The sequence below is a fragment of the Halomonas faecis genome (assembly GCF_010993975.1).
GTDB lineage: Bacteria > Pseudomonadota > Gammaproteobacteria > Pseudomonadales > Halomonadaceae > Halomonas > Halomonas faecis.
On the sequence record NZ_JAACZO010000002.1, the window covers coordinates 109,885 to 166,686 of the forward strand.

Here is a 56,802-nt window from a genome sequence, read left to right on the forward strand (position 1 = left end):
GCCACGAAAGGTGGCCGTCGCCGATTTCGGTCAATTCGCCGGCCGCGTAGAAGTGGTGCGGGGGCGCGGGTTCATCGCCGGCGAAGAAAGTGCTGATCGACACCGGCAGGGCATCGAGAATCTTCTTGAGCGAACTCACCGAAGGGCTCACGCTGTTCTGCTCGATCAACGATATGGTGCTGTTGGTGACGCCGGCGCGTTTGGCCAGCTCACGCTGAGAGAGTCGGCGTGCCTGGCGCAGCTCGCGCAGGCGGCTGCCCACGTTGAATCCTTCCATTGCTCGGTCTGCCGTCAAACGTTCGATTGGGTCGACGGATGATACCCCTTAGCGGTGCCTCGTCTCCACGTTCGATGACCGAGGTCATGCGGTATCTTGGCAGGCGTGGCACGCCGAGGCTCCCTCAGGCATCATGATCGCAACGCCAGACGGTCGAGCGAGAGCGCTGATGGATCCGCGACATGAGGTGACCGGCCTGATCCTTGCCGGTGGACAGGGCCGCCGAATGGGGGGGTGTGACAAGGGGCTCGAGCCCTTTGCCGGACGACCGCTGGTGGGCCATGTCCATGAGCGGCTGGAAGGGAAGGTGGCGGCGGTATGGATCAATGCCAATCGGCACCTCGCGGAGTACGAAGCGTTGGCCGAGCGCGTCGTGAGCGACCGCGAGTCGGGTTTCCAGGGACCCTTGATGGGCATCCACAGTGGCCTGTGCGCCGTCGCCACACCTTGGGTGCTCGTGGTGCCCTGCGATACCCCGGCCTTGCCGCATGACCTGGTGTCGCGTCTGGTGACGGGCCTCGGTGAGGGGGACATCGCCGTTGCCCACGACGGCGAGCGGCTGCATCCCGTGGTCGCATTGATTCGCACGTCACTGGCCGCTGATCTCGCCGCCGCCCTGAGCGATGGCGAGCGCAAGATCGACCGCTGGTATGCTCGCCATGCCTGGCGTGCAGTGGATTTCAGCGACTGTCCGGAGGCCTTTGCCAATCTCAATACCCGGGATGAGAAACAGCGCCTCGAGGCGCGCCTGAGCGAGGAGTGACGCCTGCCATGAGTGCCGTGATCGATGCTTCCCTGTCGTTCGATGACTCCCTGCCGTTGCTGGGCATCGCCGCCTGGAGCGGCACCGGCAAGACGACCCTGCTGGAGCAGCTGTTGCCACGGCTGACCGAACGTGGCCTGCGGGCGGCGGTGATCAAGCATGCCCATCACGCCTTCGACATCGATCAGCCAGGCAAGGACAGTCATCGTCTGCGCCAGGCCGGTGCCTCGCCGATGCTCATTGCCTCGCGGGCCCGTGTGGCGCTGATGATGGAGACGCCGAACCAGCCCGAGGCGGATCTGGCACAGCTGATCGAGATGATCCGCCCCCAGCGTCCCGATCTGGTACTGATCGAGGGGTTCAAGGCGTGGCCGCTACCCAAGCTGGCGCTGCATCGGGAGGCGCTGGGCAAGCCACTGCTCGTGGACGATGACCCCTGGGTCAGGGCCGTCGCCAGTGCCGCGCCTGTGTCGTTGCCGGCGGGAGTGGAGGCGCTGGACCTCGACGACCTCGAGGCGATTGCCGACTGGGTGGCTGCCTGGCCGGCCCGTTGGCCGCGCGAGCAGGCGCCTCGCGAGGACGTGGAGGCGGGAGCATGAGCCTGTCCTGTTTCGACCTCGGCGAACGCATGCTCGGTGTTGCGGAGGCTCGGGCGGCAACGGCCCGCTTGGTCGCGGCTCCCTTGCCGTCGGAATGGCTGCCGCTGGCGGCCCTTCACGGTCGCGTGCTGGCCGAGTCGCAGGTGTCGCCCATCGACGTGCCACAGAACACCAATGCGGCCATGGATGGCATCGCCCTGTCCTGGCCGGAAGAGGGCGTGCCCACGGCACCCTGGCCGCTGGTCGGCGAGGTTCTGGCAGGCCATCGCTACGCGACGGTACTGGCAGGCGGCGAATGCGTACGCATCACTACTGGAGCGCCGCTGCCTGCCGGGGCGAATACCGTGATCATGCGCGAACAGCTCGACGAGCGGGATGGCTGCGTGCAGGTTCATCGACCGGAGGACGTGCGGCGTGGCCAGAACGTCCGCCTGACCGGGGAGGACATTGCCCGGGGCGCCACGGCACTGCCTGCCGGAACCCGTCTCGGGGCTGCTGAGCTTGGCTTGCTCGCCTCCCTGGGCATGGCCGGGGCCAGTGTCCATCGGCGTCCGCGTGTGGCGCTCTTCTCCACCGGCGACGAAGTGACGGCGCCCGGCGACGAGCTACCCCCTGCCGGTATCTTCGACGCCAACCGCTTTGCGTTGCGGGGGCTGGTCACCGAGCATGGCGGCGAGATTCTCGACCTGGGCATCCTCCCCGACGACCAACCGAGGATCGTTGCGGCCCTGGAGGAGGCGGCTCGCCAGGCGGACCTCGTGATCACCAGCGGCGGCGTGTCGGTCGGTGAAGCGGATCGGGTGCGCGGCGCCCTGCAGGAAGTCGGCGAGCTGGGCTTCTGGAAGATCGCCATGCGTCCCGGCCGGCCGTTGGCTTGTGGCCAGTTGGGAGCCGTGGCCACCCCCTTCTTCGGGCTACCCGGCAATCCGGTAGCCGCCATGGTCACTTTCCTGCAGTTCGTCGCGCCGTTGCTGCGGCGTTTGCAGGGGTATCGCGATCCGCAGCCGCGGCGTCTCATTGCCCTGGCCGACGCACCACTGGCCAGTCGCGCGGGGCGCGTGGATTTCCTACGCGGCCGCTTGCGTAGCGATACCGAAGGGCGACTCTGGGTGTGCAGCACGGGGCGGCAAGGTTCCGGCATACTCTCTTCCATGGTGGCCGCGGATTGTCTGATCGAGATCGACCCCGAACGAGCCGAAGTCGCTGCTGGCGATCCCGTCACCGTACAACCGTTATCCGATGACCTTTGTTGAGGCGTTGCTGACATGACCCTGACCCATCTCAATCGACGCGGCGAAGCCCACATGGTGGACGTTGCTGACAAGCCGGAGAGCCGCCGCGAAGCGACCGCCTCGGGGCATATCACCATGCAACCGGCCACCCTGTCGCTGCTTGCCGAGGGAGGCCTGCCCAAGGGTGACGTGCTCGCGACCGCACGCATTGCCGGCATTCAGGCCGCCAAGCGCACCCATGAACTGATTCCGCTCTGTCATGCCTTGCCGCTCTCCAAGGTGAGCGTCGATTTTCGGCTCGACGAGGCGGGCTCGCGGGTCGAGGTGAGCGCCACCTGCCGTCTCAATGGACGTACCGGCGTGGAAATGGAGGCGCTGACCGCCGTTTCCGTGGCCTGCCTGACGCTCTACGACATGTGCAAGGCGGTGGACAAGGGCATGGAGATCGGTGCCATTCATCTGGATGCCAAGAGCGGTGGCCGCTCCGGTGACTATCACCGCGAATCGGCCGGAACCGTTGCGCCGCCCGAAGCACCGATCGTTACTGGAGAGGGTGTGGCGGGCGAAGTCTCCGTGGGCCTGCGCTGCGGTCTGGAAACGCCTTGCGTGCGCGTCAAGTGCCTGGCCGAGCTGCGCGAGAGCCTCGGCATCAGCGAGCTCAGCGTCGCGCTCGATGACTTGCCCACGGCTGACGTCGGTGGCCTCAAGGCCGCGCTGATCGAGCTCGACGAGCGGTTTTCGCGGCTTTCGGAAGGCCGCGTACTGTGTGCCGTCAACCAGGTGATGGCGGTGGATGCGACGCCGATCACCGATGACGATGAGGTGGCCTTCTTCCCACCGGTCACGGGAGGCTGAGCATGATCCGGGTACAGCAGGCGCCCTTCGATGCCGGTCAGGAGCAGCGTGTCTTGCTCGGGGACCGTACGGACATCGGCGCCGTGGTGAGCTTCATCGGGTTGGTACGTGATTTCAATGAGCGCCCGGAAGTGAACGCTCTCACTCTGGAGCACTATCCGGGGATGACCGAGGCCGCCCTCGGCGAGATCGTGACCGAAGCCGAACGGCGTTGGTCGCTACGAGGCGTCAGCGTGATCCACCGGGTTGGACGGCTGGCCCCCGGTGATCCTATCGTACTGGTAGTCGTGGCCAGCGAGCACCGACGCCAGGCCTTCGAGGCCTGCGATTTCATCATGGACTATCTCAAGACTCGGGCGCCATTCTGGAAGAAGGAACACAGCGCCAGCGGTGATTATTGGGTCGCCGAGCGCGAGTCCGATCGACGGGATGCCAGTCGCTGGGAGAAATGAGGATGGAGTCAGAGCTGATCGATGACTTCGGACGACGCGTCCGCTATGTACGACTGTCGGTCACGGACCGCTGCGATTTTCGCTGTGTCTACTGCATGAGCGAAGAGATGACCTTTCTGCCGCGGGCCCAGGTACTCACGCTCGAGGAGCTCGCCACGGTGGCGCGGGCCTTCGTCGAGCTGGGCGTGGAAAAGGTGCGTCTCACGGGAGGCGAGCCTCTGGTTCGACGCAATATCGGCAAGCTCGTCACGGAGATCGGCGCTCTTCCCGGGCTCAAGGACTTCGCCATGACCACCAATGGCGCCGGGCTCGAGAAACAGGCCGAGGCACTGCGCGAGGCCGGACTTCAACGGCTCAACATCAGCCTCGACTCGCTCGATCCGGAACGTTTTCGACGCTTGACCCGTACCGGGGAACTCTCCCGGGTACTGGCCGGCATCCGGGCGGCACGCAATGCCGGTTTCGAACGAATCAAGCTCAATGCCGTCATCCTCAGGGGACGCAATGATGACGAGGTCTTGAACTTGGTAGACTTCGCGCGCGACGAGGATCTGGACATCAGTTTCATCGAGGAGATGCCGCTGGGTGACGTCTCCGACCATTCGCGTGCGGAAACCTTCTGTTCCAGCGATGACGTTCAGGCAATGATAGAACGTCGCTATTCGCTATTGCCCACGACGGAAAGTTCGCTGGGCCCGTCGCGCTATTTCCGCATGCCCGACAGCGCATCGCGTATCGGTTTCATCTCGCCGCACAGTCACAATTTCTGTGCCAGCTGCAATCGCGTTCGCGTTACCGTGGAGGGGCGGTTGCTGTTGTGTCTCGGCAATGAGCATTCCGTGGATCTGCGGGCGGTACTGCGCCGTCATCCAGGCGATCTCGATGCCCTCAAGGAAGCCATCATCGGCGCCATGCCGCTCAAGCCGGAGCGGCACCATTTTACGACGGATGGCGACGTCCAGGTCGTGCGCTTCATGAACATGACTGGGGGGTGAAGCTCCCGGGTCTTTTCGCTCCTTTGGCAGACATCGCAGAAACCTGCGGTGTCTTTTTTGCCGCTCTTTTCTTGCCAAGATGGTATCAACGCATATACTTTTGACGAGAAAGTCGTCAGATTCTCACGTCGTTTCCTGCATGGAGGAGACCAATGTCCAGCGAAACTCTGGAGCGAATCGCCCGCAACAAGAACGTGGCTCGAGCGGCCGCTCGCCAATTGAGCATGGAGCAGTTGTACAAACTCTCCGATGTCATTGGCGAAGTCATCGAACAAAAGAAGGAAGAAGAGAAGCGCCGTGAGCAGGAAGAGGCGGACAAGGAAAAGAAACTGGCCGAGATACGTGAGGCTATGCAGGATGCCGGTCTCTCCGTGGAGGATCTCGTGGGAGAGCCACCGCGCCGTCGGCGTGGTCGGCCTCCCAAGAATGCCAACGGGAGCTGACCCCGAGGCTGCTGGCGTGGCTCGGTCTTACGGTCGATTCACGCCGCCTGCGTGGGCCGTCGGATGGGCTGCGCACTGTCGACGGGGGCCAATCCATGGGTTGGCCCCCGTCGTGTTGGGTCAGGATGAAGTGCCGAAAACGGGGGATTCCATCGCCATCAGTTGCAGGTGAACGTCGGGAAGCTGACGCAAGCGCTCGCTCAGCCAGGCGGTGATGAGGGGCTGCAACTGCTGGCGGAGTTCGGCGAGGGTTTCGGCGGGCAGTGCGTCGAGCCGTTCGTCCAGCCAGTCGCTGAAGTCGTCTTCGTCGAGAGGGCGCATATGGTGGGCATCGAGGATCAGGCGGCCTAGCCGGGTCCAGCCCGTGCCGGTGGCGGCGACCGGAATCGCCAGGTACAGAATGCCGTGGCGCGAAGAGCCTCGCTCGGCGGCCAGGCCAGGGAGAGGAGCGATGTTGTTCTGGCTGACGATGCAGGGGCGTTGAGGGTGGCGTGAAACCCGACTCAAGCCATCGCCATCGAGGCGGATCAAGTCGCCATTCACCGGACTGAGCGGTGCTCGAATGCCCAGGCTTTCGGCGAGCTGGCAGTGGGCTCGCTGGTGGCGTGCTTCGCCATGGACGGGGAGCAGGTGGCGTGGCTTGATCCACTCGTACAGCGTGCGCAGCTCATCCTGAGCCGGATGGCCAGAGGCATGCAGCTCGGGGTGATTGAACTCGTCCCAGATGGTCACGCCGAGCTGGCGCAAACGGTGCTTGAGGCGGTCGATGAGCGGCTCGTTGCCGGGAATCGCCTTGGCGGAGAAGATCACGGTATCGTCGGGCAGCAGTTCGAAGCTGGCGTGGCGGCCATTGGCCAGTCGATTCAGGGCAGCGCGCGGTTCGCCCTGGCTGCCGGTGGCGATTACCAGTACCTCATGCGGCGGCAGATAGCCGAGATCCCGAACCGGCACCAGCGGAGGCAGGTCGTCGAGATAGCCCAGTCCCCGGGCCACGCTCACCATGCGCTCCATGGCCCGGCCCATCAGGCTGACACGGCGGCCACAGCGTTCGGCCGCCCGGGCTACGGCAAGCAGCCGTGCCAGGTTGCTGGCAAAACAGCTCACTACGACGCGGCCGGTACAACCGGTGAGGGTACGTTCCAGGGCACGAGCGACATCGCCTTCACTGCGCGAATGGCCAGACAGGGGGGCGTTGGTGGAATCGCCCACCACCAAGTCGACGGGTGCCAAAGCGCGCAGCCGGCTGCCGTTCACGGGCGAGCCGATGAGCGGCTCGGGGTCGAGTTTCCAGTCTCCGGTATGCAGTACGCGATAATCGCCTGCAGCGATCAGCAACGCACAGCTCTCGGGAATCGAGTGGGTGAGCGGTACGAAGCGGATCGTGAAGGCCCCGCAAGTCAGGGCCTCGCCGGGTTCGATCACCCGGATGGCGTCGGTGGACAGCCCCCGCTCGATGAATTTGGCGCGCAACAGCCCTGCGGCCAGGGGTGTGGCATGAATGGGACAGCCCCATTGCGGCCACAGCCATGCGGCGGCGCCGATGTGGTCCTCGTGGCCGTGGGTGATGAGCAGGGCATCGGGGGAGATCTCGAGCTCTTCCAGCGTTTCGACGCTGGGCACCTGGAGAGGGGTATCGGGCAGGTCCTGGCGCAGCATCATGCCGCAGTCGACGGCTATCCAGGCGTTTTCGTAGCCATATAGCCCAAGGTTCATGCCGATCTCTCCGCAGCCGCCCAAGGGGAGGTAATGAAGCGGTGGGCGGCGGCGGGGACGAATCGTCACGCGGGGTGGTCGCATCGGCATGTCAGCGGTCGAATCATGAGCCTTTCACTATACGGGATGGCCCCGAGCCTCCACAATCGGGGCGGCTGCCATTGGCCGCATTCAACGGCGAATTCCTTTGTTAGGTCGCTGCCATGACCATGGCAATTTCGCTACAATGCCTGACCGATTTCTCGAGCTGCTCAACGTTGACCGACATGTCCCACTACTATCGCCTGGTCGTTTCCTGTCCCGATCGTCGCGGCATCGTCGCACGTGTGTCCGGCTTCATTGCCGGCCATGGCGGCTCCATCACCGAGGCGAGTCAGCATTCGGATCTGGAAGCCGGGCGCTTTTTCATGCGCTACGAGATTCTTGCCGATTCCATCGGCATGACGGCCGGGGAGCTGCGTGACGCCTTCGCCTCGGTGGCGCGGGAGTTCGATATGCAGTGGGCGTTACGCGATACCCGCCAGCGTCCTCGCGTGGTGGTGATGGTGTCGCGGGAACGCCACTGTCTAGTGGATCTGCTCTATCGTTGGACGGCGGATGAGCTCGAAGGCGACATCGTGGGGGTGATTTCCAACCACGACGACATGCGCAGTCTCGTGGAGTGGCATGGCCTGCCCTATCATCACATCCCCGTCCCCAGCGACGACAAGGAGGCCGCCTTCGCCGAGGTGGAACGTCGTATCCAGGCATTGGGTGCCGACTCGGTCGTGCTCGCCCGCTACATGCAGATCCTGCCGCCAGCGGTGTGCCAACGTTACGCGGGTCGTGTAATCAACATCCACCATAGTTTTCTGCCGTCTTTTGCCGGCGCTCGCCCGTACCATCAGGCGCATGCCCGCGGCGTGAAGCTGATCGGCGCGACCTGCCACTACGTGACTGAAGAGTTGGATGCCGGCCCCATCATCGAGCAGGACATCCACCGGGTCAGCCATTGCCATACGGCAGGTGACCTGGTTCGCTTCGGACGGGACGTGGAGCGAGCGGTGCTCGCCCGTGGGCTGCGCTGGCACCTGGAAGATCGCGTTCTGATCCATGGCAACAAGACGGTGGTGTTTGCCTGACATCGCCGCTGGAGGAGGGCCGTGACATTCTCCGAAAGCCTGCTCGAACCCTGGTTGCTCATCGTGGCCGGCCTGGTGTCGGCCGGCATGGTAGGGTTGGCCCTGGCACAGCGCCCCTGGCAAGCCCTGTTGGATGACCTTGGTCTGCAGCACCGCTGGTTGGCGGCAACGGTCGCCGTGCTGTTGCTCTGGCAGCTGCGTGCCCAGGCCGTAGACTGGCTGACCTTGCACCTGATGTTCACGGCCCTGTTGACGCTGGTCTTCAAGGCGCCGCTGGCGTTGATCACCAATCTCATCGTCAACCTCGGCCTGGTGGCGCTCGGCAACGCGGCCTGGCCGTTGCTGGGCGTCAACGTCCTGATCACCGGTGTCGTGCCGGCACTGATCACGATCATGATATGGCGTCTGGTGGATCGCTTTCTGCCGGATAACCTGATGGTCTTTCTCTTCGTGTGCGGCTTCTTCGGGGCCGCCCTGGCAACCCTGGGTACCGGTCTCACCGGATTAGGGCTGGTAATGCTCGGTGCCACGGACCCCGAGGCGATCCATCTGGCGCGGGAGTACGCGCTATTCCTGCCGCTGCTGATGCCCTCGGAAGCGTTCATCACCGGCATGCTGCTGAGCATTCTGATGGTCTACCATCCGGGCTGGGTGGCGACGTTCAATGACCATCGCTATATCGACACCCAATGAGCGCCCGATTGACGACCGCCCCGTCCATCTTCGCTCGCGACGTCACTCGTTGCTTTGCTGCGATTCGATCTACAGGGGCAGGGTAAGCTGGCGGCGGGCATCGTCGGACACCAGGCGTACGCCGACGCCAAGCAGGCGCACGGGGCGCTGGCGGCGTGCCCAGGCCTGGTCGAGCAGGTTGAGGAAGCCGGGCAGGGTGGGGGCACCGCTGCGTTCCTCGAGAGTGGTGAGGCGGAAATCGTCGCAGCGCAGCTTGACGAAGCGGCCGGCCACCGGCGGGTGTCCGTGGCGAGCCAGGCGTGCTTCGAGACGTTCGCATAGCGGTGCCAGGGCTTCACGGCAGTGGGGCAGATCGGGCAGGTCACGGGCGAAAGTGCTCTCGACGCTCACCGACTTGCGCTCGCGTTCGACTCGCACCGGCCGGTCGTCGATGCCGCGGGCGAGTTCGAAGAGCCGGCGACCGAACTTGCCGAACTCCTTTATCAGGCGCTCCAGTGGCTGTCGCTCGAGATCGGCACAGGTCTCGATGGCCAGCGCCTCGAGTCGCGCGGCCGTGGCGGGGCCAACGCCATGCAGCTTGGTCACCGGCAGTTCGCGTACGAAGGCACTCACCCGTTCGGGGGGAATCACCGTGAGCCCGTCGGGCTTCTCCCAGTCACTGGCGATCTTGGCCAAAAACTTGCTCGGTGCCACGCCCACGGAGACGGTGATGCCGGTGCGCGACAGGCACTCCTGCTTGAGCCACTGGGCCATCCAGGTGGCGCTGCCGGCAAAACGCGTGACGTCGCTGACATCCAGAAAGGCTTCATCGAGCGACAGCGGCTCCACCAGGGGAGTGAGTTCGTGGAATACGGACTGGATTCGCCGGGAAACCTGCCGGTACTTGTCGAAGTCGCCGGGTAGTAGTGTCAGGTGGGGGCAGAGCCGCAGTGCCCGAGCGGTGGGCATGGCAGAGTGGATGCCGTATTCGCGCGCGGGATAGTTGCAGGTGGCGATCACCCCGCGCTGCTCGCTATGTCCGCCGATCGCCAGCGGCACCTCGCGCAGCCGCGGGTCGTCACGCATCTCCACCGCGGCGTAGAAGCAGTCGCAGTCGGCGTGAAGTATCTTCCTCAATGCGCTTGCCCCTGTTGCCAGAGCGCTTTCCGGGCGCAGTCCTGACAAGCTCCGAATGGCTAGCCCAGGGCCGTTCCACTGCCGCCGCGAATGACCCCCACACCGATGCCTTCGATCTCCACAGCCTGGTGGCGCAGGTCCACTTCGATGGGTGAAAAATCCGGGTTTTCGGCAGCCAGGGTCACCCGGTGCCCATGGCGGTGGAAGCGCTTGACGGTCACTTCGTCATCGAGTCGAGCGACGACGATCTGCCCGTCGCGCACTTGCTCGGTACGGTGTACGGCCAGCAGGTCGCCCTCCAGGATGCCGACCTCCTTCATGGAAAGGCCGCGCACCTTGAGCAGATAGTCGGCACGCGGTGTGAAAAAATCGGGGGGAAGTGGGCAATAGCGGTCGATGTGCTCGGCGGCGAGTACCGGACTCCCGGCGGCCACCTCGCCGATGATCGGCAATCCTTCGGTGGGCGTTTCATGGGCGGGCTCGGGCTCGGCCAAGGGCAGTCGGATGCCCCGTGAGGTGCCGCGCATCACGCGTATGACCCCCTTGCGCTCCAGGGCGCGAAGGTGCTCTTCGGCAGCATTGGGCGAGCGGAAACCCAGTGCGCGGGCAATTTCGGCCCGCGTGGGCGGATAGCCCAATTCGTTCATCGTCTTGACGATGAAATCGAAGACGTGTTGCTGACGTGGGGTGAGAGAGCGAGTCATGCGACCTCCGGCTGACGCTGCTTCATTGGTCAAGTATACAGCATGGAAGTTCATCCAGTAAGTCCGGAAACGCTCCCCGAAGGGAAAAGCGTTTCAAACGCGTCACTACGAGCTTGCGTTGGTCCAGCTCCTGTGTTTTCGTGGGATTTCCTGACGTTTCAAACAATCGTTTCCATCGAGGCACGGATCATGGCTCAGACCGACACCGTCACGCGCATTCTCGATACGGCCGAGGTGCTGTTCGCCGAAAGAGGCTTCGCCGAGACCTCGTTGCGTACCATTACCAGCAAAGCACGGGTCAACCTGGCAGCGGTGAACTACCATTTCGGCTCCAAGAAAGCACTGATCCAGGCAGTTTTCTCCCGCTACCTCGATCCTTTCACCGAGCGTTTCCATGGTGTGCTGGACGAGCTCGAGGCGCGCCATGCCGGCGGTGTCATTCCCCTCGAGGAGTTGCTCGAGTCCATGGCCCGCACCGTGCTCGAGGTTCCCGCCGAGCGTCATAGCCTCAAGGTGTTCATGAAGCTGCTGGGGTTGGCCTACAGCCAGGCCCAGGGGCATCTGCGCCGCTACATTCAGGAGGAGTACGGTGGCGTCTTCATGCGCTTTACCGACCTGGTACGCCGCGCCACGCCGGAACTGCCCGACTCAGAGCGGTTCTGGCGTCTGCATTTCGTGCTCGGCACGGTGATCTTCACGCTCTCGGGCCTCGATGCGCTGCGCGACATCGCCGAGAAGGACTATGGCGAACACGTCACGGTGCGCGACCTCATTCGGCGACTGCGTCCGGTAGTGGTGGCAGCGTTGAATGCGCCGCTGCCCGAGGCGCCGGTGGCCAGCCACGCCGAGGCGAGCTGATGCATACCCCGACGCTCGAGGCTCTGCCGCCGGCTGGTGGGGTTTGGCTGGAGATCGATATTCCGTCCCAGCGTCTGGTGGTGTGGCATGGCGACGTGGCGGGTGCCGTGTACGCGGTGTCCACCGGCGAGGCGGGTGTCGGCCAGCGCGAAGGCAGCGGCCAGACCCCGCTCGGCTGGCACTACGTGCGTGCCGCCATCGGCGACGGGGAGCCATCCGGCGCCGTCTTTCGCGGTCGCCATCCCACCGGTGAGGTGTACAGCGAGGCTCTGGCCGGTGCTCAGCCGGGGCGCGACTGGATCCTTACGCGGATTCTCTGGCTGTGCGGGTTGGAGCGAGGCGTCAACCGTGGGGGCGACGTCGACAGCCAGCGGCGCTACATCTATTTGCATGGTGCGCCACCCAGCGAGCCCATGGGCGAGCCCCGCTCGCACGGCTGCGTGCGCCTGCGCGACGAAGATCTGCTGGCACTGTTTGCCATCGCCGTGCCGGGAACTCCGGTGTGGCTTCACGACTGAGGCTTGTCGCTGACAGCGGCGTCTCGCTGGGCTAGAATCGTCCTCCTTCCGGCGAAGGTACCCCCACCATGACTCATTCCCTAGGCCCGGTGATTCTCGATCTGGAGGGCACGCGGCTGACGACGGATGAGCGTCAGCTGCTGATGCGTCCCGAAGTGGGCGGTGTGATCCTGTTCGGGCGCAACGTCGAGACGGCTCGGCAAGTGCGGGAGCTGTGCGATGCCATTCGCCGCCTGCGCCCTGAGTTGCTGCTGGCCATCGACCAGGAGGGCGGGCGCGTGCAGCGCCTGCGCCAGGGCGTCACCCGTTTGCCGGCTATGGGGCGTATCGGCCGCGAGTTCGCCGTGGCGCCGGAGGTTACCTTACGCCTGTGCCGTGATGCAGGATGGCTGCTCGGGATGGAGATGGCCGCCTGCGGCCTGGACGTCACCTTCGCGCCGGTGCTCGACGTGGACGTGGGGCTGTCCAGCGTGATCAGCGATCGCAGTTTCGGAACCGATCCCGATGCCGTGGCCGCCATGGGGCATGCCTTCGTCACCGGCCTTCATGAGGCGGGCATGGCTGCCGTCGGCAAGCACTTTCCCGGTCATGGCGGCGTGGCTGCCGATTCTCATCACGAAATACCCGTGGACGACCGTCCGTTCAGCGAACTCAAGCGCTGGGACCTGGTGCCGTTCGCCACCTTGGCCAGCCAACTCGACGCCATCATGCCGGCGCACGTGGTCTATTCGGACTTCGACGTCCGCCCCGCCGGTTTCTCTGCCGTCTGGCTGGGCATGCTGCGCGAGTCCCTGGGCTTCAAGGGCACGCTGTTTTCGGACGATCTGGGCATGGCCGGCGCCGGGGTGGCTGGCGGACCGCGCGAACGCGCCCGGGCGGCGCTAGAGGCGGGCTGCGATGCCGTGCTGGTGTGCAACGACCGCCAAGCGGCGCTCGAGGTGCTGGATGCCTGTGCAGGACGCCGTTTCAAGCCGGCTTCCCGCCTTCGCTATGGCCGTGCCCGCCCTGAACTCGACACCCTCGAAGCCCTCAGCCGCTGGCGCCGAGTGCATGCCCGTCTCGAGGCCATGGCGGGCCACTGAGCCTGCGATGGCACCATCGTATCGCCATTCGACAGATCAACACGAGTCCACTGCATGTTTCAGCTCGACACCGAACTTCCCGATTCCCTGGCTACCATGCGCGAGGTCATGGAGACCGCCGACTGCCTGATTACCCATGATGAGGTCGAGCGCGCCCTCGACCGCATGGCCGATGAGATCAGCCAGGATCTGGGCGACCGGCTTCCGGTCTTCTATTGCGTGATGAACGGGGGGCTGATCACCACCGGCCACTTGCTCACCCGGCTGGGTTTTCCGCTGGAGGTCGACTACCTGCATGCCACACGCTATCGCGGTGGCATCCGCGGTGGCGAGCTGTTCTGGCGCGTCTCTCCGGAAATTCCCATGGCCGGCCGACACGTGGTGATCGTCGACGACATCCTCGATGAGGGGGCGACACTGGCCGCCATTCTCGATTACTGTCGCGAGGCCGGCGCGGCGAGCATCTCCACTGCGGTGCTGGTCGACAAGCGGCACGATCGCAAGGCAGTGCCCGGGCTCGAAGCCGACTACTGCAGCCTGGAAGTCGCTGACCGCTACGTGTTCGGCTTCGGCATGGATTACAAGGGCTATTGGCGTAACGCGCCGGGGATCTTTGCGCCCAAAGGACTCTGACCGGCTTCGCCGGGCCAGGAGCTTGAAGCTGGAAGAGCGTCGCTTCGCTCCTGGAAGCGGGAAGAAAAGGCTCGTTGACACTTTGGGCGGCGAATATACGCTGCTTTCCAGCTTCCAGCTTCCAGCTTCCAGCTTCCAGCTTCCAGCTCAGGCCAGTCCCAGCTCGTGGGTGGCTTCTTCGCGCATCTTGAACTTCTGGATCTTGCCGGTGACGGTCATCGGGAATTCGTCGACGAACTTCACGTAGCGTGGGATCTTGTAGTGGGCGATCTGGCCCTTGCAGAATTCCTCGAGCTCGTCGGCGGTGAGTTGCTGGCCGTCGCTGAGCTTGACCCAGGCCATCACTTCCTCGCCGTACTTCTCGTCGGGCACGCCGATCACCTGGACGTCGGAGATGGCGGGGTGGGTATAGAGGAAGTCTTCGATCTCGCGCGGGTAGATGTTCTCGCCGCCGCGAATGATCATGTCCTTGATGCGTCCGACGATCGCCACGTATCCCTCGTCATCCATGGTGGCCAGATCGCCGGTGTGCATCCAGCGGGCTTCGTCGATGGCCTTGTTGGTGGCCTCTTGGTTGTTCCAGTAGCCCAGCATCACGCTGTAGCCCCGCGTGCACAGTTCTCCGGTCTCGCCACGCGGCACCACGGCGCCGGTCTCGGGGCTGACCAGTTTCACCTCCAGGTGCGGATGGATGGTGCCCACGGTGGTGACGCGCTTCTCCAGCGGGGCATCGGTCTGGGTCTGGAAGCTCACCGGGCTGGTCTCGGTCATGCCGTAGCAGATGGTGACGTCTTCCATGTGCATCTTGTCGATCACCTGGCGCATCACCTCGATGGGGCAGATCGACCCGGCCATGATGCCGGTGCGCAGATGGGAGAGATCGAAGCGGGAGAAGTCCGGATGCTCCAGCTCGGCGATGAACATGGTGGGCACGCCATACAGAGCGGTGGCCTTCTCTTCCGACACGGCGCGCAGCGTGGCCTCGGGCTCGAAACCGTCACCGGGGTAGATCATGGTGGCACCGTGGGTCACGCAGCCCAGGTTGCCCATCACCATGCCGAAGCAGTGGTAGAGCGGAACCGGGATCACCAGGCGGTCCTTCTCCGTGAAGCCCATGGTGCGCGCCACGAAGAAGCCGTTGTTGAGGATGTTGTGATGCGACAGGGTGGCGCCCTTGGGCGCCCCGGTGGTGCCGGAGGTGTACTGGATGTTGATCGGTTCGTCGAACTGCAGCGTGGCTTGCACCTCGGCCAGGTGCTCGGCGGAGACTTCGTCGGCATGTGCCAGCATGCTCTCCCAACTGAACATGCCGGTGAGCGCGCGGTCGCCGTCCAGGCAGATCACGCGCTCGAGTTCGGGTAGCTTGGCACTGGAGAAAGTGCTCGGGGCACCATCGCGCAGCTCTGGAGCCAGCTCGGCAAGCGTCGCCACGTAGTCGGAGCTCTTGAACGCGCCCTGCAGGATCAGCGTCGAGGTGCCGGACTGTCGCAGTGCGTACTCCAGCTCATGGGTGCGATAGCTGGGGTTGATGTTGACCAGGATGGCGCCGATCTTGGCGGTGGCGAACTGGGTGATGGTCCACTCGGCGCAGTTGGGCGACCAGATGCCCACGCGGTCTCCCTTCTTCACGCCCAGCGCGATCAGGGAGCGAGCGGCGGTATCCACGGCATCGCGAAGTTCACGCCAGGTGTAGCGCAGGCCCTGATGGAGGCTCAGCAGGGCGTCGCCGTCGGGAAAGCGGGCCACCGTCTCATCGAAGCAGTCACCGATGGTCTGCCCTTTGAGGGGGGTGTCGCTGATACCGCTGACGTAGCTGTTGTGGTCCTTGTGAGCGTCTTGGCGTGTCATTGCTGTTACCCGTCTCGTTGTGGCGAATGTTATGACGTAATGAGGGTGACGCCATGGGCCGATCCGGCGATGATGCGGCGTCAGGCGTCCTGGCGAGCCAGTCGGTCGAGCACATCGCGGGCCCGGCTCTCCACGTCGTCGAGTTCACGCTGCATCAGGCGAATGTCCTCCAGCTGGCGCTCCATGTTGGCGCGCTTCTCGCCCAGGATTTCCAGCAGCCGCTTGAGCTGCCGGGCGTTGCCGTCCGGCATGGCGTCGTACATCTCGATGACCTCGCGAATCTCGGCTAGCGAGAAGCCCAGGCGCTTGCCGCGCAGGGTGAGCTTGAGCCGAACCCGATCCTTCTCGTGATAGATCCGGGTCTGGCCACGACGCTCGGGGGCCAGCAGCCCCTCCTGTTCATAGAATCGGATGGTGCGTGGGGTCACCTCGAACATCCGCGCCAGTTCGCCGATGGAATAGGTGCGGCGCTGACGGGGGAGGCTGGCATTGACCGAAGTCGTGACGTCGGGGCTGGAGGTGCTCATCGCTGCTGTCCTGTAGCCGGGTGGTGCGCCGTATGGCTGTCCACCATCGTATTCGCAACACTAGACGACGTTGACGTTAACGTAAAGTAGTTGTCGACTAAGGGTGGTATGCGCTAAAACCTAGCAAGTGCTAGGTTGGCCTGCATTGAGCCAACGCTGCGGTGGTGACCCCTGTCGCCGACCATGACGTTTCCGTCTCCACGTCGTAACCAAGAGGATGCCCCGATGGATTTTTCCCTGACCGATGACCAGAAGGCGCTCGTCCAGGCCGCTGCCGATTTTTCCCGCGCCGAGTTGGCGGAGCACGCCGCCGAGTGGGATGCGACGTCGCACTTTCCGGTCGATGTCATCCGCCGTGCCGGCGAGACGGGCTTGCTGGGCATTTACATTCCCGAGGACCGCGGTGGTCTGGGGCTGTCGCGCCTGGACGCCTCACTGATCTTCGAGCAGCTTTCTCAAGGGTGCATCGCCACGACCGCCTATCTTACCATCCACAACATGGTGGCATGGATGGTGGCGAGCTGGGGCAGCGAGGCGCTTCGCGAGACCTGGGTGGAGCGTCTGGTGAGCGGTGAGTGCCTGGGCTGTTACTGCCTCACCGAGCCCGGCTCTGGCTCGGATGCCGCCAGCCTGCGTACCAAGGCGGAGCGCGACGGCGACGACTACGTCATCAGCGGCTCCAAGATGTTCATTTCCGGTGCCGGGGCCAACGACGCGCTGGTGGTGATGGCACGCACCGGCGAACCCGACAGCGGTGCTGCCGGCGTGTCGGCGATTCTCGTTCCCGCCGATGCCGCCGGCATCGAATACGGCAAGAACGAAGACAAGATGGGCTGGAAGAGCCAACCCACGCGCTTGATCAGCTTCGACGGCGTGCGCGTGCCGGTAGGCAATCGCCTCGGTGCGGAGGGCGAGGGTTTCAAGCTCGCCATGAAAGGGCTCGACGGCGGCCGTCTGAACATCGCCAGTTGTTCGCTGGGTGCCGCCCAGCATGCCCTGACGCTGGCGCGCGACTACATGATCGAGCGCAAGCAGTTCGGTCGCGAACTGGCCGGTTTCCAGGCCCTGCAGTTCAAGCTGGCCGACATGGCCACCGAGCTGACCGCGGCACGCCTGATGGTGCGCCACGCCGCCTGGCGGCTCGACCAGGGAGACCCAGATGCGACGGCCCATTGCGCCATGGCCAAGCGATTTGCCACCGACATGGGCTTCGACGTGTGCAACGAGGCGTTGCAGATCCATGGCGGTTACGGTTACCTCAGGGAGTTTCCGCTGGAGCGCATGGTGCGCGACACTCGGGTGCATCAGATCCTCGAGGGCACCAACGAGATCATGCGTGTGATCGTGGCCCGCCGCCTGCTGGCGGATGGCGTGATCGAAGCGCTGCAATGACAATCAGGAGAGAACGAGCATGACGGATCTTGCGGTCATCTTCGATGAACTGCCCACTCGCGACGGCGGCCGAATCGGCGTGGCCACGCTCAACGCGCCCAAGTCGCTCAATGCCCTGTCGCTGGAGATGGCACGGCAGCTCGATGCCAAGCTGGATGCCTGGGCGGTGGATCGCAGTGTCGTGGCGGTGTGGCTGGAAGGAGCGGGCGACAAGGCCTTCTGCGCCGGCGGCGACATCGTGGCGCTCTACCGCTCCATGACCGAGGAGGGCGAGAACCGCGGCGCCGGTCGCGACAGCGTCTTTGCCGAGACGTATTTCACCACGGAGTACCGGCTCGATTACCGCATTCACTCCTACCCCAAGCCGCTGCTGGTGTGGGGTGACGGCATCGTGATGGGCGGCGGTCTCGGGTTGATGTCCGGCGCGTCCCAGCGCCTGGTCACCGAGACCACACGCATTGCCATGCCGGAAATCTCCATTGGCCTGTATCCCGACATCGGTGCCAGTTGGTTCCTCAATCGCATGCCGCCGGGAGTGGGGGCCTATCTCGGCCTCACCGGGGCGCAGCTCAATGCACGCGACGCCCTGGACCTGGGCATGGCGGACCGCTTCGTGCCCCGCGAGCGACGCGAGGCGCTGCTCGCGGCGCTGGTCGCAGCTGATTACGGTTCGCGGTCTCCCGGGGCGCTACGTGCCGCGGTTCAGGAAGCCCTCGACGAGCACGAGTCTCGCGATGCGGCGCCGGACGGACGGGTGTGGCCGCATCTCGATCACATCCAGCGGCTGGTCGGGCAGGTCGGTGCTTCCAGCGCCGTACGGCGGATTCTCGACGACGACAGCGATGCCGAGTGGCTTGCCGCCAACCGGGAGCGTCTTGCCGTGGGCAGTCCGCTTTCGGCGCATCTCGTGTGGCGCATGCTCGAGCGCCATCGACATACCAGCCTGGCCGAGGCTTTCCGCGACGAGCTCTCGCTCTCCGTGCAGTGCTGCCGTCAGGGCGACATCGCCGAGGGGGTGAGGGCGCTGCTGATCGACAAGGACAAGAGCCCCCGGTGGCGACATGCGGATGCCGCCAGCGTACCGGAGGAGGACGTCCAGGCGATGATGACGCCATTATGGTCGGACGAGGAGAACCCGCTGCGCGACCTGGGCAGCGGTCATCGCGTCGGCTGATGGCGGCGACGCGACGCCACACGAATTTGCCACGACAAGACAGGAGCTACATCAATGAAAATCGCCTTCATCGGACTGGGCAACATGGGGGCCCCCATGGCCACCAACCTGGTCAAGGCCGGGCATGACGTCCATGTCTTCGACCTGGTCGAGGGAGCCGTCAAGGCACTGGAAGCCGAGGGTGCGACGCGCGGCGAAAGCGCCCAGGCCGTGGCGCGTGGAGCCGAGGTGGTCATTTCCATGCTGCCGGCGGGCGCCCATGTGCGCGGTCTCTACCTGGGCCGCGACGGCCAGTCGGGCCTGTTCGATGCGCTCGATGGCAAGCCGCTGATCGTCGACGCCTCGACCATCTCGCCGGAGGATGCCCGCTTCGTTGGCGCAGCGGCGGCCGAACGCGGCCTCACCTATCTCGATGCGCCGGTTTCCGGTGGCGTGGGGGGCGCCAAGGCGGGCACCCTGACATTCATCGTCGGTGGCCCCGAGGCAGGCTTCGAAAAGGCCAGGCCGGTACTCGAGGGCATGGGCAAGAACATCTTCCATGCCGGTGAGGTGGGTGCCGGCCAGGTCGCCAAGATCTGCAACAACATGCTGCTGGGCATCCTCATGAGCGGTACCGCCGAGGCCCTGGCTCTGGGCGTGAAGAACGGCATGGATCCGGCGGTGCTCTCCGAGATCATGAAGCAGAGCAGCGGCGGCAACTGGGCGCTCAACGTCTACAATCCCTGGCCTGGCGTCATGGAAGGCTCGGCGGCCTCACGCGACTATCAGGGCGGCTTCCTCACCGATCTCATGGCCAAGGATCTGGGGCTGGCTTGGGAGCTTGCGCTGGGCAGCAAGAGCTCGGTGCCGATGGGCTCCCAGGCGCGCAACCTGTTCGCCCTGCACAGCGCCCAGGGCCATGGCCAACTGGATTTCTCCAGCATCCAGGAGCTGTATCGAGCTGGGGAAGAGGGCTGACCCTGTCTTTGGCAGCTCATCGCGAAACGGGCACAATCGGGTGCCCGTTTTGTCGTCGAGAGTCCGAATGAGCGCCCGCACGCCTGCTTCCCCTGCCGCTTCCCGCCGTCCTGCCCGCCGCGAGCTGCTCGACGGCCCCATCGCCGCCACCCTGCTGCGCAAGAGCCTGCCGGTCGTCGGCGGCATGATCGCCATGATGAGCTTCAACCTCGTGGATGCCTGGTTCATCGCCCGGCTGGGTACCCAGCCGCTGGCGGCGGTGTCTTTCACCTTTCCGGTGGTGTTCTCGGTGATCAGCCTGGCGATCGGTCTGGGCATCGGCACCTCGGCGGTGGTGGCCCGTCGCCTGGGGCAGGATGACGTGGCGACGGTGCGCCGTCGGGCCACCGATGCCGCCTTGCTCGCACTGGTCGTGGGCGTGGCGCTGAGCCTGGTCGGGCTGGCAACGCTAGAGCCGCTGTTCCGCCTGTTGGGCGCCGATGCGGCATTGCTGCCCCACATCCGTGACTACATGGGCATCTGGTACCTGGGGGCGGCGGTGGTGATCGTGCCACGGGTGCTCAACAGCGTGCTGCGCGCCCAGGGCAACACCCTGGTTCCAGGGCTGATGATGGCGTTGGCCGCCGTGCTCAACGGGCTGCTCGACTGGCTGTTGATCTTCGGTGTGGGTCCCTTGCCCGCACTGGGCGTCTCCGGTGCGGCACTGGCTAGCGTATCGAGCTGGGGGCTGATGAGTGTCGCCCTATGCTTCCAGCGCTCACTGCGTGAGCTCAGCGATCTCGCCGGCCTGACCCTGCAGGGGCTGGTCGAATCCTGGCGGGAGCTGTCGCGAATCGCCGTGCCGGCTGCCATCACCAGTGTCTTCACGCCGCTCGCCATGGCGTTGATCACTCGCATCATGGCCGATCACGGTCACGCAGCCGTGGCGGCTTTCGGGGTCGGCACGCGTCTCGACGCCATCGCCCAGATCGCCGTGCTGGCACTCTCCATGACGTTACCGCCGCTGGTTAGTCAGAACAGCGGCGCCGGGCAGATCGCTCGAGTGCGGCGTGCCGTGCTCGGCTGTTTCGCTTTCGTACTGGCTTGGCAGCTGGCCGTGTGGCTGCTGCTGCAGCTGCTCGCCCCCTGGCTGGTGGCGAGCTACGCCGATGGGATCGCGATGGGCGAGGTGCTGCGTACCTTCTTGCTGTGGGTGCCTTTGGGACTGGGGGCCCAGGGCGTGGTGATTCTGTCGGTTTCCGCCCTCAATGCCTTGCACGAGCCGGCGCGCGCCATGCGGCTGTCGGTGATCCGGCTGTTCGTGCTCAGCGTGCCATTGGCGTGGCTGGGCGGTTGGCTTGCCGGACCCACTGGCGTTTTCCTCGGCATGCTGGTCGCCAATGGGCTGGTCGCGCTGGTGGCCTGGTGGCAGATCCGAGCGCGGCTGGCGGCGGCCGACCGGGCGGCAGTGTCGCCTTGAAACGTGATGCTGAGTAGCAGTTGGGTACGTCGTCGACAGGTCTGACCTCCTATTCGACCTGTCTTCGGCATCCGTGCATGCCCGGCTCCGATAGCTCGCATCGTCGCCGGATCGGGTTGGCAGCGAGGCGGTTTTGCTCTACATTTACAAAAAATGTAGAAATTATTGTCTCTGCCACCGAGGAGCCCGCCATGAGTTCGATCACCCCAGTCACCTGGGACGACCCCTTCCGCCTCGTCGACCAGCTCAGTGAAGAAGAGCGCATGGTCCACCAGACCGCTCAGGACTACTGCCAGGAGAAGCTCCTGCCCCGCGTGCTGGAGGCCAACCGCCACGAGATATTCCATCGCGAGATCATGAACGAGATGGGCGAGCTCGGTTTGCTCGGTGCCACCATCGACGGCTACGGCTGCGCCGGCCTCAACTACGTCAGCTATGGCCTGATCGCCCGTGAGGTAGAGCGCGTCGATTCCGGCTATCGCAGCGCCATGAGTGTGCAGTCGAGCCTGGTGATGTATCCCATCCACGCCTTCGGCAGCGAGGCGCAGCGCGAGAAGTACCTGCCCAAGCTGGCCAGCGGCGAGTGGGTGGGGGCGTTCGGTCTTACCGAGCCCGACCACGGTTCGGACCCGGGCGGCATGTCCACTCGCGCCATGCGCACCGACAGCGGCTGGCGTCTCAATGGCACCAAGACCTGGATCACCAATTCGCCCATCGCCGATGTCTTCGTGGTGTGGGCGCGGGATGACGAGGGCGTGATTCGCGGTTTCATTCTCGAGAAAGGCATGAAGGGCCTCTCAGCGCCCAAGATCGAGGGCAAGTTCAGTCTGCGGGCTTCCGTTACCGGCCAGATCGCCATGCAGGACGTGGAGGTCTCCGACGAGGCGCGTTTGCCGGGCGTGACCGGGCTCAAGGGGCCGTTCTCGTGTCTCAACCGCGCCCGTTACGGCATCGCCTGGGGCAGCATGGGTGCCGCCGAGGCGTGTTGGCACGCTGCCCGCGAATACACCTTGGAACGCAAGCAGTTCGGCCGGCCGCTGGCCGCCAATCAGCTCATCCAGAAGAAGCTCGCCGACATGCAGACGGAGATCGCCCTGGGTTTGCAGGCGGCGCTGCGGGTGGGACGCATGATCGACGATGGTCAACTGGTGCCCGAGGCGATTTCGCTGATCAAGCGCAACAACTGCGGCAAGTCGCTGGACATCGCCCGGGTGGCGCGCGACATGCACGGCGGCAACGGCATCGCCGACGAGTACCACGTGATCCGTCACGTGATGAACCTGGAGGCGGTGAACACCTACGAGGGTACCCACGACGTCCACGCCCTGATCCTGGGACGGGCTCAGACCGGCATCCAGGCCTTTACCGGGTAATGGAGAGCTCAAGATGAGCGGACCGCTGTCAGGCATCACGGTGCTCGATATGTCGCGGGTGCTGGCGGGCCCTTGGGCCGGCCAGTTGCTCGCCGACCTGGGCGCCCGGGTGATCAAGGTCGAACATCCCCAGCGCGGCGACGACACGCGTGGCTGGGGGCCGCCATGGCTGGCCGAAGACGACGACCTCGACAGGGTCGCCGCCTATTACTTGTGCGCCAACCGTGGCAAGCGGTCGCTGGCCGTGGATATCGCCACCCACGAAGGGCAGGCGCTGGTGCGCCGGCTGGCCGCAGGGGCCGATGTGATGCTCGAGAACTTCAAGGTCGGCGGCTTGGCCAAGTACGGCCTCGACTACGCCAGCCTGAGAGCGGAGAACCCGCGGCTGATCGGCTGTTCGATCACCGGTTTCGGCCAGCAGGGCCCCTACGCTCACCGTGCCGGTTACGACTTCATGATCCAGGCCATGGGTGGGCTGATGAGCATCAGCGGCGAGCCGGACGGCATGCCGATGAAGACCGGCGTGGCGATCACCGACGTGATGACCGGGCTCTATGCCACCGTCGGCGTGCTATCGGCACTGCATGAGCGCAGCCGCACCGGTCAAGGCCGCTATATCGACGTGGCCCTGCTCGACGTCCAGGTGGCAGCGCTCGCCAACCAGGCACTCAATGCCCTGGTCAGCGGTGCGTCGCCCGAGCGTCACGGCAATGCGCATCCCAATATCGTGCCCTATCAGGCCTTCGCCTGTGCCGACGGTCACCTGGTGCTGACGGTGGGCAATGACAGCCAGTTCGCGCGCCTGTCCGAACTGCTCGGCCACCCGGAATGGGCGACGGACCCGGCCTATGCCACCAATGCCGCCCGGGTGGGTAACCGCGAGAGGCTGGTGTCGCAACTGCAGGCGATCCTGTCGACTCGCGGCCGCGATGCCTGGCTGGCGGATCTCGAGGCATGCGGCATTCCCGCCGGGCCGATCAATACCGTGACCGAAGTCTTCGACGATCCCCAGGTGAAGCACCGCGGTATGCAGCGTACGCTCTCGCGCGGCGATCTGGAGGTACCCCAGGTGGCCAACCCGCTGCGCTTCGACGGCGAGTCCGCCACCAGCGAGGTGGCTCCGCCGCGGCTCGGGCAGGACAGCGATGCGATACTGGCCGAGATGGGGCTGAGCGTCGAGGACATCGCCCGACTTCGCCGTGAGGGCGTGGTACGGTAATGGCGCCGGCGCCCGAGGGCTGGCGGGCGTGTCGGGGCTCGGTGCTCATCTCGGCGAGAAGCGACGGTGCAGGCCCGTCTCGGCGATCATGCGGGTGGAGATCTCCTCCACCGAGAAGCGCGTGGTGTCGATGAACGGAATGTGCATCTGGCGGTACATCGCCTCAGCCTGCTGAACCTCCTGCATGCATTGGTCCATCGAGCTGTAGCGACTGTTGGGGCGTCGCTCGTGACGAATGGCGGCCAGTCGGCGCGGGTCGATGGTCAGGCCGAACAGCTTGTGGCGCTGGCTGGCCAGTACCCGCGGCAGTTTCAGTGTGCCGTCCTCGTCCTGGTCGTCCTCGGTGAGCGGGTAGTTGGCGGCGCGGATACCGAACTGCAATGCCAGGTAGAGCGAGGTGGGCGTCTTGCCGCAGCGTGAGACGCCGATGAGGATGACGTCGGCCTTGTCGTACTGATGGGTGCGAGCGCCGTCGTCGTTGTCCAGGGCGAAATGCACCGAGTGGATGCGGTCCATGTAGACGTCATCGCGGCCGATGGAGTGGGTGCGTCCCACGCTGTAGCTGGAATGCGTGCCCAGTTCCTCCTCCAGCGGCTTGAGGAAGGTGGAAAAGATGTCGACCTTGAAACCGATCGCTTCGCGAATCACCTTGCGCACGGATTCATCGACGATGGTGTCGATGATGATCGGCTGCTCGCCATCGCGCACCGCCGTGGCCTCGATGACCGCCACCAGCGAGTGCGCCTTGTCGAGCGTGTCGATGTAGGGTTTGGTGAGCATGCGGATCTCGACGTCCTCGAACTGGGCGAGCAGGCTGCGACCCAGGCTCTCGGCGGTGATACCGGTGCCGTCGGAAATGAAGAAGGCGGTACGGGGCATGGCGAGGTAGGCTTTCGTAACGGGGCGACTCGCCCATTGTCCGGCCTGGCGCTTGCGTCGGCAAGCCGGCTTCGCACCGCCACTACACGAACCCGGCCAGACCGCCAGCTGTTGTAAAAATCCTCCACTGCCTTCGATGTTAGACCAATGGCGAATATGGCGCCGAGCGGGTAAGGTGGCGACCATCGCATTGGAGCCTGCCGCCAGGGCGGGCGTCGCAGATCAAGGGGGTCTCGTGGAAGCTAACATCCTGTGGTTCGATCAGCTCGGCATGGACGATGTGGAGCGCGTGGGGGGCAAGAACGCCTCGCTCGGCGAGATGATCTCCAATCTCTCGGGAGCGGGCGTGACCGTTCCCGGTGGGTTTGCCACCACGGCTCACGCCTACCGCGAGTTCCTCTCCCACGAAGGGCTCAACGAGCGCATCAACCAGGCGCTGGCGCGGCTGGACGTGGATGACGTCGGCGAACTCGCCCGTGTGGGCGCCGAGATCCGCCAGTGGGTGATCGACACGCCGCTGCCCCCGCGTTTCGAAGCGGAGCTGCGCGAAGCCTACGAGGCACTGGCCGCCAGACATCCCAACCTCAAGGTGGCGGTCAGAAGCTCCGCCACCGCCGAGGATCTGCCGGATGCCTCCTTCGCCGGCCAGCAGGAAACCTTTCTCAACATCCAGGGCTTCGACAACGTCAAGCGCGCCGTTCACGAAGTGTTCGCCTCGCTGTTCAACGACCGCGCCATCTCCTATCGCGTGCATCGCGGCTATGCTCACGAGAACGTAGCGCTCTCCGCCGGCATCCAGAAGATGGTGCGCTCGGAGACCGGCGCCTCCGGGGTGATGTTCACGCTGGATACCGAATCCGGTTTCCGTGATGCAGTGTTCGTCACCGCCTCCTGGGGGCTCGGCGAGACGGTGGTGCAGGGCGCAGTGAACCCCGACGAGTTCTACGTCCACAAGCCCACGCTGGCCGCAGGCCGTCCCGCCGTGCTGCGCCGCAACCTGGGTTCCAAGCTGATCAAGATGGTCTATGCCGACGACGCCAGCGCTGGCAAGTCGGTCGACACCGTGGACGTGCCGCTGAAGGATCGCGGCCGTTTCTGCATCAGCGACGACCAGGTCATGGCCCTGGCCCACCAGGCGGTGACCATCGAACAGCACTATGGCCGCCCCATGGACATCGAGTGGGCGCTGGACGGCGACGACGGCGCCCTCTACATCGTCCAGGCGCGTCCCGAGACGGTGGTTTCCCAGCAGGAGGGCGGCAAGCTCGAACGTTTCCACCTCAAGGAGAAGGGCCGCACCCTGGTGACCGGTCGCGCCATCGGTCAGCGCATCGGTCGCGGCGCCGTCAAGGTGGTTTTTACCCCCAACGACATGGACAAGGTGAACGCCGGCGACGTTCTGGTCACCGACATGACCGACCCGGACTGGGAGCCGATCATGAAGCGTGCCTCGGCGATCGTCACCAACCGCGGCGGGCGCACCTGCCACGCCGCGATCATCGCCCGCGAGCTGGGCATTCCCGCCGTGGTGGGCTGTGGCGATGCCACCGAGTCCCTGGCCGACGGCCGTGACGTCACCGTTTCCTGCGCCGAAGGCGATACCGGTCACGTCTACGATGGCTTGCTGGAGTTCGACCGCCGCGTCTCCAGCGTCGATGCCATGCCCGAGATCCCCTTCAAGATCATGATGAACGTGGGCAATCCGGACCGAGCCTTCGGTTTCGCCGGCCTGCCCAATGCCGGCGTGGGCCTGGCGCGTCTCGAGTTCATCATCAATCGCATGATCGGCGTGCATCCCAAGGCGCTGCTCGAATACGATACCCTGCCGCTAGACCTGCAGCAGACCATCGATCTGCGTACCGCCGGTTACAGCGACCCGGTAAGCTTCTACGTCGACAAGCTGGTGGAGGGCATCTCGACGCTGGCCGCCGCCTTTTATCCGCAGCGGGTCATCGTGCGCCTCTCGGACTTCAAGTCCAACGAGTACGAGAACCTGATCGGCGGCAAGCTCTACGAGCCGGGCGAAGAGAACCCCATGCTCGGTTTCCGCGGCGCCTCGCGCTATGTCTCCGATGCCTTCCGTCCCTGCTTCGAGCTGGAGTGCCGGGCACTCAAGCGAGTGCGCGACGAGATGGGGCTCGACAACGTCGAGATCATGGTGCCCTTCGTGCGCACCACCGACGAGGCGCGGGAGGTGGTCGATCTGCTGGCCGCCAACGGGCTGGCCCGTGGCGAGGGCGGTCTCAAGGTGATCATGATGTGCGAACTGCCGGCCAACGCACTGCTCGCGGACGACTTCCTCGAGCACTTCGACGGTTTCTCCATCGGCTCCAACGACCTGACCCAACTGACCCTGGGCCTGGACCGCGACTCCGGCATCGTCGCCCACCTCTTCGACGAGCGCAATCCGGCGGTCAAGAAGCTGCTCTCCATGGCGATTCAGGCGTGTCGTGCCAAGGGCAAGTACGTGGGCATCTGCGGCCAGGGGCCTTCGGATCATCCGGAGCTCGCCAAGTGGCTGATGGATCAGGGCATCGATTCGGTGTCGCTCAATCCGGATGCGGTGCTGGAGACCTGGTTCATGCTGGCGGGCGAAACCCTGGCCTGAGCCGCCAAGTCTCTCCGCCCGACGCCCTGCGCCCGGCCGACGCGAGTCTGCCGGGCGCAGTGCGTCGGGGAATCGCCTATGCTGTGTGTCTCCCCCTGCCAAACGACAACAACGAGGAGAGTCGCGCATGCGTGTCCCCCCAGTTTTCGTGTCTCGCCGTTGGCCGCGCGTCTGCCTGGCGGCAGTGCTGCTGTCGCTATCCGGCGGTCTCCAGGCCGAAGCGGATTTCCAGTATCGGATGCCGGCCATCGCCCCGGAAACCGCCTCCGGCCGCGAGGAAAAGCCGGGCTGGAACGCCCAGCACTTCGCCGTGGCGGCTGCCAACCCGCTGGCCACCGATGCCGGCTACCAGATGCTCGAAGCGGGTGGCAGCGCGATCGACGCTGCCGTGGCCGTGCAGATGGTGCTGACCCTGGTCGAGCCTCAGTCCAGTGGCATCGGTGGCGGTGCCTTCCTGATGCACCATGACGGGGAAGACGTCGTGGCTTACGGCGGGCGAGAGACAGCCCCCGGCGGCGTGGATGAGACACTGTTCCTCGACGAGGAGGGCGAACCGCTCGACTTCATGACGGCCGTTGCCAGCGGCCTGTCGGTCGGGGTGCCCGGTACCGTGCGCATGCTGGAGCGTGCCCATCGAGAGCATGGCCGATTGCCCTGGGCAGAGCTCTTCACGCCGGCCATCCGTCTGGCCGAGGAGGGATTCGCGGTGAGTCCGCGCCTGCATGCTAGCCTGGACGGCGATGAGCAGCTGCGCGCCGACCCGCTGGCTGGCGTCTTCTACTATACGCAAGCGGGTGAGGCGCTGCCGGCCGGCCACGAGCTCAAGAATCCGGCGCTGGGAGCCATTCTGCGTGAGATTGCCGCAGAGGGAAGCAGTGGTCTGCACACCGGCCGCATTGCCGAAGACCTGGTGTTCCGCGTGCAGAATCACCCCGAACGTCCCGGATCGCTGTCACTGGAGGATCTCGCCAGCTATGCCGCCAAGACCCGCGAGCCGCTTTGCACGCCATGGCGGGCCTATCGTGTGTGCGGTTTTCCGCCGCCTTCGTCCGGGCATCTGACCATCATGCAGATTCTCGGCCTGCTCGATCGACTACCGGCCCTCGAGTCGCCGCTGGTCGAGGGACGCCCCAGCGACGATTGGCTGCATCGCTTCCTGGAATCTGCGCGGCTGGCCTTCGCCGACCGCGGCAAGTATATCGCCGACCCGGACTTCGTCGAAGCGCCGGGCGGTGACTGGGAAACCATGCTCGATCCCGACTATCTGGCCTTGCGTGCCGAGCGCATCGGCGAACGGAGCCTGGGCAGCGGTGGGGCTGAACCGGGCAATCCCGGTGCGCTGGCTACCGCCTGGGCCGTACAGCCCCATCAGCCCGAATCGGGTACCAGCCATATCAGCATCATCGACGAGCACGGCAATGCCCTGGCCATGACCACCACCATCGAGCAGGCGTTCGGCTCACGGATCATGGCGGATGGCGGTACCGGCATGCCGGGTGGCTATATGCTCAACAACGAGCTCACCGACTTCTCCTTCCTGCCCGTGGGCGAGGACGGAAAACCCATTGCCAACCGGGTCGAGGCGGGCAAGCGACCGCGCTCCAGCATGAGTCCCACGCTGGTGTTCGACCGCGACAGCGGTGAACTGGTGGCCAGCCTCGGTTCGCCCGGCGGGGCGGCGATCATCCACTACACGGCCAAGGCGCTGGTGGCCATGCTCGACTGGGGGCTCGATGCCCAGCAGGCCCTGAACCTGCCCCATGCGGTCACCCTGGGCGGGCCGGTGTTTCTCGAGGAAGGCGGCTTTCCCGCTGTCACGCACCAGAGCCTAGAAGCCCTCGGTCATGACGTCAGCGAGCGTGAGTTGGTCAGCGGCCTGCAGGCGCTTCGAGTGACCGACGACGGCCTCTTCGGTGGCGCCGACCCGCGTCGCGAAGGCGTGGTGATGGGCAAGTAGGCGCTCAGTTGGCGAGCCAGTTGCGGAGTTTCACCAGCAGTAGAGCACCATCGCTGAGTTCGCTACGTACGGCGATCAGCTCGGCCAGGCGTGCGGGATGGTCGGTGATGATGGCATCCACTCCCAGGTCGATCATTCGTGACATCTCTCGGGAGTCGTTCACCGTCCAGGCGTGCACTTCATAGCCGAAGTGGCTGGCCAGCCGTATTTCCTGCTCGCTGATCCGGTTGTGGCGCAGCCCCAGGGCATCGAAGCCGCGCCGCTCCAGCGTGCCGGGGAGAATCAGCTGGGCTAGCAGCGTAATGCGCAGAGTCGGCTCGCGCAGCTTGATCGCCTCGATCAGCCACGGCTGGGCGACGGCCAGGCGCGTTTCGCCGATGACGTCGGGATCGCCGCAGTGAGCGGCGCTGAGCGGCACGCTGAGCATGGCCCGACACGCATGACGCAGTGCAGCTTCCTCCTGCATGGCTTCGATCACCGCTTCGGCCAGGGCCACCTCGCGTCCGGCGTCCGGCTTCATGTCGATCATCAGCGTGGCGCGCCCGCGAGTGACGGCGAAGGCATCGGCCAGGGTGGGAATCGTCTCGCCGATGAAGGCATCGCCAAACCATTGGCCAACGTCGAATTCGCGGAGTTCCGGCAACGTCAGGTCGCCAACCTGACGAGGGTCGCCGGTGAGGCGCTGCAAGCTGCGATCGTGGTAGAGCACGACTTCGTCGTCGGCGGTCAGGCGAACGTCGATTTCCACGCTATCGGCTTCATCGTCGATCGCCCGGTTCATGGCGGCCAGCGTGTTCTCCGGTGCCGCCTTGGAGCTGCCGCGGTGTGCGATGATGGTCACGTCGTCGTGCAGCTCGAAGCTGTTGACGATCCACCAGGCCTGGCTGAGCGCGAACAGCACGACCGATAGCTCCACCGCCCAGGCGAGCCGACCGGGGTGGGCATCCGCCGGGGGCGATTCGGGATGGGGTTCGCGATGCACGAGACGCAAGTATAGGCAGGCCGACAGCAGGGCGTTGGCGGCGACGCCCAGGAAGGTGATGGCCAGCGTGACCAGTACGTAGGTCGCAACATAGACGAGCGTGACAGGCACCAGCACCGCGTTGCGTTCCGGCAGCCACCACAGCATGGGGGCAAAGAGCCGCTCGAACAGGCTGCTGGAGAGCAGTGGCAGGGCAATGATCACCAGCAACAGAGTGATGACGGCGATGGTCAGCGACCAGGATCGGCCGTGCGTGAGCCGATAGCTACGCTGAAGTGCCGCCAGAGGACGCTGCTTTTCCAACGTGACGATGGGCAATGCGAGGATCCAGCGAACGTAGAGGTGGCCGGCAACGACGGCCCATAGCAGCGTGAGCGGTAGCGCCACGCCCAGGTACTGCCAGAACGCCGGAGGCCGCACGTTCTGGACGTAGTAGGGGTCGAAGCCGCTGAGGAAAACCCCGTAAAGCCAACCCAGGCCGAATGCCAGCGGGAGCAGCAGGAGCAGGTGGGCGCCGACCTGCACTACCACGAGGCCGACCAGCGCCGGTAGCCGATGCAGGGTCTGCCACAGAGCGATGAAGGCGAGCTGGAAGTGATTGTCGCGACGGCGCACCGCGACCAGAATCATGCCCGCTTGCTGCAGGTAGAGAACGAGGAAGGCAAGGCCGGTCGCGAGCAGCAGCCATAACGCTCCGCCAGGGCTCAACAGCAGGCCGAGCAGTTCGTCGGTGCTGAGGATCGCCCGGTCGAACCGTCCCAGCAGATGGGTCAGCGTCCAGGCAACGCCGGGTAGCAGCAGGCTCGAGGCCAGCAACGTGAAGAAGAGGTGGTAGGCGATCAGCGGTCGCATGTGTTCACGCAAAGAGCGCGACACGCTGCGAACGAGCGACCCGAGTGTCAGCATAGGGCGTGGCGGGGCAACGACATGGCATCGAGCTTGGCACTGCTTGACGGTTCCCGGCAAGACCTGGCGCATCGCCCAACGAGAAGATCGAGCGGTCCCGCCCGGGCTTTCCGTGGTGTCATCCGTCCAAGGGCAGCCGTTCCTCGGCCACGACGATGCCGTTGTTATCGGCGTATAGCCATTGTCCGGGGCGTAGCGTCACGCCGGCAAAGGTCACGGCGATGTCTCGGCTTCCCTCTCCGCGCTTCTCGCTCTTGCGCGGATGGCAGCCTAGCGCCTGTACGCCCAGGTCGGTTTCGGCCAGCACGTCGATGTCGCGCACGCAGCCGTACATCACGACTCCGGACCAGCCGTTCTGGGCAGCCTGCTCGGCCAGCATGTCACCGAGCATGGCGCAGCGCTGGGAGCCGCCGGCATCCACCACCAGCACTGCGCCCTCACCGGGCTCGGCCACGGCCTCCTTGACGCGTGAATTGTCCTCGAAGCACTTCACGGTGCGCACTGGACCGCAGAAGGCCTCGCGGCCACCGACGTTGATGAAGATCGGGTCCAGTACCTGCACGTCAGGATGGGCATCGCAAATGTCGGGGGTGACAATGGCGTTCATGTCAGTCTCCTCGTCGTGGGAAAAGGGTGAGGCGTTTCGCCACTTTCGATGATGCCACGCTTTGTGGGGGAGGAAAGGCGTCTTTGGTGTGGCGTCGACACCCTCCGCAAGGGGAGTGAGCGTCAGTCGACGCTGTGTACGCAGTTGCGCCCGGTCTGCTTGGCCTTGTACATCGCCTGATCGGCACGTGCGAGCAGTGTCTTGAGCGTATCTTCCGGTCGGCAGGCGGCGATGCCGACGCTCACCGTCACCCGTCCCACCTCCTCGAAGGAGGTCTCCATGATGCGCTCTCGCAGCCGCTCGGCCAGTTCCTCCGCTCCCCTGGCGTGGGTACCCGTGGCCAACACCACGAACTCCTCGCCGCCCCAGCGCCCCAACCGGTCCGTTTCACGCAGCGTGTCCTCCACGACATCGACCAGGGTCTTCAGCACCTTGTCGCCGATCTCGTGGCCGTAGTCATCGTTGACCGCCTTGAAGTGATCGACATCGAACAGTAGCAGGGCGCAATCCCGCGAGTAGCGAGCGGCGGCGGCAAGCTCCTCTTCAATGGCCTGCTCGATGCGATAGCGGTTCCATACCCCGGTGAGACTGTCATGGGAGGCGAGCCGTTCCAGTCGGTCGTTGACCTGACGCAGACGAGCGTTGAGCAGATGAATTTCGTGACTGGCGATGATCGCCGCGAGGTTCTCGGCCAGGTCGCTGGCGGCGCGGCGTTCGCTGCGGCGCCAGACCCGGCTGTGATCGCTGACCTTCTCCTGCCATTCGGTGAACGAGCGGCGCGGCGACAGCACCACGCGGTCGCCGTGAGTCTTGACCCGTTTTTCCGGTACTCCAGCCCAACGGCGTGTCACTACCTGTTCGTTGCGAAACAGCAGCAGCCAACTGGGCTGGTCGGTGTCGATGGGAAGCGCAACGGCCAGGAGTCCACAGCAGTCGCCGCGCCAGGCGGCCAGCGGCGTCTCTTTCAGGTGGTGGCTGTACCAAGCGTCGGCGCGGTCGGTGTGCTCTTTCAGCCAGGCCTCGATCCGCTCGAGATTGGCGGCGTCGGGCACCGTGCCATGCACCCCGCGGTGAGCGCGATGCTGCAGGACGAGGCCATCGGCGCGGAACAGTGTCAGCCATTCGTCGCCACGCTGGCCCACGATCAGCTCGGGATCGATCCAGCGTTCGTGGGCCTTGTTCAGCAGTTCGCGACCGACCTGTACCCGTTGAAGGAGTTCGTTCTCGTGTCTGCTGCGCAGCAGCATGAGCTGAGGGACAGCAATCTGCACCAGAGCGTGCACGGTATCGCGCACGCTGGGCGACACAGACAACGGGGCACCCAGGGCATGACAGCTGAGCAGGCCGCTCAGGCGCTCTTCATCGTCGTGCAGGGCCACCGAAAGCGCGCTGGAAACGCCCATGTTGGCCAGGTATTCCTGGTGGATCGGCGAAACGGCCCGCAACACGCCCAGCGAGAGGTCGAGGGGCGTGTCGTCGTCGCTCCGCGGGGCGCGCAGTAGCGGCACGGCCGCAGCTGCGGCCTCGGGAATGCTGCGCAGCCGGTTCCGGTCGTAAAGGTGGCGTACCTGGGGGGGAATGTCGCTGGCCGGAAAGTGATGGCCGAGCAGGCTGTCGACGCCCTCGGCGAGGCTTTCGGCGACCACGCTGCCGTTCCAGCGCTCATCGAATCGATAGATCATCACGCGGTCGAAACCGGTGATCTCGCGCACCTCTGCCACCAGGCGATTCCACAGTTCATCCAGGCGGGTGGTGTCGCCAATGGTCAGCAGCCAGCGGTTGAGCACGCCGAGCAGTCGATGGTCGTCCTGGAGCGGCAGTGGCTCCAGTTCGACGACCAGGCGTGCGCCGCTGCGATAGGCGGTAACCTGAAATCGGCGTTGCCCCGGCCCCAGAACGGCGCTGAGCGACTCGGGTACGCGCTGCGTCGTGGCCAGTGCCTGGACCAGTCGTTCGATCAGCGAATCGCCGAGCAGGCGTCGGGGCGATTCGCCCAGCGCCTGCTCGGGAGAAATGCCCAGTACGGACTCGAGATTGGCGCTTGCCTGGTGCACTGTTTCTGCCCTGTCGTCCAGACAGAGAAGGCAGCCGTGTGGCTGTATCGCCCCGGGAATGTGCACGGGCTCCTCGGCACAGCCGCGCAGGGCATCGGCGAGCTGCCCCTGGCTGAGAAAGGGTTGTGATGAGTCGTTCACGTTGTCTGGAGCCTCGCGTCGGGAGCGGGTAGAGTCCGGTGGAGGGAGCGTTTTTATCGGCACACCCTACCAGTTCCGTACCGCATTGGCATGCTGATACAGGTCAAGTGATGTGCGGGACGCGGTTCCACTGGGCGGCGTGAGGCCGGCTCACCGTAGACGAAAAAAGCGCCCCGCAAGGGGCGCTTCGTTCATCGGCTCCGGCCGCCGCGGACGGCGGCCTTCGATGTGCGAGCATCGGAGTCGAAGGATAGGGTATCAGGCTTCCTGGGTGACGGGAATCACGTTGGAAGCGGCGTTCTGATACTCCTCGATCTCGTGGAAGTTCATGTAACGATAGATCTCGCCGGCCATGGCGTCGAACTCGCCCATGTAGCGGCGATACTCCTCGACGGTGGGCAGGCGGCCTTCTACCGCGGCCACCGCAGCCAGCTCGGCGGACGCCAGGTAGACATTGGCGCCGTCGCCCAGACGGTTGGGGAAGTTGCGGGTGGAGGTGGACACCACGGTGCTCTTGGCGGCCACGCGGGCCTGATTGCCCATGCACAGCGAGCAGCCCGGCATCTCCATGCGCGCCCCGGCACGACCGTAGATGCCGTAGTAACCCTCTTCGGTGAGCTGGTGCTGGTCCATCTTGGTGGGCGGCGCCAGCCACAGGCGGGTCTTCAGGCTACCGGCGGGCTGTTTCTCGAGCAGCTTGCCGGCGGCGCGGAAGTGGCCGATGTTGGTCATGCACGAGCCGATGAACACCTCGTCGATCTTTTCGCCGGCCACGTCGGAGAGCAGGCGGGCGTCGTCCGGATCGTTGGGCGCGCAGAGCACCGGCTCCTTGAGTTCGTCGAGGTCGATCTCGATCACCTCGGCGTACTCGGCATCCTTGTCGGCGCGCATCAGGCTGGGGTTGGCCAGCCACTCCTCCATGCCCTGGATGCGACGCTCGATGGTACGGCGGTCGCCGTAGCCGCTGTCGATCATCCATTTCAGCAGGGTGATGTTCGACTTCAGGTATTCGGCGACGCTCTCTTCGCTCAGCGTGATGGTGCAACCCGCGGCACTGCGCTCGGCGGAGGCGTCGGAGAGTTCGAAGGCCTGCTCGACGGTGAGGTCGTCGAGACCTTCGATCTCCAGTACGCGGCCGGAGAAGGCGTTCTTCTTGCCGGACTTCTCGACGGTCAGCAGCCCCTGCTTGATGCCGTACAGCGGGATCGCATGGACCAGGTCACGCAAGGTGACGCCTGGCTGGCGCTTGCCCTTGAAGCGCACCAGTACCGACTCCGGCATGTCCAGCGGCATCACGCCGGTGGCCGCGGCGAAGGCCACCAGGCCCGAGCCCGCCGGGAAGGAGATACCCATCGGGAAGCGGGTATGGGAGTCGCCGCCGGTGCCTACGGTGTCGGGCAGCAGCATGCGATTGAGCCAGCTGTGGATGATGCCGTCGCCCGGGCGCAGCGAGACGCCGCCGCGGTTCATGATGAAGTCGGGCAGGGTGTGGTGGGTGTCCACGTCGACCGGCTTCGGGTAGGCGGCGGTGTGGCAGAAGGACTGCATCACCAGGTCGGCCTGGAAGCCCAGGCAGGCGAGGTCCTTGAGCTCGTCGCGGGTCATGGGCCCGGTGGTGTCCTGGGAGCCCACGGTGGTCATCTTCGGCTCGCAGTACATGCCGGGGCGCACCCCCTCCATGCCGCAGGCCTTGCCGACCATCTTCTGGGCCAGGGTGTAGCCCTTGCCGGTGTCGGCGGGCTGCTCGGGCAGGCGGAACACGTCGGAGGGCGCCAGGCCCAGGGACTCGCGTGCCTTGCCGGTCAGGCCGCGGCCGATGATCAGCGGGATGCGGCCACCGGCACGCACCTCGTCGAGGATCAACTGAGTCTTCAGCTCGAAGGTGGTCAGCACCTCATCGGTGCCGTGCTTGCACACCTTACCTGCATAGGGGTAGACGTCGATCACGTCGCCCATCTCGAGCTTGGAGACGTCCATCTCGACGGGCAGGGCGCCGGAATCTTCCATGGTGTTGAAGAAGATCGGAGCGATCTTGCCGCCGAAGCAGAAGCCGCCGGCGCGTTTGTTGGGCACGTTGGGGATGTCGTCGCCGAAGAACCACAGCACGGAGTTGGTGGCGGACTTGCGCGAGGAACCGGTGCCGACGACGTCACCGACGTAGGCGACCGGGAAGCCCTTGGCCTTCACGGCTTCGATCTGCTTGAGCGGGCCGACGCTGCCCGGCTGTTCCGGCTCGATGCCTTCACGCTCGTTCTTCAGCATGGCACGGGCATGCAGCGGAATGTCGGGACGCGACCAGGCGTCCGGGGCGGGGGAGAGATCGTCGGTGTTGGTCTCGCCGGGCACCTTGAACACGGTGAGGGTGATCTTCTCTTCCAGCGCGGGCTTGGAGAGGAACCATTCGGCGTCGGCCCAGGACTGGATGACCTCCTTGGCCACGGCGTTGCCCGCCTTGGCACGCTCCTCCACGTCATGGAAAGCGTCGAACATCAGCAGGGTGTGCTTGAGCTGCTCGCCCACTTCCTTGGCCAGTTCGGCGTCGTCGAGGAGTTCCACCAGCGAGACGATGTTGTAGCCGCCCTGCATGGTACCCAGCAGCTTCACGGCATGGATTCTGTCGACCAGCGGGGACTCGGCCTCGCCCTTGGCGATGGCGGTCAGGAAGCCGGCCTTGACGTAGGCGGCTTCGTCGACGCCCGGCGGCACCCGGTTGGTCAGCAGGTCGAGGACGAACTCCTCTTCGCCGGCGGGCGGGTTCTTCAGCAGTTCGACCAGCTCGGCCGCCTGTTCCGCATTCAGGGGCTTGGGCGGGACGCCCTCGGCGGCGCGTTCCTCGACATGTTGGCGATAGGCTTCAAGCACGTTGGGGCCCTCATCTGTGTTGTGGTCGCCGGGTGGGGGAGTGGCGCAACGCTGCCGGTGCCCCGCCCCGGCCGTGAAACGGTCTTGACAGTCGGTCTTGACAAACCGCGGGTCACTGGGTGGCGAGAGTCTACGGCAAACTGTCGACAATGTTAAGGCGAGGCCATCGTCTGGCCCCTAGAACTTTCGGCAAACGAGACCTTGGGAGAACGCCGCGTCGTGCACCGCACTGGCCAGGTATCATCGGCGGGATGTCGTTTTTCAGGTCGCACTTTGGCCACGGCCGGGAGCGGGTTACCATGTGCGTCGATTGTGACGAGGATCGTTATGGCTGCTGCCGATATTCCCCCAGTGTCTTCCGATGATGATGCCGAGGCGCTGCTGCCGGCCGGCCTGGTCGAGTTTCTGGGCGGCGCTACGCCGGATGCCTGGGTCGACTGGGCGCTCGCCAACCCCGAATTGCTGCTCATCGACCACGCCCAGTGCGAAAAGAAGGCGGCGTCCACCGCCATGAGCCTGCTCTATCGCTATGTCAGCGAGCCGCTGCTGCTGACCAAGATGTCGCAGCTCGCCCGTGAGGAGCTGCTGCATTTCGAGCAGGTGGTCAATTTGATGGCGGCGCGCGGCATCGCTTATCGCCACTTGAGCGCTTCGCGCTACGCCGAAGGTCTACGTCGTCATGTGCGCGCTCAAGAACCCGACCGGCTAGTCGATATTCTCATCATCGGTGCTTTCATCGAGGCGCGCAGCTGTGAACGCTTCGCACGGCTCATCCCCCATCTGGATGAGGTGCTTGCCAAGTTCTATCGCAGTCTGGTTAAGTCGGAAGGTCGCCACTACGAAGATTACTTGATGCTGGCGCAGCATCTGGCGCCGTCACCCATCGAGGATCGGGTGGCCTTCTTCGCCGAGCGTGAACGCGAACTGATCGTGACGCCGGATACCGAATTTCGATTCCATAGCGGTGTGCCGGCCTGAGACGGCCGCACCGCCACGCAGGGTGCCAACATGCAGGACGCTTCAGACGTTCACGAGACCGACCGGGACCGGCTGGCGCTGTTTGGCCACTTCTCGCTGTCGTTGGGTGACGATGTCCTGACCCAGTTCAGCTACGACAAGGTCAAGGCATTGCTGATCTACCTGCTGCTGCACCAGCAGCCGGTCAATCGCGCCAGCCTGGCCGAGCTGCTGTGGCCGGATCAGGGGTTGTCGTCGGGGCGTACCAATCTGCGCCATGCCTTGCACTGCCTGCGCCAGTCGCTTGGCGAAGAGGCCGAGCGTGTACTGGCGGTTTCGCGTCAGACCATCGCCTTTCGCCTGCCGGAGTCGTGGCGCTTCGATCTCCACGTGCTCGACCGGCTGCTGGAGGGCCCGCAGGACGTTACCAACCTCGAAGCGGTACTGCAGCACTACCGCGGCGATCTGGTCGAAGAGCTTCAGCTGCCGGCGTGCACGGAGTTCCAGCGCTGGCTCGTGCAACTGCGCAACGAGTGGCGCCAACGGGTGATCCGCTTTGCCGAAGCGGTTCTCGAGGCGCACGACGACGTACCCGACCGGCTGCTCGAAGCGCTGGTCAGTCGCTTCTCCGGCTACGGGCCCTTCCATGAGCGGCTGGTGCGGCAGTTGGCCGAGCAGGACCAGCTCGCCGCCGCGCATGAACAGTACAACGCCTACCTGCAGCTGCTGGCTCTGTCCGGGCAGCAGCCCGAGCCCGGCTTCCTGCAGCTCGCCCGCTACTGGTCCGACGGTCAGCCCGACCTGCCGGGCATGTCCCCGCAAGGTGCCTTCTCGCGCACGCTGGCCGCCGACAGCACGCCACTGCGCGACGACGAGATCGAGCAGCGTCAACTGTCGGTGATGGCCATTCGCCTGCGGATCATGGGGGAGCTCTCCGCACGCGATGAAGCTCGCGCCTGCCTGACCCTGCAGATCGAGCTGATGCGTTGGCTCGAGCAGCAGTGCCGCCACCTGGGCGGATTCTGGCTACCCGGCGCCACCGGCGGGCTGGGGCTCGCCTGCTTCGGAACCCACGGCCCGGCCCACCAGCTGGCCGAGCTGGTAGCGCTTTACGAGCATTGCCGTCGGGTGTTGCCCGAGGAGGTCGCCCGTCACTGGAGCGGCGAGGGCGAGCCGCCGCGTATCGAATTGGCTGCCGGCCTCAACAGCGGACGCGTGGTCTACCTTCCGGAGCGCCACCTGGTCGATCCTCTGGGTCAGGTGACTCAAGGGTCGGTGGAGCTGATGGATGCCGCCGAGGGCAGTGAGCTGGTGATCTCTCAGGAAGCCAGCCAGCACATGCCGCCGGCACTCGACCTGCAGCCGCGGCTCGCCTCGCGGCTGGTCGCCAGTGATGGCCGCGTGCGCCTGCGCGCGCTGGTTCTGGGCGCCAACGAAGGGGGCCGCGATGCCATGCCGCCCAGCCTGGTAGGTCGAGAAGGCGCACTGCGCGTGCTGCGCGACGCCTTGGCTCGCGCCGGTATCGGTCTGCGTCAGAGCGTGCTGGTGCGCGGCGCATCGGGCATGGGCAAGTCGGCGCTCATGGTGGGCTTTCGCCAGTTGGAGCTGAGCCGCGATGCTGCCATTTGCTGGCAGCCCACCACGCGGCTCTCGGTACTCGAGCCGTTTGGCGTGGCGCGCACCCTGTTGCGCTGGCATCTCGGCGGTGAGCTGACTGCCGAAGGGCTCGGCGAGCTGCTCGAAGCCCACTTCGAGGGCAGCCTCGGCGACGAGCAGCGCGAACGGCTGGAAGCCGCGCTGGGAGTGCGGCAGTCGTCGGAAGAGACGCAGCTCGCCAAGAGCGGCGAGACGGCGGAGCGTGTGGTGGCGCTGCTGTGCCGGATCATCGAACGGCAAACTGCCGAGCGGCCACTGGTGTTGATGATCGACGATCTGCAGTGGCTCGATGAACCCTCCTTCCGGGTACTCACCGGCCTGCAGGCACGTCTGCCCATCAACTGTGCCTTCCTGCTGGTGGCCAGCCACCACGGGCGAGAGGCGCTGCCCACTCGGCTGCACTGGGATCAGCAGGTCACCCTGGGGCGCCTCGATGCCATGCAGTCGTCGCGGCTACTGTCGCAGCTGGCGCGCCGCTATCGTCTACACCTGAGCCCCCGCCTGCGCGGCCAGATCATCGAGCGCTGCGACGGCGTGCCGCTCTACATGCAGGAGATCTGCCGGCGCCTGGAGATGGATCGCCGCGAAGGGCGCAGCGTGAATCTCGAAGAGTTGCCCCGCGGCTTGCTGGGGTTGCTCGCCAGCCGTATCGACCAGCTCGATGGCGACCGCGAGGTCGCCCATGTGGCGGCGGTGCTGGGGCGGCGCTTTCGCCTGGATTTCCTGGCCGAATGCAGTGGCTGGGAGATGTCGCGGCTCAACCGGGCGCTGGAGCAGATGCGCCGCCTGGAGATCATCGAGCCGGCCAGTGGCGAGGAGGGGCGTGAATTCCAGTTCAGCCACCAGTTGCTGCAGGAAGCCGCCTACCTGTCGTGTCCGCGTGACGTGCGGGTGCGGATTCACCGCCAGGTAGTGAGCCTCATCGAGGAGCACTTCCCCATGTGGATCAGTCGCCATCCCGGCGACTTCGCCACCCATCTGCGACGCAGCGGTCACTATGCCCGAGGCGCCCGTTACTTCGAACTCGCCGCCCGCGAGGCGCTGAAGGTGAGCGCCAACCGAACGGCGCTACGCATGGCCGACTTCGGGTTGGCCAGCCTGCGCCATGTCGAGGAACAGGAAGAGCGCGAGATCAGCCTGTTGACGGTACGCGGTCAGGCCGCCTTTGCCCTCGAGGGGCACGGCTCGCCCACCGCTCACGAGAGCTTCGTGCGCGCCCGTGAGCTGCTGGTCGGGCAGGAGGCCGGTGTGGGTGACGATCCTGAGGATCTGGAGCAGGCGTTCTTGGTCAAATGGGGGCTGTGGGTCGGCTGCAGCCAGCGCCATGCCCATGCGGATGCCTTCTCACTGGCCTCCAAGCTGGCCGATCTGGCCGCGCAGTTGGAAGATCCGCGCTACCGGCGTTTGGCGGATTACGCGCGGGCCAACTGCGAGTACTGGGCCGGACGAATCCGTCAGGCCTACGAGCATCTCGACGAAATCGATCCCCTCGAGCAACCCATGCTGATCGAGTGGTTGCCGTTCTCCGACCATCCGCAGGTTGCTGCCGCCTGTTTTCAGGGGTGGGCCATGTGCCTGTGCGGGGACTATCGCCGGGCGGAGCAGCAGGTCGAATCGGCGACCCGCCTGGCCGAGCGCATCGGCCATCCCGGTTCGCTGGCCATGGCGCTGCTGTTCGCGGCGTCCCTCTATCGTCAGATGGGGCACGTCCACCTGGCTGCTCGCCGCGCCGAGCAGGCCGTGGAACTCACCGAAACGCCGGATCTGCACCTGTGGCAGGTGACCGGGCAGGCCGTGCTTGGCTGGCGTCGCGCGCTGTCCGGCGATCGCGACGGTTTGGCGCTGGTCGATGAATCCCTCGAAGAGCTCAGCGAGATCACCGGTCGCGACCGCTTTCACCGACCCACGCTGTGGTACAGCGATGCCTGCATTGCCTTGGGCGAATACGCCCGTGCCGAGGACTACCTCGACCAGTGCTTGATGATCGCCCGCGAACGCAGCACGCTCTTCGTTCCCGAACTGGCGGTTCAACTCGCCAAGGTGCGTCAGCGGCTGGGGCATCCTCAGGGGGAGGTGCGCCGTCTGGTGGAGGAGGGCCTCGAGGTGGCGCGCCGCCACGAAAATCGCCACCTCCAGCTGTGCGCGCTGGAAGCCTGGCTGACTCTGGTCGACAGCCGTGACGCCGCTGCCCGTGAAGCCTGTCGTACGCTGCTGGGCGAAGTGAGTCACAGCGATGCACCGGTGCTGGTACGTTGGCGCACCCTGCTCGATCGGCGCCAGGCCGAGGCGATTCAGGTTCAGGTGGAGGAGTGAGCCTTCAGCGGGCTTGAAGGTGGAAAGCCCTCAGCGGTACTCACGGAAGCGCTCTCAAGTGGCGATTTCCAGCGCTGCGATGCGCGTCAGCGCCTGGTCGCGATTCGCGCCGCAGAGGTCGGCGTCGTAGTCGAAACGGCGGCAGACCTCGGGGCGGCGCGGGTCGCCGAACAGCCGGCACAGGTTGGCGTCGTCCAACTGCACGCAGCGCACCCCTGCAGGTTTGCCGTCCGGCATGCCGGGAATCGGCGAGCTGATCGACGGTGCGATGCAGCAGGCCCCGCAGCCGGGGCGGCACTTTCCGATTGCGTCGAACATGGCCGGCTCTCCTCGTCATGAACGGCGGGGCGCGCCAGTCTACGCAACCGGTCATGATCTGGCCAGGATCGGCGGCAATTGCTAGACTCTCGCCCCCTTTTCATCGTCCTGACAACGGTGACCCCTGATGCCAGCTCCCGAACTGCTCTCCCCGGCGGGGACGTTCAAGAACATGCGCTACGCCTTCGCCTACGGCGCGGATGCCGTCTATGCCGGCCAGCCGCGTTATTCCCTGCGCGTACGCAACAACGACTTCAAACTCGACAACCTCCACAAGGGCATCGCCTACGCCCGCGAGCGCGGCAAGCAGTTCTACGTCGCGTCGAATATCGCCCCGCACAACAGCAAGCTGAAGACCTACCTGCGCGACATGGAACCGGTGATCGAGGCCGGGCCGGATGCGCTGATCATGTCCGACCCGGGGCTGATCATGATGATCCGCGAGCGCTGGCCCGAGCAGCCGATTCATCTGTCGGTGCAGTCCAATGTGGTCAACTGGGCGGCAGCCAAATTCTGGCAACAGCAGGGCATCAGTCGCATCATCCTCTCGCGGGAACTGTCGCTGGAGGAGATCGCCGAGATCCGTGCCGAGTGCCCGGATCTGGAGATCGAGACCTTCGTCCACGGCGCGCTGTGCATTGCCTATTCCGGCCGCTGCCTGCTCTCCGGCTACTTCAACCACCGTGACCCCAACCAGGGTACCTGCACCAATGCCTGCCGCTGGCAGTACAACACCGTGGCCGCCGCTCACGACGAGACTGGCGATCTGGTGCCGGGCAACTCCGCGGCGGCCCATGCCGGCAGCGGCGTGTGGACGCCGGAGGGGCAGGGCGGCCTGATCGCCTCCGGCGGCGGCAGCACCCGTCACGGCACGGCCACTGCCGGTGGCGTGGAAGGCCAGGACGAGCTTTCGGCGCTGATCGAGGACGCCAGTCGCCCCGGCGAGCTGATGCCGATCTTCGAGGACGAGCATGGCACCTACATCATGAACTCCAAGGACCTGCGTGCCGTACAGCACGTCCCGCGGCTCGCCGAGATGGGAGTCACCTCGCTGAAGATCGAGGGGCGCACCAAGTCTCACTACTACGTGGCGCGCACCGCTCAGGTCTACCGCCGTGCCATCGACGATGCCGTGGCCGGCCGGCCCTTCGACATGCGCCTGATGGACGAGCTCGACAATCTGGCCAACCGCGGTTACACGGAAGGCTTCTACCGTCGGCACGTTCACGACGAATACCAGAACTACGAGCGTGGCCACTCGGTGGGCGTTCATCAGCAGTTCGTCGGTGAGGTGATCGGCTACGATCCGGATCGCGGCATGCTGGAGATCGACGTCAAGAACCGCTTCGAGGTGGGCGACGGCGTCGAGCTGATGCTGCCCGGCGGCAATCGTCGCTTCACGCTGGAGCATATCGAGAACCGTCGTGGCGAGTCGGTACGGGCGGCTCCCGGCTCCGGCCATCGGGTGCGTATCCCGGTGCCCGGCGAGGCCATCGCACCCGAGCGCATCGAGTTTGCGCTGCTCATGCGCGACCTGCCGGGCTAGACACTCCCCGGCCCGGCGCTACGCTTGCGCGGATCGCCTCAGTCGACGACCACCACCGGCAAAGGGATGCGTGCCAGCATGTCCGGGTCTTCGTCCAGCAGCCGGGTGAGCTGAGCTCGATGCAGCAGCAGGCCACCGGCCTCGCTGCGTGCCAGCAGGCGTTCCAGTTCGCCGGCACGGTGGGCGGGCAGGGGCGTTACCCCGTCGAACAGGGCGGCCAGCCAGCCCGGTAACGTCCCGCCCTCGAGTGGGCTACGGGCGTGGTCCACCAGGCGCAGCGGTCCGCGTCGGAAGGCGCGGCGTTCGTCCCACACCAACACCGTGCAGGGCGCGTGGAGCAGCACGCGTCGGCTGGTGGAGCCGAGCCGCGGGCCGAAGCGCTCCGACATGCCTGCCTTGCCCATCACCAGCACGTCGCCGGGGGTAGCCTGGGCCAGGGTTTCCGCCACCACCTGCCCACGGCTCACTTCCAGTCGATGACGCAGTTCGCGGCCGGCGACGGCACGCTCCACCGCCTGGTGGATGCGGCTCCGCTGGCGGGCGATGGCGGCTTCGAGGCTGCTGTCGGTGAGCGGCCGGGCCAGCCCCGATTGAGCGCCGATCTCGCGGGCAAAGGGGAAGCCCGCGCAGCTCAGCAGGTCGGTGTCTTCCACGTAGAGTGCCACCAGCTCGGCTTGGCGCCGCGCAGCCAGATCCACGGCCGCCGCCAGAGCCACCAGGCTGTGCCGCGATGCGTCGAGCAGGGCCAGGACACGGGCGAGTTCCGACGAGGTAGGCCTCTCGCCGGAGCGACGCTCGGGCAGATGGGAAGTTCCCTGCCCGTTGCCGGGGCGTTCAGCCATCATGATCGTCCTCCTCCCCGGCGTGGGTGTCTTCGCCGCTATCATCCGACTCACTCGAATTCTTGTGCTTCACTGCCGCATGGAAGGCGGTGAGCCGTTCCATCACCCGGCCATTGAGCGATTCACCCGGGTAGCGGCCTTCGCCATCGGCTTCGCCCAACGGCAGGCCCGTGAGCAAGGTCAGGGCCTCGTCAAGATCATGGATGGCATACAGGCGGAACTGGTCGGCGGCCATGGCCTCGCGCACCTCCTGGGCCAGCATCAGGTGCTCCACATTGGTAGCGGGCAACAGCACGCCATGGCCAGCCAGTTCGCCGCTCGCCTGGCAGATGGCGAAGAAGCCCTCGATCTTCTCGTTCACCCCGCCCACGGCCTGCACGCGGCCGTACTGGTCGATAGAGCCGGTGACGGCCAGGCGCTGGTCGATGCCCACCCGTGCGATGGCCGAGATCAGCGCACAGGCTTCGGCCACCGAGGCGCTGTCGCCTTCGATCCCGCCGTAGGACTGCTCGAAGGCGAGGCTGGCGGAAAGCGACAATGGCGTGTCCGGCGCGTAGCGGTTGGCCAAGCAGCGCGTCAGGATCATCACTGCCTTGGAATGAATTCGCCCGCCCAGGCGTGCTTCGCGCTCGATGTCGATCACCTGGCCGGCACCGGGGCGAGCCGTGGCGGTGATGCGCGTTGGCTGACCGAAGGCGAAGTCGCCCAGCGAGAGCACGGAGAGCCCGTTGACCTGGCCTACCATCTGCCCCGTGGTACGAATCGCCAGAGTACCGCGGGTGATCGGCTCGTAGCTGCGTTCGCGTAGGCGGCCGGCTCGCCACAGCTGCTGAGAAACGGCTTTTTCCACGTGTTCCCGGGCGATGACCGTGGCATCGGCGCGCCCTGCCCAGTGGTCGGCCTCCTGCAACAGGTCGCTCATGGCCCGGTGGCGGGCGGTGAGCTTGCGTTGATCGCCAGCCAGGCGACTGGCACGCTCGATCATCGCCGCGACGCCGCTGCGGTCCAGCGGACGCAGGGCGGCTTCGCGGGCCTGGGTGGCCAGCATGCGTGCGAACAACGGGAGGTTTTCGTCACTCCACGGCAGGTCGTCCTCGAGGTCCGCCTGTACCTTGAAGAGTTCCAGGAAGTCGGGATCGTGTTCGCACAGCAGGTAGTAGAGCAGCCGCTCGCCGAGCAGTACGATCTTGAGGTCGAGCGGTACCGGCTCGGGTTCCAGCGTGGTGGTACTGATCAGCCCGTAGGCCTGCTCCAGCGATTCGGTGCGGATCTCGCCGGCGCGCAGCACGCGCTTGAGCGTTTCCCAGGCGCCGGGCTGAGTGAGTAGGGTGCGGGCATCGAGCACCAGGTAGCCGCCGTTGGCGCGATGCAGGCCGCCGGCACGAATCAGCGAAAAGTCGGTGAGCAGGGTGCCATTGTGCACGTGATGCTCGATGCGCCCCACCAGATGCTGGTGGCTGGGCAGGTCGAGATAGATGACCGGGGCGCCGTCGGTTCCCCGGTTGTCGACGATCAAGTTCAGGTGACAGCGGCTGAACACGGCCTCTGGCGGGATGTCCGGCTCGTCTTCGATGAAAGAGTTCACGTGGGCGAGAATCGCTTCGCGAATCGCCGTCAGGTGGGCGAGTATGCCGTTATCGTCGGCATAGCGGGCTTCCAGTTCCTCCAGCGGTGCGCCGATGGCGGATTGCAGCATCTCCTCGTTGAGCGCATCGACCTGCTCGCGCAACTGTTTGGCCAGGCGTGGCATCCGACGAATGGCCGCGGTGAGCTTTTTCTGCAGGATCGCGACAGTGCCTTCGATACGCTCGCGCTCATCGTCGGGAAGTTTCTGGAAGTCCTCCGGCGGCATCATCCGATCGTCGTCGGCAGCGGGAGCGAAGGTGAAGCCGTTGGGGGTGGAGAACAGCAGAATGTCGTGTTTGCGGGCCTCGCGGCGCACCGCCTCGATGGCATCGCGTTGGCGCTCGCCCATGGCTTGCTTCAATTCGTGCAGGCGGTTCTGGTACTCGTCGCTCTCGAATACCGCGGGGATTGCCGTGCGCAGTTCATCGATCAGATTGTCGAGATCGGCACTCAGCACGTGTCCGGTGCCGGTGGGCAACGATAGGTAACAGGGGCGAGCCGGGTCATCGAAGTTGTAGCGATAGGCGATATCGGGCGGAGCGGGCTGGTGATGAGAGCGTTCGGCCAAAAAGCGCCCTGTCATGTCGTGCATGCCGTGGCTGGGGTGGCCGAGCACGAAGAGATTGAATCCTTCGCTGCGCATCGCAGTGCCGAAGTCCAGGGCATCGCGGGCGCGGCGGTGGCCGCTGAGCAGATCCAGCGAGCCGAGCTCGCTGGTGACTTCGAAGTCGAAACCGTCTTCCGGGCAGGCGCGATAGGCCTGCGCGACGGATAGCGGGCTCATGCTGTCCTGCGCATCCACGTCCTGGGTCTCCTTGCCGAATGGCCGTCACCGAATGTCGTTCAGTATGGCTGAGCCAGTCCTTCGGCGCATGACTCGGATCAAGCCATGCCGTGGCGGTAGCGATGGATGCGCAGGCTGGGCAGGAAAGGTTCCGATTCCAGGCGTTCGTCGCGGCGTCGGGCCCGGGTTCGTGTTTCGGGCGGGGTGGCGGGGGGCTCATTGCGGTCGGGCAGCCGGCCGCGGGGTGCCGGGATGAACACCGGCAGGGCGACGTTCAGCGCGCGTCGCGTACGGCCGTCGTCCAACGGCTCGGTAAAGAAGAGGTTGGCGCGCATCAGAGGTGCCTGGCCCTGAACCTGGGCGAGCGGTTCGCTACTGGGCAGTCCGGCGAGCTTGTGCAGCTGGATGCGTACGTGGGGGGCGTCGGTATCCAGAGCGAGCAGCTTCTGCTCGGCCTCGCGCACGGTGAGGCGCTTGATCGAACGTCCGCTGGTGTACCAGGCCAGGCGCACCCGCGCTACCGGTGCCTCGGCCACGGGAATCGCCCGCCAGCACTGCTTGAGATGCAGGCGGGCCAGGCCGCTGCCGCGCAAGTGCTGGTGCAGCTCGGGGTGGCGGAAGGGCAGTACCGCCTTGATCTCGGCGATGAGCGGTGGGTGCGCCTCGCGGATGCGGGCGAGCAGGGCGGCGAACTCGGCCTTGGCCGCGTTCACCGTGGCGACGCGTTCCAGCAGGGTATCGTCGGCAGCCACCAGCCCTACGTGGCTGCGAGTGGCACGGCCGTCCTGGCCGTCCTGATACCAGAAGTCGAGCAGGGCATGGCGCAGCCACTCGGTGGTCGCTTCGTCCTGAAAGGCCCAGGCTTCGCCCGGCGAGCGGGCGTAGTCGGCCAGCAGCGCCTCGGTGCGCTCGATCAGCGTATCGAAGGTCGCTTCCAGTTCGGCCAGGAGGCGATATGCCGGGGCGTGGGCCTGGCTCATGTCAGTCGCCCCGATCGGCGCGAGCCAGCCACTCGTCGATGTTGGTTTCGTCGAGGGCCGGTTCGCCGGCGATACGGTGCGACTCCTCGGCCCAGGCGCCCAGGTCGAGCAGCTTGCAGCGCTCGCAGCAGAAAGGGCGATGCGGGTTGTCAGTCCGCCATTCGACCTTGCGGTGGCACTGGGGGCAGGCGACGGTCAGGGGTGTCTGCGCTGGGTTCATGGGTTCGGTCATGTCGGGAATGTATCGCTCATTCTAGCGAGTCGGCCCCGGTCGAGGACAGTCGTCGATACGTTTCGTCCAGCCGCTGGACCTGAGCGGTGAGTGCGGCTTCGTCACTACCGTTGTCGATCACGTCGTCGGCGTGGGCCAGGCGTTCCTGGCGTGGCATCTGGGCGGCGACGATGGCGCGAGCCTGGGCTTCGTCGACGTCGTCGCGGGCGGCGGTGCGGGCAACCTGCACGGCCTCCGGCACGTCGATCACCAGGCAGCGCTCGACCATCTCGTGCTGGCCGGATTCGAAGAGCAGCGGCGAGACCAGCAGCACGTAGGGGGCGCCGCCGGCCTGCAATCGCTCGAGCTTCGCGGCCAGGCGGTGGCGGATGCGCGGGTGGGTGACGGACTCCAGCCAGCGCCGTTCGTCGGGGTCGGCAAAGACGATTTCGCGCAGTGCGCGGCGATTCAAGCTGCCGTCGGCATTCAATACACGCTGGCCGAAGCGTGCGGCGATTTCGGTCAGGGCCGGCTCGCCGGGTTCGACCACCTCCCGGGCCACGTCGTCGGCATCCACCCAGGGAATGCCCAGCCGTTCGAAGGCGCGTGCCACCGTGGACTTTCCCGAGGCGATTCCGCCGGTCAGGCCGATGATCATGCGTGACTCCCGTTGCACGGCGGCATTACAGCGTCCAGGCCAGATAGACTGCCATCAGCGGCTCGCCGATGAGCAGGGCGATCCAGCCGGCTACGGCGAGAAAAGGACCGAACGGCATGGGTGCGCCGCGCAGGCGGGGCAGCACGAGCTGCATGGCAATGCCGATGATGGCGCCGGTGCCGGCGGCGAGGATCAGCACCAGCGGCAGGGTCTGCCAGCCGAGCCAGGCGCCAAGGGCGGCCAGCAGCTTGAAGTCGCCGTAGCCCATGCCTTCCTTGCCGGTGACGAGCTTGAACAGCCAGTAGACGCTCCACAGCACCAGGTACCCGGCCATGGCCCCGATCACCGCGTCGGCGAGCATCAACGGCTGGAACAGCAGCTGGTAGGCAAGCCCTGACCACAGCAGCGGTAGTGTCAGTACGTCGGGCAGCAGTTGGGTGCGAAAGTCGATCACCGTGAGGGCGAGCAGCGTCAGGCAGGCGCCGAGTACGAAGAGTGCTGGCCAGGTGGGGCCATGCAGCGCCAGCACGGCCAGCGTCAGCACGCCGCCGGCCAGCTCCACCAGGGGATATTGCAGGCTGATGCGGCTGCCGCAATGGGCGCATTGCCCGCGGCGTTTGAACCAGCCGAGCAGCGGCAGATTGTCGTGCCAGGCAATGGGCTGCTCGCAGCGCGGACAGATCGAACGCGGCACCAGCAGGTTGAAACACGGGCGCTCCTCATGGGGAAGCTCCAGCGCCTCGCGCGCTTCGGCGCGCCAGCCGTGCATCAGCATCACCGGCAGGCGCACGATCACTACGTTGAGAAAACTGCCCAGACACAGGCCCAGGCAGGCGGCCAGCGGCCAGAGTAGGGCGGGGGGAAAGTCGACCAGCAAGAGCGCACCTCGTGGCGTTGAAAACTCACTTAAAGTACTGTACCCAGCTCGAAGATCGGCAGGTACATGGAGACCACCAGACCGCCGACCAGTACGCCGAGCACCACGATGATGAAGGGTTCGAGCAGCGACGTGAGAGCGTCGACCTTGTTGTCGACTTCCTCTTCGTAGTAGTCGGCCACGCGGTTGAGCATGGCATCCAGCGCCCCGGATTCCTCGCCGATGCCGACCATCTGCACGGCCAGCGGCGGGAAGCGGTCGGTCAGGCGCATGGCGAAGTGCAGCTGCTGGCCGGTGGCCACGTCCTCGCGCACTTGCTCGATGGCGCGCTGGTAGACGAGGTTGCCCGCGGCTCCGGCGGAGATGTCGAGCGATTCGACCATTGGCACCCCGGCGCCGTAGGTGGTGGCCAGAGTGCGTGCATAGCGCGCCACGGCGGACTTATCGAGAATGTCGCCGATCACCGGGATCCTCAGTGCCAGGCGATGCATGCGGTAGGCGAAGCTCGCGGAGCGCTTGATGCCCTGGCGCAGCAGGAAGATCGCCGCCACCGTTGCGCCCAGCCCGTGCAGCCAGTAGGTCTGGGCGAACTCGGAGAGGGCGATGGTCATCTGCGTCATCGCCGGCAACTCGGCGCCGAAGCCCTGAAACAGGCTCTCGAACTGCGGCACCACCTTGATCAGCAGCAGCGCGGTGACGCCGATGCCCACGGCGATCACCGCGGCAGGGTACCACATGGCCTTCTTGACGCGGCCCTTGAGCGACTCGACCTTCTCCTTGTAACTGGCGATGCGCTCCAGCATGCCGTCCAGCGAGCCGGAGGTCTCGCCGGCTTCCACCAAGTTGCAGAACAGCGAGTCGAAGTGCTCGGGATGACGGCGCAGGGTCTGGGAGAAGCTGGAGCCTGCCGCCACCTCGTTCATCATCTGCTGAACGATGGCGCTCATGGCCGGCTTGCGGATGCTTTCCGCCACCACCTGGAAAGCCTGCAGCACCGGCACGCCGGCGCGGATCATGGTGGCCATCTGGCGGGCGAAGAGCATCACGTCACGCGGCTTGACTCGGCCCATGCCGCCACCCAGTCCGCTCTTGCGGCGAATGCTCTTGACGATGATGTTCTGGCCGGCCAGTTCCTTTTCTACCTCGAACTTCTGGCCGGCAACCACCTCGCCCTTGACCGGCCGGCCGCCGGGGCCCTTGCCGGTCCATTTCCAGCGGTAGAGCCTGGGTTTCTTGCGGGGTTGCTGTGCGGTTCGAGTTGCCATCGCGGGTTCCTGCCAAGTGGGTAGAGCGGCTGGGTGAGGATCAATCCTTGGTCACGCGGTTGATCTCGGTCAGGCTGGTCACTCCCTGCATCACCTTGAGCAGGCCGCTGCGGCGCAGGTCCGGGTGGCCTTCCTGGCGGGCCAACCGGTCGAAGTCGAGCGAATTGCCCTGGCGCATGATCAACTGGCTCATGTCGCTGGAGATGGGTACCACCTCGTAGATGCCCACTCGCCCCTTGTAGCCCTGGGTGCAGTGCTGACAGCCCACCGCCTCGAATACCGTCGAGTTCTCCACATCTTCTTCGGTGAAGCCCTCGCGAAGCAGTGCCTCGCGGGGTATCTCCGCGGGTTGGCGGCACTGCTTGCACAGCCGCCGCGCCAGCCGCTGGGCGATGATCAAGCTCACCGAACTGGCGATGTTGAACGGTGCCACGCCCATGTTGGCCAGGCGAGTCAGCGTTTCCGAGGCCGAGTTGGTGTGCACCGTGGAGAGCACCAGGTGGCCGGTCTGCGAGGCCTTCACGGCGATCTCCGCGGTTTCCAGATCGCGGATCTCGCCCACCATCACCACGTCGGGGTCCTGGCGCAGAAAGGCGCGCAGGGCACTGGCGAAGTCCAACCCGATCTTGGGCAACACGTTGACCTGATTGACCCCCGGCACCTTGATCTCCACCGGATCTTCCGCGGTGCAGATGTTGCGCTGAATCTGGTTGAGGATGTTGAGCCCGGTGTAGAGAGTGACCGTCTTGCCGCTGCCGGTGGGGCCGGTCACCAGGATCATGCCCTGTGGGTGTTCGAGCACGCCCTCGTAGAGCGCGCGCTGCTCGGGGGTGAAGCCCAGCGCATCGATGCCCAACTGCGCCGAGGCGGGGTCGAGTATGCGCAACACGATCTTCTCGCCGTAGACCGTGGGTAGCGAGTTGACGCGAAAGTCGATGGTGCGGCTCTTGGAGACCTTGAGCTTGATGGCGCCATCCTGGGGCAGGCGGCGTTCGGAGATGTCGAGCCGTGCCATCACCTTGAGGCGTGCGGCGATTCGCGTGCGCATGGCGAAGGGAGGGCGGGCCGCCTCGATCAGCATGCCGTCGATGCGCATGCGCACTCGGTAGCTGGTCTCGTAGGGCTCGAAGTGGATGTCCGAGGCGCCGCGGCGAATGGCGTCGAGCAGTACCTTGTTGACGAACTTGACGATGGGCGCATCGTTGGCCGCGCTCTGGGCGGCATCGGTAGTGCCCTGGTCGCTGATGTCCTCGCCGTCGTCATATTCCAGCTCGCCGATGGCATCGTCGACCCCGGCCAGCTCGTCCATCATGCTTGCCTCGCCCTCGGCCAGGTAGGCTTCGAGGAAGGGCATGAGCTGGTCCACCGGGCAGAGTACCGCCTCGATGCTCAGCCCGGTGGCGAACTGCAGGTCATCGAGCTGAGCCAGCGTGGAGGGGTAGGGCACCGCCACGGTGAGCCGGTGCCCGCGCCGTGTCAGGGGCACCACACCGAGCTTGCGCAGCAGCTTTTCCGGGTACTCGCTCGCCGGTGGCAAGCTGGAGAGGCGCACGGCGTCCAGGTCGATGATCGGCAGGCCGTACTCCCAGGCGGCGCTCAGGGTGGCGCGCCGGGCGGTCACCAGGCCGGCGTCGACCACGTGGCGCAGCAGGGTCACCTCGGCTTCGCGGGCTTCCTGCTCGGCGCGCTCCGCAGCGGCCAGCGACAGCTGCTCGTCTTCCACCAGGCGTCGCGCCAGGCCGCGCAGCGAGCCCGGCTGGGCGGCGCGTTTCAGCGGGGCGGCGGCTGCGGCGTTGGGCGGTGTCGGGTAATCGGTCATGGCAACCCCCTGGTACCTCGCGCACCGGTGTGGCGAGCCCGGCGAGCTGGAAACGTTGAAGAAACACTGTTTTCATTGTAACCCGCCGGTGGCGACAGCGGCAGCATCGATGCCATCATGCCAAAGACGGGCGATCAACGAACTCGTACCTTACGCTGAGTTTGACATCAGGCAAAGGAGCGGGACAAAGCCCTTGCCGGCCCATCGAAGATGCCATACTGTCAGCGTAACGTCGGATTCGGCGGTCGTTTTTGATTCACGCATCGGTGAACGCGCGGTGCGAAATCAGGAAGAGGGAAGAAGAAGGCGAGGCCAATGCCCGCCGGACGAGAGTCGAGGCAACCAAGGGGAACTCAGGGCGATGAAAGAGACCATGGAAATGAATCAAATGAAGAAAGCGCCGGCCGGCAAGCAGGGCGGCTTCACGCTGATCGAACTGCTGATCGTGGTGGCGATCATTGGTATCTTGGCGGCGATTGCGATTCCGCAGTATAATGACTATTTGGATACTGCCGCAGAGAACGCCTGCCGGCAAGAGCTGGCAAGTTTCAGAAACCTGTTGATGGCTGAGGATGCGGCGGGTGATTTGTTTGATGATGATGGGGATATTACTTCTACTGATTTTGAATTTCAGTCATGCAATGAAACTGCCGATGACATAGCTGACGATGTGTTTGATCAAAACCAAGCCAGATATACAGATTCCCGCGGTAATGACGTGGATTTTCCTGATCCTGATGGTGGCGATGGCAGCTAATTTTTTCTAATGGTTTTTAAAAGGCCGGGACATCCGGCCTTTTTGCTATGTGCGTCAGGTATAGTGTGCAGCGCCTGATCGGTGTTGTTCCCAATGGTGATGCCTCGGATGACTCGGGGGTGAAAGTCTCCCGCACGTCCGGCAAGGGGACGTGCTAGCCAACGGAATGGGTGATAAAGAGCATGGCATGGAAAAGCGGAAAAGTGAGTCAGCGGGGCTTTAGTCTCCTCGAAGTGCTCGTGGTGGTGGCGGTCATTGGCGTGTTGGCCGCCATCGCCATTCCGGTATACATGGGGTTTCGGGAGCGTGCCGCCAACGCTGCCTGCCTGGCGGACGTGCGCGCCTATGCCTCGGCGGTTTATGCCACGCACTATGACGAGGACGTGGAGAGCACGCCTTCCGTGGCGAGCGTGCTTTCCACCTATCCCGATAATGGTGCCTGCACTAAGATTACGTTAAACGGTGAAATCCTCGAAGGCACACCCAGAGCGCCGGGCGATGCCGCTGCGTTGCAGGTCGTCGAACTGGGCTTCGCGCCAGAAGGGGGTTGAGATAGGAATGGCCGACCCACGATGGCTTTCCAAGTACGGTCGTACTGCTCAATGTACGTGCTATATTCTCCTTTGATGGTTAAAGGTAGAGTCTTGTAGCGTTGCTTGCTGAGATTGATGCCCTTCTTTGCGGTCTTCTGAGCCTTTCATCCTGAAAATAGTGGAGTGCATGGTCTGTCTCTGCTTTGTTGGCTGCATAGAATATCCAAAAGTGCCGGTACTTCCTCGAATCCGGTTCTCGAGAAACTATGGTCAACAATGGGTACTGGTTGATAGTCATCTGGTACACGACTGGCCTGGATTCAGTCGATCTAGTAACCAGCGAAACGTATGGCGTCTGGTGGGAAGTGCCGCGGCCGACTCTCGGTGTCTTCAATGAATGTGATGATCTTCATTCTGATGGCGTTTACCACGGCACTTAGTATATATCGAATCTTCCACAATTCAGCTTCGTTTCTGGCCGGTCAAGGGATGGCATGGGGCGTGCTGCCAATGCTGCCTGCCTGGCGGACGTGCGCGCCTATGCCTCGGCGGTTTATGCCACGCACTATGACGAGGACGTGGAGAGCACGCCTTCCGTGGCGAGCGTGCTGTCCAGCTACCCGGACGATGGCGCCTGCACCGAAATAGCGGTGAACGGTGAAGCCCTCGAAGGCACGCCCAGAGCACCGGGCGATGCCGCTGCGCTGCAGGTCGTCGAACTGGGGTTCGAGCCGGAAGCCGATTGATGCGAGCATGTTGACGGATTATATTCAACGTGGCTCGCCGATTGACTCCGCCGTTGTGTCGATCATTCGCCACGTTTCTTGAAGTCGTGCACTACGCCCTGGCACCGTGCGTGCGTTCACGCTATTGTCATTCAGACAGAGTTGCGGTACTAATTGGCGCCCGCATTCCATTTATTCATGCATAGCAAGGAAACCGTTGATGTCTCTTCTCAGTCAATACGTCCAGAAAGAGCAGCAGCTCAAGCAGATTCAGGAAGAGCTCGAGAAGCTGGAGAACGATGAGCGCCTCAAGGCAGAGCTGGCGTTCAAGGACAAGCTCGAGGCGTTGATGCGCGAGTTCGGCAAGAGCGCTGCGGATGTCATCAATCTGCTCGATCCGCAAGGTGGCACCAAGCCTGCCGCCAAGCCGCCGGCCGGCGGCGGGCGTCGCAAGCGCAAGCTCAAGATCTACAAGAACCCCAATACCGGGGAAGTGGTGGAAACCCGCGGCGGCAACCAGAAGACGCTGAAGGCATGGAAAGACCAGTACGGCCAGGATACCGTCGAAAGCTGGCTGGTTCGCGTCGAGGAGTGATGCCCGTCGCTCGTTTGCACGGTTGACGTATGCAGTGCCGGGCCTCGGGCCCGGCACGCTACGTTGTTGCCAGTAGCGGCAGGCGTAGTTCCAGCCCGCGCGGATGCCAGTGCACCTGCACGGGTTCGCCATTGGCATGGCGTTGGTTGTTCGGCAGGCAATTGACGACCAATTGTTGAACGGCCGTCGCAACCTCGTCGAACGCTTCGACGACCACGCAGGCGTGCTGTCGGGGCGGCAGTTCGATCAGCCGGAAGGTAGGCGGTATGGCCAGGCTGGCGACCGCCTTGGGAGGAACCATCAATCCCAGGTCGACGCGCTCCAGCGCGCAGGGTAGCGGCAGATTGTGCACCACGGCCAGGCCGGGCGCACGGTTCAGCTTGCCGGTCAGACTCTCGCCGCCGTGGGTTTGTCTGGCCAGGCGGGTGATGTCGCCGATGCGCTTCAAGGGCTTGTAGACGCGAGTAACCAGCGCCTGGCGCTCGGAGTGCTGACGAACTTCGAACGGTGGCGGTACACTGCCCGGGCATTGTGAGCTCAACCGGGCACGTTGCCGCTGTCGGTAGAGTCGCGGGCTCAACTCGTAATGGCGTTGAAAGGCCCGGCTGAAGGACGAATGGTTGCGATAGCCGCATTCGCTGACGATGTCGCTGATGCTCAAAGGAGTCAGTGTCAGCAGGCGCGCGGCCTTTTCCAGACGCAGCACGTCGCGATAGGCACTCGGAGTAATGCCGAACCTCTGCTTGAACCGGCGCCGGACTTGTGAGGTCGAATAACCAAGACGGCTTGCCAGATCGTCTATTCCTTTCTGACTTTCCAGGTGGTCCTGCAGCCAGATTTCCGCTCGCATCATCTCATTGAACATTATCTGGCCCTTAGCGGTATTCCTGGTGGCAAGTCAAGACCTGCCATCGTTGTGGTATCGTCGTGGCCGGGTAGCGGCAATGAATGGGAGGTCTCCTGGCGGTCGTCTCGAGGGTTAGTAACGTTTGCTTTTGTCTTTATGCGACGTTGGCGGTTTCGAAGGCAAGTTTGGAGACGCTCGTTGAGCGTTTGTGCATACTTTGCCGTTGTGTTGGCAATGGCTGTGAATTGCAAAGTGGAATCGGTGTCGGCACGCCTTGAGCTTCGTTGACGTCGACCAGAACGATAGACTGTTGCCACGGGATGCCGCTGGGCCCCTTGCTAGACAATCAATGGATGCCAATGAAGAAACAGAGAACCCACCGTCATTTGGATGAGCGCGAGAAACTGCGCCAGTTTCGCGAACTCGACGATGCCTTTGCGCAGGCTCTGCGCGAGATGGAGGTCGATACCTTCGAGCAGCGTCTGGAGGCGCTG

The 56,802-nt window shown here is 65.0% G+C and carries 50 protein-coding genes (2 of these 50 cut by a window edge); 29 read left to right on the plus strand and 21 right to left on the minus strand.

Annotated elements, in window-relative coordinates:
• A protein-coding gene (locus GFD32_RS01435; RefSeq protein WP_163574602.1) for a cupin domain-containing protein crosses the window boundary here: on the minus strand, positions 1–277 show its 5' end (the start). 305 nt of this gene lie to the left of the window's left edge; only the first 277 of its 582 coding nucleotides appear in the window; the start codon lies at positions 275–277; its stop codon lies off the left edge, out of view.
• Between the two features lie 169 nt (positions 278–446).
• Between GFD32_RS01435 and mobA the strand changes: the two genes are divergently transcribed.
• The 7 genes from mobA (at position 447) to GFD32_RS01470 (ending at position 5,616) form a co-directional block, all read left to right on the plus strand.
• Positions 447–1,040: a molybdenum cofactor guanylyltransferase MobA gene (gene mobA / locus GFD32_RS01440; RefSeq protein ID WP_163574604.1), complete on the plus strand. Its 594-nt coding sequence runs from the start codon at positions 447–449 to the stop codon at positions 1,038–1,040.
• 8 nt (positions 1,041–1,048) lie between these two features.
• Positions 1,049–1,639: a molybdopterin-guanine dinucleotide biosynthesis protein B gene (gene mobB, locus GFD32_RS01445; RefSeq protein ID WP_163574606.1), complete on the plus strand. Its 591-nt coding sequence runs from the start codon at positions 1,049–1,051 to the stop codon at positions 1,637–1,639.
• Complete coding sequence (gene moeA, locus GFD32_RS01450) at positions 1,636–2,892, plus strand: molybdopterin molybdotransferase MoeA (protein WP_163574608.1); 1,257 nt, start codon at positions 1,636–1,638, stop codon at positions 2,890–2,892. Before mobB ends, moeA begins: the two co-directional genes overlap by 4 nt.
• A 12-nt stretch (positions 2,893–2,904) precedes the next feature.
• Positions 2,905–3,726, plus strand: a complete 822-nt coding sequence (moaC, locus tag GFD32_RS01455) for a cyclic pyranopterin monophosphate synthase MoaC (protein WP_163574610.1) — start codon at positions 2,905–2,907, stop codon at positions 3,724–3,726.
• 2 nt (positions 3,727–3,728) lie between these two features.
• Positions 3,729–4,178, plus strand: coding sequence for a molybdopterin synthase catalytic subunit MoaE (gene moaE, locus GFD32_RS01460; RefSeq protein ID WP_163574612.1), 450 nt, complete (start codon positions 3,729–3,731; stop codon positions 4,176–4,178).
• Positions 4,179–4,180: 2 nt separating this feature from the next.
• Positions 4,181–5,173, plus strand: coding sequence for a GTP 3',8-cyclase MoaA (gene moaA / locus GFD32_RS01465; protein WP_163574614.1), 993 nt, complete (start codon positions 4,181–4,183; stop codon positions 5,171–5,173).
• Positions 5,174–5,325: 152 nt separating this feature from the next.
• Positions 5,326–5,616, plus strand: a complete 291-nt coding sequence (locus GFD32_RS01470; RefSeq protein WP_163574617.1) for an H-NS family histone-like protein — start codon at positions 5,326–5,328, stop codon at positions 5,614–5,616.
• A gap of 120 nt (positions 5,617–5,736) precedes the next feature.
• Here GFD32_RS01470 and GFD32_RS01475 read toward each other — a convergent pair whose 3' ends face one another.
• Positions 5,737–7,329 carry a ribonuclease J gene (locus GFD32_RS01475; RefSeq protein WP_163574619.1) on the minus strand — a complete coding sequence of 531 codons (1,593 nt, stop codon included), beginning with the start codon at positions 7,327–7,329 and terminating at the stop codon, positions 5,737–5,739.
• A gap of 266 nt (positions 7,330–7,595) precedes the next feature.
• On the opposite strand from GFD32_RS01475, the gene purU reads away from it, so the two are divergent.
• Both purU and GFD32_RS01485 read left to right on the plus strand, forming a co-directional pair.
• Positions 7,596–8,450: a formyltetrahydrofolate deformylase gene (gene purU, locus GFD32_RS01480; protein WP_163574621.1), complete on the plus strand. Its 855-nt coding sequence runs from the start codon at positions 7,596–7,598 to the stop codon at positions 8,448–8,450.
• A gap of 21 nt (positions 8,451–8,471) precedes the next feature.
• Positions 8,472–9,143, plus strand: coding sequence for an energy-coupling factor ABC transporter permease (locus GFD32_RS01485; RefSeq protein WP_163574623.1), 672 nt, complete (start codon positions 8,472–8,474; stop codon positions 9,141–9,143).
• A 69-nt stretch (positions 9,144–9,212) separates the two neighbouring features.
• Here GFD32_RS01485 and dinB read toward each other — a convergent pair whose 3' ends face one another.
• Together dinB and lexA are read right to left on the minus strand one after the other, a co-directional pair.
• Positions 9,213–10,259, minus strand: coding sequence for a DNA polymerase IV (gene dinB, locus GFD32_RS01490; RefSeq protein WP_163574625.1), 1,047 nt, complete (start codon positions 10,257–10,259; stop codon positions 9,213–9,215).
• A 59-nt stretch (positions 10,260–10,318) separates the two neighbouring features.
• Complete coding sequence (lexA, locus tag GFD32_RS01495; protein WP_163574627.1) at positions 10,319–10,963, minus strand: transcriptional repressor LexA; 645 nt, start codon at positions 10,961–10,963, stop codon at positions 10,319–10,321.
• A gap of 189 nt (positions 10,964–11,152) precedes the next feature.
• Between lexA and GFD32_RS01500 the strand changes: the two genes are divergently transcribed.
• The 4 genes from GFD32_RS01500 to GFD32_RS01515 all read left to right on the plus strand — a co-directional run bounded on the left by GFD32_RS01500 (position 11,153) and on the right by GFD32_RS01515 (position 14,054).
• Positions 11,153–11,821 (plus strand): TetR/AcrR family transcriptional regulator, encoded by a 669-nt coding sequence (locus GFD32_RS01500; RefSeq protein ID WP_163574629.1) that lies wholly within the window; start codon positions 11,153–11,155, stop codon positions 11,819–11,821.
• Entirely contained in the window at positions 11,821–12,339 is a 519-nt protein-coding gene (locus GFD32_RS01505) for a L,D-transpeptidase (protein WP_163574631.1), read from the plus strand. The genes GFD32_RS01500 and GFD32_RS01505 overlap by 1 nt, the downstream gene beginning before the upstream one ends.
• A gap of 68 nt (positions 12,340–12,407) precedes the next feature.
• The gene (gene nagZ, locus GFD32_RS01510; protein WP_163574633.1) at positions 12,408–13,421 is read left to right on the plus strand and encodes a beta-N-acetylhexosaminidase; all 1,014 of its coding nucleotides are present in this window, start codon (positions 12,408–12,410) and stop codon (positions 13,419–13,421) included.
• A gap of 54 nt (positions 13,422–13,475) precedes the next feature.
• Positions 13,476–14,054 carry a hypoxanthine-guanine phosphoribosyltransferase gene (locus tag GFD32_RS01515; RefSeq protein ID WP_163574634.1) on the plus strand — a complete coding sequence of 193 codons (579 nt, stop codon included), beginning with the start codon at positions 13,476–13,478 and terminating at the stop codon, positions 14,052–14,054.
• 147 nt (positions 14,055–14,201) lie between these two features.
• Here GFD32_RS01515 and GFD32_RS01520 read toward each other — a convergent pair whose 3' ends face one another.
• Together GFD32_RS01520 and GFD32_RS01525 are read right to left on the minus strand one after the other, a co-directional pair.
• On the minus strand, positions 14,202–15,902 hold the full coding sequence (locus GFD32_RS01520; protein ID WP_163574636.1) for an AMP-binding protein: 1,701 nt from the start codon (positions 15,900–15,902) through the stop codon (positions 14,202–14,204).
• 80 nt (positions 15,903–15,982) lie between these two features.
• Complete coding sequence (locus GFD32_RS01525; RefSeq protein ID WP_163574638.1) at positions 15,983–16,429, minus strand: MerR family transcriptional regulator; 447 nt, start codon at positions 16,427–16,429, stop codon at positions 15,983–15,985.
• A gap of 225 nt (positions 16,430–16,654) precedes the next feature.
• On the opposite strand from GFD32_RS01525, the gene GFD32_RS01530 reads away from it, so the two are divergent.
• The 6 genes from GFD32_RS01530 (at position 16,655) to GFD32_RS01555 (ending at position 24,003) form a co-directional block, all read left to right on the plus strand.
• A complete protein-coding gene (locus tag GFD32_RS01530; protein WP_163574640.1) occupies positions 16,655–17,821 on the plus strand; it encodes an acyl-CoA dehydrogenase family protein in 1,167 nt (388 codons plus the stop codon).
• Between the two features lie 19 nt (positions 17,822–17,840).
• Positions 17,841–18,995 (plus strand): enoyl-CoA hydratase/isomerase family protein, encoded by a 1,155-nt coding sequence (locus GFD32_RS01535; protein ID WP_163574642.1) that lies wholly within the window; start codon positions 17,841–17,843, stop codon positions 18,993–18,995.
• Positions 18,996–19,049: 54 nt separating this feature from the next.
• The gene (gene mmsB, locus GFD32_RS01540) at positions 19,050–19,952 is read left to right on the plus strand and encodes a 3-hydroxyisobutyrate dehydrogenase (RefSeq protein ID WP_163574644.1); all 903 of its coding nucleotides are present in this window, start codon (positions 19,050–19,052) and stop codon (positions 19,950–19,952) included.
• A gap of 67 nt (positions 19,953–20,019) precedes the next feature.
• Positions 20,020–21,411 carry an MATE family efflux transporter gene (locus GFD32_RS01545; protein WP_163574646.1) on the plus strand — a complete coding sequence of 464 codons (1,392 nt, stop codon included), beginning with the start codon at positions 20,020–20,022 and terminating at the stop codon, positions 21,409–21,411.
• Positions 21,412–21,602: 191 nt separating this feature from the next.
• Complete coding sequence (locus GFD32_RS01550) at positions 21,603–22,784, plus strand: acyl-CoA dehydrogenase (RefSeq protein ID WP_163574648.1); 1,182 nt, start codon at positions 21,603–21,605, stop codon at positions 22,782–22,784.
• 13 nt (positions 22,785–22,797) lie between these two features.
• Positions 22,798–24,003 carry a CaiB/BaiF CoA transferase family protein gene (locus GFD32_RS01555; RefSeq protein ID WP_163574650.1) on the plus strand — a complete coding sequence of 402 codons (1,206 nt, stop codon included), beginning with the start codon at positions 22,798–22,800 and terminating at the stop codon, positions 24,001–24,003.
• Positions 24,004–24,048: 45 nt separating this feature from the next.
• On the opposite strand, the gene ppsR is transcribed toward GFD32_RS01555, so the two are convergent.
• Positions 24,049–24,882, minus strand: a complete 834-nt coding sequence (gene ppsR / locus GFD32_RS01560; protein WP_163574652.1) for a posphoenolpyruvate synthetase regulatory kinase/phosphorylase PpsR — start codon at positions 24,880–24,882, stop codon at positions 24,049–24,051.
• Positions 24,883–25,117: 235 nt separating this feature from the next.
• On the opposite strand from ppsR, the gene ppsA reads away from it, so the two are divergent.
• Both ppsA and ggt read left to right on the plus strand, forming a co-directional pair.
• The gene (gene ppsA, locus GFD32_RS01565; protein WP_163574654.1) at positions 25,118–27,490 is read left to right on the plus strand and encodes a phosphoenolpyruvate synthase; all 2,373 of its coding nucleotides are present in this window, start codon (positions 25,118–25,120) and stop codon (positions 27,488–27,490) included.
• A gap of 127 nt (positions 27,491–27,617) precedes the next feature.
• On the plus strand, positions 27,618–29,447 hold the full coding sequence (ggt, locus tag GFD32_RS01570) for a gamma-glutamyltransferase (protein WP_163574656.1): 1,830 nt from the start codon (positions 27,618–27,620) through the stop codon (positions 29,445–29,447).
• 4 nt (positions 29,448–29,451) lie between these two features.
• Here the strand turns inward: ggt and GFD32_RS01575 are convergent, their stop codons facing one another.
• From GFD32_RS01575 to acnB, 4 genes are all read right to left on the minus strand, one after another.
• Complete coding sequence (locus GFD32_RS01575; protein WP_163574658.1) at positions 29,452–31,335, minus strand: glycerophosphodiester phosphodiesterase family protein; 1,884 nt, start codon at positions 31,333–31,335, stop codon at positions 29,452–29,454.
• A gap of 118 nt (positions 31,336–31,453) precedes the next feature.
• A complete protein-coding gene (gene rraA / locus GFD32_RS01580; protein ID WP_163574660.1) occupies positions 31,454–31,942 on the minus strand; it encodes a ribonuclease E activity regulator RraA in 489 nt (162 codons plus the stop codon).
• Positions 31,943–32,064: 122 nt separating this feature from the next.
• A complete protein-coding gene (locus GFD32_RS01585) occupies positions 32,065–34,137 on the minus strand; it encodes a sensor domain-containing diguanylate cyclase (RefSeq protein ID WP_163574662.1) in 2,073 nt (690 codons plus the stop codon).
• Positions 34,138–34,395: 258 nt separating this feature from the next.
• Complete coding sequence (acnB, locus tag GFD32_RS01590) at positions 34,396–36,999, minus strand: bifunctional aconitate hydratase 2/2-methylisocitrate dehydratase (RefSeq protein WP_163574664.1); 2,604 nt, start codon at positions 36,997–36,999, stop codon at positions 34,396–34,398.
• Positions 37,000–37,326: 327 nt separating this feature from the next.
• Here acnB and miaE point away from each other — a divergent pair, with 327 nt between their 5' ends.
• Complete coding sequence (gene miaE, locus GFD32_RS01595; RefSeq protein ID WP_163574666.1) at positions 37,327–37,977, plus strand: tRNA-(ms[2]io[6]A)-hydroxylase; 651 nt, start codon at positions 37,327–37,329, stop codon at positions 37,975–37,977.
• Between the two features lie 30 nt (positions 37,978–38,007).
• The gene (locus GFD32_RS01600; RefSeq protein ID WP_163574668.1) at positions 38,008–41,925 is read left to right on the plus strand and encodes an AAA family ATPase; all 3,918 of its coding nucleotides are present in this window, start codon (positions 38,008–38,010) and stop codon (positions 41,923–41,925) included.
• Positions 41,926–41,979: 54 nt separating this feature from the next.
• Here GFD32_RS01600 and GFD32_RS01605 read toward each other — a convergent pair whose 3' ends face one another.
• On the minus strand, positions 41,980–42,243 hold the full coding sequence (locus tag GFD32_RS01605) for a YkgJ family cysteine cluster protein (protein WP_163574671.1): 264 nt from the start codon (positions 42,241–42,243) through the stop codon (positions 41,980–41,982).
• 127 nt (positions 42,244–42,370) lie between these two features.
• On the opposite strand from GFD32_RS01605, the gene trhP reads away from it, so the two are divergent.
• On the plus strand, positions 42,371–43,789 hold the full coding sequence (gene trhP / locus GFD32_RS01610) for a prephenate-dependent tRNA uridine(34) hydroxylase TrhP (protein ID WP_163574673.1): 1,419 nt from the start codon (positions 42,371–42,373) through the stop codon (positions 43,787–43,789).
• Between the two features lie 38 nt (positions 43,790–43,827).
• Here the strand turns inward: trhP and GFD32_RS01615 are convergent, their stop codons facing one another.
• The 8 genes from GFD32_RS01615 to pilB form a co-directional block, all read right to left on the minus strand.
• Entirely contained in the window at positions 43,828–44,634 is an 807-nt protein-coding gene (locus GFD32_RS01615) for a universal stress protein (protein WP_163574675.1), read from the minus strand.
• On the minus strand, positions 44,624–47,059 hold the full coding sequence (locus GFD32_RS01620; RefSeq protein ID WP_240455509.1) for a Lon protease family protein: 2,436 nt from the start codon (positions 47,057–47,059) through the stop codon (positions 44,624–44,626). Before GFD32_RS01620 ends, GFD32_RS01615 begins: the two co-directional genes overlap by 11 nt.
• An 80-nt stretch (positions 47,060–47,139) precedes the next feature.
• Positions 47,140–48,021, minus strand: coding sequence for a DNA replication terminus site-binding protein (locus tag GFD32_RS01625; protein WP_163574677.1), 882 nt, complete (start codon positions 48,019–48,021; stop codon positions 47,140–47,142).
• Between the two features lies 1 nt (position 48,022).
• Positions 48,023–48,253, minus strand: coding sequence for a DNA gyrase inhibitor YacG (gene yacG, locus GFD32_RS01630; protein WP_205598997.1), 231 nt, complete (start codon positions 48,251–48,253; stop codon positions 48,023–48,025).
• 16 nt (positions 48,254–48,269) lie between these two features.
• Entirely contained in the window at positions 48,270–48,890 is a 621-nt protein-coding gene (gene coaE, locus GFD32_RS01635) for a dephospho-CoA kinase (RefSeq protein WP_163574679.1), read from the minus strand.
• Positions 48,891–48,915: 25 nt separating this feature from the next.
• A complete protein-coding gene (locus tag GFD32_RS01640) occupies positions 48,916–49,767 on the minus strand; it encodes a prepilin peptidase (RefSeq protein WP_163574681.1) in 852 nt (283 codons plus the stop codon).
• Positions 49,768–49,796: 29 nt separating this feature from the next.
• The gene (locus GFD32_RS01645; RefSeq protein WP_163574683.1) at positions 49,797–51,032 is read right to left on the minus strand and encodes a type II secretion system F family protein; all 1,236 of its coding nucleotides are present in this window, start codon (positions 51,030–51,032) and stop codon (positions 49,797–49,799) included.
• 40 nt (positions 51,033–51,072) lie between these two features.
• Positions 51,073–52,851 (minus strand): type IV-A pilus assembly ATPase PilB, encoded by a 1,779-nt coding sequence (gene pilB, locus GFD32_RS01650; RefSeq protein WP_163574685.1) that lies wholly within the window; start codon positions 52,849–52,851, stop codon positions 51,073–51,075.
• On the opposite strand from pilB, the gene GFD32_RS20155 reads away from it, so the two are divergent.
• The 4 genes from GFD32_RS20155 to GFD32_RS01670 all read left to right on the plus strand — a co-directional run bounded on the left by GFD32_RS20155 (position 52,850) and on the right by GFD32_RS01670 (position 55,461).
• A complete protein-coding gene (locus GFD32_RS20155; RefSeq protein ID WP_455429258.1) occupies positions 52,850–53,608 on the plus strand; it encodes a type IV pilin protein in 759 nt (252 codons plus the stop codon). The two genes, pilB and GFD32_RS20155, sit on opposite strands and share 2 nt — an antisense overlap.
• Before the next feature lie 182 nt (positions 53,609–53,790).
• A complete protein-coding gene (locus GFD32_RS01660) occupies positions 53,791–54,159 on the plus strand; it encodes a prepilin-type N-terminal cleavage/methylation domain-containing protein (RefSeq protein WP_163574687.1) in 369 nt (122 codons plus the stop codon).
• A 476-nt stretch (positions 54,160–54,635) separates the two neighbouring features.
• Positions 54,636–54,887 (plus strand): hypothetical protein, encoded by a 252-nt coding sequence (locus tag GFD32_RS01665; protein WP_163574689.1) that lies wholly within the window; start codon positions 54,636–54,638, stop codon positions 54,885–54,887.
• A 199-nt stretch (positions 54,888–55,086) separates the two neighbouring features.
• Positions 55,087–55,461, plus strand: coding sequence for a histone-like nucleoid-structuring protein, MvaT/MvaU family (locus tag GFD32_RS01670; RefSeq protein ID WP_163574692.1), 375 nt, complete (start codon positions 55,087–55,089; stop codon positions 55,459–55,461).
• A gap of 58 nt (positions 55,462–55,519) precedes the next feature.
• On the opposite strand, the gene GFD32_RS01675 is transcribed toward GFD32_RS01670, so the two are convergent.
• Complete coding sequence (locus GFD32_RS01675) at positions 55,520–56,326, minus strand: helix-turn-helix domain-containing protein (protein ID WP_163574694.1); 807 nt, start codon at positions 56,324–56,326, stop codon at positions 55,520–55,522.
• Between the two features lie 341 nt (positions 56,327–56,667).
• Between GFD32_RS01675 and GFD32_RS01680 the strand changes: the two genes are divergently transcribed.
• Positions 56,668–56,802, plus strand: the 5' portion of a protein-coding gene (locus GFD32_RS01680; RefSeq protein WP_163574696.1) for a hypothetical protein. Its footprint extends 78 nt past the window's final position; the window shows 135 of its 213 coding nt (coding positions 1–135); the start codon lies at positions 56,668–56,670; its stop codon lies beyond the right edge, outside the window.

Excerpts from the sequence above, each read along its gene's own strand:
- lexA (WP_163574627.1), bottom strand. The coding sequence starts at position 10,963 with ATGACTCGCTCTCTCACCCCACGTCAGCAACACGTCTTCGATTTCATC.
- moaA (WP_163574614.1), top strand. The coding sequence starts at position 4,181 with ATGGAGTCAGAGCTGATCGATGACTTCGGACGACGCGTCCGCTATGTA.
- GFD32_RS01550 (WP_163574648.1), top strand. The coding sequence starts at position 21,603 with ATGAGTTCGATCACCCCAGTCACCTGGGACGACCCCTTCCGCCTCGTC.
- GFD32_RS01555 (WP_163574650.1), top strand. The coding sequence starts at position 22,798 with ATGAGCGGACCGCTGTCAGGCATCACGGTGCTCGATATGTCGCGGGTG.
- mobA (WP_163574604.1), top strand. The coding sequence starts at position 447 with ATGGATCCGCGACATGAGGTGACCGGCCTGATCCTTGCCGGTGGACAG.
- GFD32_RS01475 (WP_163574619.1), bottom strand. The coding sequence starts at position 7,329 with ATGAACCTTGGGCTATATGGCTACGAAAACGCCTGGATAGCCGTCGAC.
- trhP (WP_163574673.1), top strand. The coding sequence starts at position 42,371 with ATGCCAGCTCCCGAACTGCTCTCCCCGGCGGGGACGTTCAAGAACATG.
- GFD32_RS01470 (WP_163574617.1), top strand. The coding sequence starts at position 5,326 with ATGTCCAGCGAAACTCTGGAGCGAATCGCCCGCAACAAGAACGTGGCT.
- GFD32_RS01670 (WP_163574692.1), top strand. The coding sequence starts at position 55,087 with ATGTCTCTTCTCAGTCAATACGTCCAGAAAGAGCAGCAGCTCAAGCAG.
- moaE (WP_163574612.1), top strand. The coding sequence starts at position 3,729 with ATGATCCGGGTACAGCAGGCGCCCTTCGATGCCGGTCAGGAGCAGCGT.
- yacG (WP_205598997.1), bottom strand. The coding sequence starts at position 48,253 with ATGACCGAACCCATGAACCCAGCGCAGACACCCCTGACCGTCGCCTGC.
- GFD32_RS01520 (WP_163574636.1), bottom strand. The coding sequence starts at position 15,902 with ATGACACGCCAAGACGCTCACAAGGACCACAACAGCTACGTCAGCGGT.
- GFD32_RS01530 (WP_163574640.1), top strand. The coding sequence starts at position 16,655 with ATGGATTTTTCCCTGACCGATGACCAGAAGGCGCTCGTCCAGGCCGCT.
- GFD32_RS20155 (WP_455429258.1), top strand. The coding sequence starts at position 52,850 with ATGGCAACCCCCTGGTACCTCGCGCACCGGTGTGGCGAGCCCGGCGAG.
- GFD32_RS01665 (WP_163574689.1), top strand. The coding sequence starts at position 54,636 with ATGGGGCGTGCTGCCAATGCTGCCTGCCTGGCGGACGTGCGCGCCTAT.
- GFD32_RS01545 (WP_163574646.1), top strand. The coding sequence starts at position 20,020 with ATGAGCGCCCGCACGCCTGCTTCCCCTGCCGCTTCCCGCCGTCCTGCC.
- GFD32_RS01625 (WP_163574677.1), bottom strand. The coding sequence starts at position 48,021 with ATGAGCCAGGCCCACGCCCCGGCATATCGCCTCCTGGCCGAACTGGAA.
- GFD32_RS01660 (WP_163574687.1), top strand. The coding sequence starts at position 53,791 with ATGGCATGGAAAAGCGGAAAAGTGAGTCAGCGGGGCTTTAGTCTCCTC.
- GFD32_RS01515 (WP_163574634.1), top strand. The coding sequence starts at position 13,476 with ATGTTTCAGCTCGACACCGAACTTCCCGATTCCCTGGCTACCATGCGC.
- moeA (WP_163574608.1), top strand. The coding sequence starts at position 1,636 with ATGAGCCTGTCCTGTTTCGACCTCGGCGAACGCATGCTCGGTGTTGCG.
- GFD32_RS01645 (WP_163574683.1), bottom strand. The coding sequence starts at position 51,032 with ATGGCAACTCGAACCGCACAGCAACCCCGCAAGAAACCCAGGCTCTAC.
- GFD32_RS01675 (WP_163574694.1), bottom strand. The coding sequence starts at position 56,326 with ATGTTCAATGAGATGATGCGAGCGGAAATCTGGCTGCAGGACCACCTG.
- GFD32_RS01525 (WP_163574638.1), bottom strand. The coding sequence starts at position 16,429 with ATGAGCACCTCCAGCCCCGACGTCACGACTTCGGTCAATGCCAGCCTC.
- GFD32_RS01500 (WP_163574629.1), top strand. The coding sequence starts at position 11,153 with ATGGCTCAGACCGACACCGTCACGCGCATTCTCGATACGGCCGAGGTG.
- mobB (WP_163574606.1), top strand. The coding sequence starts at position 1,049 with ATGAGTGCCGTGATCGATGCTTCCCTGTCGTTCGATGACTCCCTGCCG.
- GFD32_RS01575 (WP_163574658.1), bottom strand. The coding sequence starts at position 31,335 with ATGCTGACACTCGGGTCGCTCGTTCGCAGCGTGTCGCGCTCTTTGCGT.
- purU (WP_163574621.1), top strand. The coding sequence starts at position 7,596 with ATGTCCCACTACTATCGCCTGGTCGTTTCCTGTCCCGATCGTCGCGGC.
- rraA (WP_163574660.1), bottom strand. The coding sequence starts at position 31,942 with ATGAACGCCATTGTCACCCCCGACATTTGCGATGCCCATCCTGACGTG.
- mmsB (WP_163574644.1), top strand. The coding sequence starts at position 19,050 with ATGAAAATCGCCTTCATCGGACTGGGCAACATGGGGGCCCCCATGGCC.
- nagZ (WP_163574633.1), top strand. The coding sequence starts at position 12,408 with ATGACTCATTCCCTAGGCCCGGTGATTCTCGATCTGGAGGGCACGCGG.
- GFD32_RS01535 (WP_163574642.1), top strand. The coding sequence starts at position 17,841 with ATGACGGATCTTGCGGTCATCTTCGATGAACTGCCCACTCGCGACGGC.
- GFD32_RS01605 (WP_163574671.1), bottom strand. The coding sequence starts at position 42,243 with ATGTTCGACGCAATCGGAAAGTGCCGCCCCGGCTGCGGGGCCTGCTGC.
- GFD32_RS01615 (WP_163574675.1), bottom strand. The coding sequence starts at position 44,634 with ATGATGGCTGAACGCCCCGGCAACGGGCAGGGAACTTCCCATCTGCCC.
- ggt (WP_163574656.1), top strand. The coding sequence starts at position 27,618 with ATGCGTGTCCCCCCAGTTTTCGTGTCTCGCCGTTGGCCGCGCGTCTGC.
- moaC (WP_163574610.1), top strand. The coding sequence starts at position 2,905 with ATGACCCTGACCCATCTCAATCGACGCGGCGAAGCCCACATGGTGGAC.
- pilB (WP_163574685.1), bottom strand. The coding sequence starts at position 52,851 with ATGACCGATTACCCGACACCGCCCAACGCCGCAGCCGCCGCCCCGCTG.
- miaE (WP_163574666.1), top strand. The coding sequence starts at position 37,327 with ATGGCTGCTGCCGATATTCCCCCAGTGTCTTCCGATGATGATGCCGAG.
- GFD32_RS01600 (WP_163574668.1), top strand. The coding sequence starts at position 38,008 with ATGCAGGACGCTTCAGACGTTCACGAGACCGACCGGGACCGGCTGGCG.
- ppsR (WP_163574652.1), bottom strand. The coding sequence starts at position 24,882 with ATGCCCCGTACCGCCTTCTTCATTTCCGACGGCACCGGTATCACCGCC.
- GFD32_RS01505 (WP_163574631.1), top strand. The coding sequence starts at position 11,821 with ATGCATACCCCGACGCTCGAGGCTCTGCCGCCGGCTGGTGGGGTTTGG.
- coaE (WP_163574679.1), bottom strand. The coding sequence starts at position 48,890 with ATGATCATCGGCCTGACCGGCGGAATCGCCTCGGGAAAGTCCACGGTG.